The 55,779-nt window shown below is 55.6% G+C and carries 57 protein-coding genes (1 of these 57 only partly in view); 27 read left to right on the forward strand and 30 right to left on the reverse strand.

The features are described from left to right. Positions 1-147 precede the first annotated feature (147 nt). Positions 148-3,975, forward strand: a complete 3,828-nt coding sequence (locus tag GTP46_RS26645; RefSeq protein ID WP_161009662.1) for a two-component regulator propeller domain-containing protein — start codon at positions 148-150, stop codon at positions 3,973-3,975. Here the strand turns inward: GTP46_RS26645 and GTP46_RS26650 are convergent. The 7 genes from GTP46_RS26650 to GTP46_RS26680 all read right to left on the reverse strand — a co-directional run bounded on the left by GTP46_RS26650 (position 3,972) and on the right by GTP46_RS26680 (position 10,076). Next, entirely contained in the window at positions 3,972-4,313 is a 342-nt protein-coding gene (locus tag GTP46_RS26650; protein WP_161009663.1) for a DUF1840 domain-containing protein, read from the reverse strand. The two genes, GTP46_RS26645 and GTP46_RS26650, sit on opposite strands and share 4 nt — an antisense overlap. 126 nt (positions 4,314-4,439) lie before the next feature. Beyond that, on the reverse strand, positions 4,440-4,934 hold the full coding sequence (locus GTP46_RS26655; RefSeq protein ID WP_161009664.1) for a hypothetical protein: 495 nt from the start codon (positions 4,932-4,934) through the stop codon (positions 4,440-4,442). Further along, the gene (locus tag GTP46_RS26660) at positions 4,931-6,634 is read right to left on the reverse strand and encodes a M1 family metallopeptidase (protein ID WP_161009665.1); all 1,704 of its coding nucleotides are present in this window, start codon (positions 6,632-6,634) and stop codon (positions 4,931-4,933) included. Before GTP46_RS26660 ends, GTP46_RS26655 begins: the two co-directional genes overlap by 4 nt. A 62-nt stretch (positions 6,635-6,696) precedes the next feature. Further along, entirely contained in the window at positions 6,697-7,242 is a 546-nt protein-coding gene (locus GTP46_RS26665) for a magnesium chelatase subunit ChlI family protein (protein WP_161009666.1), read from the reverse strand. A 208-nt stretch (positions 7,243-7,450) separates the two neighbouring features. Then, entirely contained in the window at positions 7,451-8,206 is a 756-nt protein-coding gene (locus GTP46_RS26670; RefSeq protein ID WP_161009667.1) for a DUF2441 domain-containing protein, read from the reverse strand. 247 nt (positions 8,207-8,453) lie between these two features. Next, on the reverse strand, positions 8,454-9,101 hold the full coding sequence (locus GTP46_RS26675; RefSeq protein ID WP_161009668.1) for a hypothetical protein: 648 nt from the start codon (positions 9,099-9,101) through the stop codon (positions 8,454-8,456). Between the two features lie 282 nt (positions 9,102-9,383). Beyond that, the gene (locus GTP46_RS26680) at positions 9,384-10,076 is read right to left on the reverse strand and encodes a hypothetical protein (protein WP_161009669.1); all 693 of its coding nucleotides are present in this window, start codon (positions 10,074-10,076) and stop codon (positions 9,384-9,386) included. 294 nt (positions 10,077-10,370) lie between these two features. Here GTP46_RS26680 and GTP46_RS26685 point away from each other — a divergent pair, with 294 nt between their 5' ends. Continuing rightward, positions 10,371-10,979, forward strand: coding sequence for a hypothetical protein (locus GTP46_RS26685; protein ID WP_161009670.1), 609 nt, complete (start codon positions 10,371-10,373; stop codon positions 10,977-10,979). 242 nt (positions 10,980-11,221) lie between these two features. Then, positions 11,222-11,824: a DUF169 domain-containing protein gene (locus GTP46_RS26690; protein ID WP_161009671.1), complete on the forward strand. Its 603-nt coding sequence runs from the start codon at positions 11,222-11,224 to the stop codon at positions 11,822-11,824. Positions 11,825-11,897: 73 nt separating this feature from the next. Here GTP46_RS26690 and GTP46_RS26695 read toward each other — a convergent pair whose 3' ends face one another. Beyond that, complete coding sequence (locus tag GTP46_RS26695) at positions 11,898-12,761, reverse strand: DNA adenine methylase (RefSeq protein WP_161009672.1); 864 nt, start codon at positions 12,759-12,761, stop codon at positions 11,898-11,900. A gap of 153 nt (positions 12,762-12,914) precedes the next feature. Between GTP46_RS26695 and GTP46_RS26700 the strand changes: the two genes are divergently transcribed. Next, entirely contained in the window at positions 12,915-13,517 is a 603-nt protein-coding gene (locus tag GTP46_RS26700; protein ID WP_161009673.1) for a hypothetical protein, read from the forward strand. A 152-nt stretch (positions 13,518-13,669) separates the two neighbouring features. Here GTP46_RS26700 and GTP46_RS26705 read toward each other — a convergent pair whose 3' ends face one another. Both GTP46_RS26705 and GTP46_RS26710 read right to left on the reverse strand, forming a co-directional pair. After that, a complete protein-coding gene (locus GTP46_RS26705) occupies positions 13,670-14,134 on the reverse strand; it encodes a hypothetical protein (RefSeq protein WP_161009674.1) in 465 nt (154 codons plus the stop codon). Between the two features lie 59 nt (positions 14,135-14,193). Continuing rightward, on the reverse strand, positions 14,194-14,652 hold the full coding sequence (locus tag GTP46_RS26710) for a DUF7673 family protein (RefSeq protein ID WP_161009675.1): 459 nt from the start codon (positions 14,650-14,652) through the stop codon (positions 14,194-14,196). A gap of 622 nt (positions 14,653-15,274) precedes the next feature. On the opposite strand from GTP46_RS26710, the gene GTP46_RS26715 reads away from it, so the two are divergent. From GTP46_RS26715 to GTP46_RS26725, 3 genes are all read left to right on the forward strand, one after another. Beyond that, complete coding sequence (locus GTP46_RS26715) at positions 15,275-15,487, forward strand: hypothetical protein (RefSeq protein WP_161009676.1); 213 nt, start codon at positions 15,275-15,277, stop codon at positions 15,485-15,487. Positions 15,488-15,812: 325 nt separating this feature from the next. After that, entirely contained in the window at positions 15,813-16,169 is a 357-nt protein-coding gene (locus tag GTP46_RS26720; protein ID WP_161009677.1) for a hypothetical protein, read from the forward strand. A gap of 39 nt (positions 16,170-16,208) precedes the next feature. Beyond that, positions 16,209-17,879 (forward strand): HEPN domain-containing protein, encoded by a 1,671-nt coding sequence (locus GTP46_RS26725; protein WP_161009678.1) that lies wholly within the window; start codon positions 16,209-16,211, stop codon positions 17,877-17,879. An 89-nt stretch (positions 17,880-17,968) separates the two neighbouring features. Here GTP46_RS26725 and GTP46_RS26730 read toward each other — a convergent pair whose 3' ends face one another. The 3 genes from GTP46_RS26730 to GTP46_RS26740 form a co-directional block, all read right to left on the reverse strand. Then, complete coding sequence (locus GTP46_RS26730; RefSeq protein ID WP_161009679.1) at positions 17,969-18,397, reverse strand: hypothetical protein; 429 nt, start codon at positions 18,395-18,397, stop codon at positions 17,969-17,971. Between the two features lie 205 nt (positions 18,398-18,602). Beyond that, positions 18,603-20,288: a hypothetical protein gene (locus GTP46_RS26735; RefSeq protein WP_161009680.1), complete on the reverse strand. Its 1,686-nt coding sequence runs from the start codon at positions 20,286-20,288 to the stop codon at positions 18,603-18,605. A gap of 92 nt (positions 20,289-20,380) precedes the next feature. Further along, positions 20,381-21,007 (reverse strand): TetR/AcrR family transcriptional regulator, encoded by a 627-nt coding sequence (locus GTP46_RS26740; protein ID WP_202414451.1) that lies wholly within the window; start codon positions 21,005-21,007, stop codon positions 20,381-20,383. A gap of 234 nt (positions 21,008-21,241) precedes the next feature. On the opposite strand from GTP46_RS26740, the gene GTP46_RS26745 reads away from it, so the two are divergent. From GTP46_RS26745 to GTP46_RS26810, 14 genes are all read left to right on the forward strand, one after another. Next, entirely contained in the window at positions 21,242-22,075 is an 834-nt protein-coding gene (locus GTP46_RS26745) for an alpha/beta fold hydrolase (RefSeq protein ID WP_161009682.1), read from the forward strand. Next, complete coding sequence (locus tag GTP46_RS26750) at positions 22,072-22,368, forward strand: extradiol ring-cleavage dioxygenase (RefSeq protein ID WP_161009683.1); 297 nt, start codon at positions 22,072-22,074, stop codon at positions 22,366-22,368. Before GTP46_RS26745 ends, GTP46_RS26750 begins: the two co-directional genes overlap by 4 nt. A gap of 6 nt (positions 22,369-22,374) precedes the next feature. Beyond that, positions 22,375-23,214, forward strand: coding sequence for a DODA-type extradiol aromatic ring-opening family dioxygenase (locus GTP46_RS26755; protein ID WP_161009684.1), 840 nt, complete (start codon positions 22,375-22,377; stop codon positions 23,212-23,214). A 5-nt stretch (positions 23,215-23,219) separates the two neighbouring features. After that, complete coding sequence (locus GTP46_RS26760; protein ID WP_161009685.1) at positions 23,220-23,564, forward strand: non-heme iron oxygenase ferredoxin subunit; 345 nt, start codon at positions 23,220-23,222, stop codon at positions 23,562-23,564. A gap of 11 nt (positions 23,565-23,575) precedes the next feature. Then, positions 23,576-24,913: an aromatic ring-hydroxylating dioxygenase subunit alpha gene (locus GTP46_RS26765; RefSeq protein WP_161009686.1), complete on the forward strand. Its 1,338-nt coding sequence runs from the start codon at positions 23,576-23,578 to the stop codon at positions 24,911-24,913. An 11-nt stretch (positions 24,914-24,924) separates the two neighbouring features. Further along, positions 24,925-25,470 carry a 3-phenylpropionate/cinnamic acid dioxygenase subunit beta gene (locus tag GTP46_RS26770; protein ID WP_161009687.1) on the forward strand — a complete coding sequence of 182 codons (546 nt, stop codon included), beginning with the start codon at positions 24,925-24,927 and terminating at the stop codon, positions 25,468-25,470. A gap of 7 nt (positions 25,471-25,477) precedes the next feature. After that, positions 25,478-26,278: a 3-(cis-5,6-dihydroxycyclohexa-1,3-dien-1-yl)propanoate dehydrogenase gene (hcaB, locus tag GTP46_RS26775; protein ID WP_161009688.1), complete on the forward strand. Its 801-nt coding sequence runs from the start codon at positions 25,478-25,480 to the stop codon at positions 26,276-26,278. Positions 26,279-26,302: 24 nt separating this feature from the next. After that, positions 26,303-27,283 carry an NAD(P)H-dependent flavin oxidoreductase gene (locus GTP46_RS26780; protein WP_202414452.1) on the forward strand — a complete coding sequence of 327 codons (981 nt, stop codon included), beginning with the start codon at positions 26,303-26,305 and terminating at the stop codon, positions 27,281-27,283. Continuing rightward, a complete protein-coding gene (locus GTP46_RS26785) occupies positions 27,280-28,062 on the forward strand; it encodes a 2-keto-4-pentenoate hydratase (protein WP_161009689.1) in 783 nt (260 codons plus the stop codon). Before GTP46_RS26780 ends, GTP46_RS26785 begins: the two co-directional genes overlap by 4 nt. Positions 28,063-28,126: 64 nt before the next feature. Further along, positions 28,127-29,986 carry a feruloyl-CoA synthase gene (locus GTP46_RS26790; RefSeq protein WP_308495454.1) on the forward strand — a complete coding sequence of 620 codons (1,860 nt, stop codon included), beginning with the start codon at positions 28,127-28,129 and terminating at the stop codon, positions 29,984-29,986. Between the two features lie 24 nt (positions 29,987-30,010). Further along, positions 30,011-30,979, forward strand: a complete 969-nt coding sequence (locus tag GTP46_RS26795) for an acetaldehyde dehydrogenase (acetylating) (RefSeq protein ID WP_161009690.1) — start codon at positions 30,011-30,013, stop codon at positions 30,977-30,979. Next, positions 30,976-32,016: a 4-hydroxy-2-oxovalerate aldolase gene (gene dmpG, locus GTP46_RS26800; RefSeq protein ID WP_161009691.1), complete on the forward strand. Its 1,041-nt coding sequence runs from the start codon at positions 30,976-30,978 to the stop codon at positions 32,014-32,016. Before GTP46_RS26795 ends, dmpG begins: the two co-directional genes overlap by 4 nt. Positions 32,017-32,058: 42 nt before the next feature. After that, the gene (locus tag GTP46_RS30510; RefSeq protein ID WP_161009741.1) at positions 32,059-33,087 is read left to right on the forward strand and encodes an FAD-binding oxidoreductase; all 1,029 of its coding nucleotides are present in this window, start codon (positions 32,059-32,061) and stop codon (positions 33,085-33,087) included. A 222-nt stretch (positions 33,088-33,309) separates the two neighbouring features. Beyond that, on the forward strand, positions 33,310-33,945 hold the full coding sequence (locus tag GTP46_RS26810) for an HNH endonuclease (protein WP_161009692.1): 636 nt from the start codon (positions 33,310-33,312) through the stop codon (positions 33,943-33,945). Between the two features lie 49 nt (positions 33,946-33,994). Here GTP46_RS26810 and GTP46_RS26815 read toward each other — a convergent pair whose 3' ends face one another. From GTP46_RS26815 to GTP46_RS26825, 3 genes are read right to left on the reverse strand one after another with little or no spacing between them, the layout of a single operon-like run. Continuing rightward, the gene (locus tag GTP46_RS26815; protein WP_161009693.1) at positions 33,995-36,007 is read right to left on the reverse strand and encodes an ATP-binding protein; all 2,013 of its coding nucleotides are present in this window, start codon (positions 36,005-36,007) and stop codon (positions 33,995-33,997) included. Between the two features lie 17 nt (positions 36,008-36,024). After that, positions 36,025-36,432: a type 2 periplasmic-binding domain-containing protein gene (locus tag GTP46_RS26820; protein ID WP_161009694.1), complete on the reverse strand. Its 408-nt coding sequence runs from the start codon at positions 36,430-36,432 to the stop codon at positions 36,025-36,027. Positions 36,433-36,442: 10 nt separating this feature from the next. Further along, a complete protein-coding gene (locus tag GTP46_RS26825) occupies positions 36,443-37,642 on the reverse strand; it encodes a porin (RefSeq protein WP_161009695.1) in 1,200 nt (399 codons plus the stop codon). Positions 37,643-38,211: 569 nt separating this feature from the next. Between GTP46_RS26825 and GTP46_RS26830 the strand changes: the two genes are divergently transcribed. Next, positions 38,212-38,883, forward strand: coding sequence for a substrate-binding periplasmic protein (locus GTP46_RS26830; protein WP_229259112.1), 672 nt, complete (start codon positions 38,212-38,214; stop codon positions 38,881-38,883). Between the two features lie 86 nt (positions 38,884-38,969). On the opposite strand, the gene GTP46_RS26835 is transcribed toward GTP46_RS26830, so the two are convergent. The 8 genes from GTP46_RS26835 to GTP46_RS26870 form a co-directional block, all read right to left on the reverse strand. Next, the gene (locus tag GTP46_RS26835; protein WP_161009697.1) at positions 38,970-40,316 is read right to left on the reverse strand and encodes a M48 family metalloprotease; all 1,347 of its coding nucleotides are present in this window, start codon (positions 40,314-40,316) and stop codon (positions 38,970-38,972) included. A 183-nt stretch (positions 40,317-40,499) separates the two neighbouring features. Further along, the gene (locus GTP46_RS26840) at positions 40,500-42,152 is read right to left on the reverse strand and encodes a methyl-accepting chemotaxis protein (RefSeq protein ID WP_161009698.1); all 1,653 of its coding nucleotides are present in this window, start codon (positions 42,150-42,152) and stop codon (positions 40,500-40,502) included. Between the two features lie 134 nt (positions 42,153-42,286). Next, entirely contained in the window at positions 42,287-42,697 is a 411-nt protein-coding gene (locus GTP46_RS26845; protein WP_161009699.1) for a type 2 periplasmic-binding domain-containing protein, read from the reverse strand. An 11-nt stretch (positions 42,698-42,708) separates the two neighbouring features. Next, complete coding sequence (locus GTP46_RS26850) at positions 42,709-43,911, reverse strand: porin (RefSeq protein ID WP_161009700.1); 1,203 nt, start codon at positions 43,909-43,911, stop codon at positions 42,709-42,711. Between the two features lie 239 nt (positions 43,912-44,150). Next, positions 44,151-44,561, reverse strand: a complete 411-nt coding sequence (locus GTP46_RS26855; protein ID WP_161009701.1) for a type 2 periplasmic-binding domain-containing protein — start codon at positions 44,559-44,561, stop codon at positions 44,151-44,153. Between the two features lie 11 nt (positions 44,562-44,572). After that, a complete protein-coding gene (locus GTP46_RS26860; RefSeq protein ID WP_202414453.1) occupies positions 44,573-45,772 on the reverse strand; it encodes a hypothetical protein in 1,200 nt (399 codons plus the stop codon). A 162-nt stretch (positions 45,773-45,934) separates the two neighbouring features. After that, positions 45,935-46,258 carry an NIPSNAP family protein gene (locus GTP46_RS26865; protein WP_161009702.1) on the reverse strand — a complete coding sequence of 108 codons (324 nt, stop codon included), beginning with the start codon at positions 46,256-46,258 and terminating at the stop codon, positions 45,935-45,937. A gap of 202 nt (positions 46,259-46,460) precedes the next feature. Next, entirely contained in the window at positions 46,461-46,802 is a 342-nt protein-coding gene (locus GTP46_RS26870; RefSeq protein WP_161009703.1) for a DoxX family protein, read from the reverse strand. A 181-nt stretch (positions 46,803-46,983) separates the two neighbouring features. Between GTP46_RS26870 and GTP46_RS26875 the strand changes: the two genes are divergently transcribed. Then, positions 46,984-47,625 (forward strand): TetR/AcrR family transcriptional regulator, encoded by a 642-nt coding sequence (locus tag GTP46_RS26875; protein WP_161009704.1) that lies wholly within the window; start codon positions 46,984-46,986, stop codon positions 47,623-47,625. 429 nt (positions 47,626-48,054) lie between these two features. Then, positions 48,055-48,702, forward strand: coding sequence for a hypothetical protein (locus GTP46_RS26880; RefSeq protein ID WP_161009705.1), 648 nt, complete (start codon positions 48,055-48,057; stop codon positions 48,700-48,702). Between the two features lie 107 nt (positions 48,703-48,809). Here GTP46_RS26880 and GTP46_RS26885 read toward each other — a convergent pair whose 3' ends face one another. The 3 genes from GTP46_RS26885 to GTP46_RS26895 are packed head-to-tail and all read right to left on the reverse strand — an operon-like array spanning position 48,810 to position 50,793. Beyond that, positions 48,810-49,853 (reverse strand): hypothetical protein, encoded by a 1,044-nt coding sequence (locus GTP46_RS26885; protein ID WP_161009706.1) that lies wholly within the window; start codon positions 49,851-49,853, stop codon positions 48,810-48,812. A 12-nt stretch (positions 49,854-49,865) separates the two neighbouring features. Next, positions 49,866-50,468, reverse strand: a complete 603-nt coding sequence (locus GTP46_RS26890) for a hypothetical protein (RefSeq protein ID WP_161009707.1) — start codon at positions 50,466-50,468, stop codon at positions 49,866-49,868. After that, the gene (locus tag GTP46_RS26895; protein ID WP_161009708.1) at positions 50,449-50,793 is read right to left on the reverse strand and encodes a hypothetical protein; all 345 of its coding nucleotides are present in this window, start codon (positions 50,791-50,793) and stop codon (positions 50,449-50,451) included. The genes GTP46_RS26890 and GTP46_RS26895 overlap by 20 nt, the downstream gene beginning before the upstream one ends. A gap of 275 nt (positions 50,794-51,068) precedes the next feature. On the opposite strand from GTP46_RS26895, the gene GTP46_RS26900 reads away from it, so the two are divergent. The 3 genes from GTP46_RS26900 to GTP46_RS26910 all read left to right on the forward strand — a co-directional run bounded on the left by GTP46_RS26900 (position 51,069) and on the right by GTP46_RS26910 (position 53,718). After that, positions 51,069-51,827 carry a transporter substrate-binding domain-containing protein gene (locus GTP46_RS26900; RefSeq protein WP_161009709.1) on the forward strand — a complete coding sequence of 253 codons (759 nt, stop codon included), beginning with the start codon at positions 51,069-51,071 and terminating at the stop codon, positions 51,825-51,827. 98 nt (positions 51,828-51,925) lie between these two features. Then, on the forward strand, positions 51,926-52,813 hold the full coding sequence (locus GTP46_RS26905; protein ID WP_161009710.1) for a hypothetical protein: 888 nt from the start codon (positions 51,926-51,928) through the stop codon (positions 52,811-52,813). Positions 52,814-52,950: 137 nt separating this feature from the next. Then, the gene (locus GTP46_RS26910; protein WP_161009711.1) at positions 52,951-53,718 is read left to right on the forward strand and encodes a type 2 periplasmic-binding domain-containing protein; all 768 of its coding nucleotides are present in this window, start codon (positions 52,951-52,953) and stop codon (positions 53,716-53,718) included. A 297-nt stretch (positions 53,719-54,015) separates the two neighbouring features. Here GTP46_RS26910 and GTP46_RS26915 read toward each other — a convergent pair whose 3' ends face one another. From GTP46_RS26915 to GTP46_RS26925, 3 genes are all read right to left on the reverse strand, one after another. Continuing rightward, on the reverse strand, positions 54,016-54,747 hold the full coding sequence (locus GTP46_RS26915) for a cupin domain-containing protein (protein ID WP_161009712.1): 732 nt from the start codon (positions 54,745-54,747) through the stop codon (positions 54,016-54,018). Between the two features lie 42 nt (positions 54,748-54,789). Next, positions 54,790-55,233: a lactoylglutathione lyase gene (gloA, locus tag GTP46_RS26920; RefSeq protein ID WP_161009713.1), complete on the reverse strand. Its 444-nt coding sequence runs from the start codon at positions 55,231-55,233 to the stop codon at positions 54,790-54,792. Between the two features lie 130 nt (positions 55,234-55,363). Then, on the reverse strand, positions 55,364-55,779 hold the 3' portion of the coding sequence (locus GTP46_RS26925; protein ID WP_161009714.1) for a hypothetical protein. The gene runs 238 nt beyond the window's last position; 416 of the gene's 654 nt are visible here — the last part of the coding sequence; its start codon lies off the right edge, out of view; it ends in the stop codon at positions 55,364-55,366.

Here is a 55,779-nt window from a genome sequence, read left to right on the forward strand (position 1 = left end):
AACAGGACCGTGAAACGACTCTACGCCGATGATAGTGCTGCAACCAGTGTGAAAGTAGGTTATCGTCAAGCTAGTTATTCCCAAGAAGGCCCCGTCAGGATTAAATCCGGCGGGGCTTTTTTGCTTTTGTGCATTAGAATGGCTTGCATGCGAGCTGCTTTCCTTTTCTTTTTGCTGATTTCGGTAGCGCAGGCGGCGCCGCTGTCGCTGCGCTTTGAGCACTTGGGTGTCGAACAGGGACTGACGCAGGAGTCGGTCACCAGCATCCTGCAGGACCAGCTTGGCTATATGTGGCTCGGCACGCAGGCCGGCCTGAACCGTTATGACGGTTACCGAGTCACCAACTTCAAGAACGACCCCTCCAATCCCCGCAGCCTGCAAGATAATTACGCGCAGGCGCTGTATGAAGACGCCGCCGGCCAACTGTGGGTCGGTAATAAAGGCGGACTTGATCGCTATGATCCGGTGGCGCAGGCTTTTACGCATGTGCTGTCCAAATTATCTGTAACGGGCATACTCGGCGACGGCCGCCAAGGTTTGTGGCTGGCGACCAGTGAAGGCTTGCAGCACCTGGATATCCCCAGCGGCCAAGCGCAGGCGCTGGGCCACGCCGATGAGCAGATCAGTGCGATGGCGCGCGACCAGCACGGTAATTTGTGGATGGGGACGCTGCACGGATTGCAGCTGCTACCGTCCGGCAGCAAGGAGTTCCACCACGTCGGCACGGCCGAGAACCGGCTGGAGAACAATATTCTGTCGGTTTCCATTGGGCCCGACGGCGTATTGTGGGCGGGGGCGATGCGCGGCGTGCAGGCTTGGCGCTTGACGCAACAGTCGGCCGAACGCGTTGCGCTTACGCTGCCGAAGGAAGTGGCCGGAGCGCGTATCTCCAAGCTGTTGCACGACCGCGATGGCACGCTGTGGCTCGGCACTTTCACGGATGGCCTGAAGCGGCGCGATCCCGTCACCGGCCGCTACTACCATTACCCGCGTGATACCCAGAGCCGTCACGGCATCAGCGACAACCAGATCAGCGCGCTGTATCAGGACCGTACCGGCACACTGTGGGTCGGCAACTGGTATGCCGGCGTCGATCACGTCGACCTGAGTAGCGGCGGCTTTGAACGTTACACCGAGCAGCCCGGCGTGCTGCCCGGCATTGGCAGCAGCAAGGTGCGGGCGATCAGCGGCGCGCCGGATGGCAAGGTCTGGCTGGGGACCAGCACTGGGCTGGCGCTGCTGGATCCGGCGCAAGCTCAGGTGAATTTCTACTCCAACCTGCAGCAGCAACCAGGCGCCATGCCCGCCGAGCAGGTGATGGCGCTGGCAACTGACCAGCGCGGCCGGCTGTGGGTGGGCACCATCAGCGGCCTGTCATGGCGCGATCCGGCCAGCGGACGCTATACGCCGATGTGGCTGGGTGACGATCCGCAGGCGCGCTCGGTGCAGCGCGTGTTCGTCGACCATGAGGGCGTGATCTGGGTCGGTACCCGCATGGCCTTGCATCGCATTGATCCGCAGACGCTTGCCATGCAAACCTACCGTGTCGATACCAGCGATCCCGACCGGCTGGCGGGACGCGTCTACACGCTGATGGAGGACTTGCGCGGCAACCTGTGGGCCGGCACTGAAAACGGTTTAGATCGTTTCGACCGCGCCAGTGGAAAGTTTGAGCACTACCGCCACAATCCAGCGCAGCGCGATAGCCTGAGCCACAACCGCGTGCACTATCTCTATCAGGACCAGCAGGAGCGCATCTGGATCGGCACCGCAGCCGGCCTGTGCATGGCGCGCATGGGAGAGGATGGCAAGCTGCATTTCCGTTTTTATCCGCCAGGCAGCGGACGTTCTCCGGACCCGATCGGCGCGATCTTTGGCGACGAGCAAGGACGCTTGTGGATTAGCACAACGGCTGGCGTTTCCCTGTTCAATCCGGAGACCGGCGCGTTCAAGAACTATACCTCCAAGGATGGCTTGATCGACGGCTCGTATTTCATCGGCGCCGGCTACCGCGCGCCGGACGGTACGCTGTACTTCGGTGGCCTGGAAGGCGTGACCGCGTTCCAGCCTGCGCACGTGCATAACAATGCCTATGCGCCGCCAGTGTTGATTACGGATTTTTCGATCTTCAACCAATCCATCCTGGGCAGCGCGGCGCGTCCCGACGTGCTGGCGCAGGGCTCGCTCGATCACGCCAAAACGCTGTCGCTGACTTATCGCGACGCGGTGTTTTCGTTTGAATTCGCCGGGCTGCATTACGCCGATCCGCAGCGCAACCGCTACGCCTACCAGCTGGTCGGCTTCGATCCGGACTGGGTCACCACCGATGCCGGCAAGCGTTTCGCCACCTACACCAATCTCGATCCGGGCCGCTATGTGTTCCGCGTGAAGGCAGCCAACAAGGACGGCTTGTGGAGCAGCGAGCCGGTCTCGCTTGAGCTGACCATTGCGCCGCCGTTCTGGCGTACCTGGTGGTTCCGCGTGCTGATGGTGGGACTGGTGCTGGGCGGCGCCTGGCTGCTGTTCCGCATCCGCATCCGTTTGCTGGTGCGGCAGAAGCAGGAGCTGGAGCTGGAAGTCGGCAGCCGCACGCACGAGCTGGTGCTGCAAAAGGAATCCATCCAGCGCGAGAAGGAAAACGTGGAGGCGGCGCACCGCAATATCGCGCTGCTGTCCGACATCGGGCGGCGCATCACGGCCAATCTCGATAGCGAGGCCATCATGTCGCTGCTGTACCAGCAAGTGCATGCGCTGATGGATGCCAGTGTGTTTGGCATCGGCATCTATCGGCCGGAGCAGGAACTGATCGAGTATCCGTTTGCGATGGAGCGCGGCAAGCGCTACACGCCTTACACTCGCAGCATGCGCGAGCCCAATCAGTTGTCGGTGTGGTGCATCAACCATGCGCAGGAAGTATTTATCAACGACCTGGAGCATGAATACCAGCGCTACATTTCCAGCCTCGACCTGGTGTCCGGCGTGGACAACATGGGCACGCTGGAAGACGGCACACTGCCGACCGAGCCACGCTCGCTGATTTATGTGCCGATCTCGGTCAGTGGGCAGGTGCGCGGTGTGATTACGGTGCACAGCTATCGCGCGCATGCCTATCACCGCATCGATCTCGACATGCTGACTACGCTGGCCTCCTACGTGGCGGTGGCGTTTGCAAATGCGGATTCCTACCGCCAGCTACGCGACACGCAGCAGCAACTGGTGGAGCGCGAGAAGCTGGCCGCGCTGGGCTCGCTGGTAGCCGGCGTCGCGCATGAGCTGAACACGCCGATCGGCAACAGCCTGGTGATCGCCAGCACGCTGGAAGACAAGACGGCGGAGATTGAAACGCTCAACAACGGCAGCACCATGCGCCGTTCCGACCTGCATAATTTCATCGATGCGGCACGCGAAGCGTCCACGCTGCTTATGCGCAGCCTGCGCAATGCGGCCGAGCTGGTGAACAGCTTCAAGCAAGTGGCGGTGGACCAGGCCAGTGCCAAGCGGCGCCAGTTCAATCTGCAGCAGGCCAGTCACGAAATTGTGATGACCATGAAGAACCAGATACGCAAGGCCGGCCATCACATCGTGCTGGAAGTACCGGACGATATCGTGCTGGACAGCTTCCCCGGTCCTTACGGACAGGTGATCATCAATCTGATTAATAACGCCTTGCTGCATGCGTTTGAAGACCGCGCGGCGGGCGCGATCCGCATGTGGGCGGTGCAGTTGGGGCCGGAACGGGTGCGCATCGTGTTCCAGGATGACGGCAAAGGCATCCCGGTCGAGCACCAGGCGCGCATCTTCGATCCCTTCTTTACCACCAAGCTGGGGCAGGGCGGCAATGGGCTCGGCCTGAGCATCACCTACAACATTGTGACGTCGCTACTGGATGGCACGATACGGGTGGATAGTGCGGTGGGCGTCGGGACGCGCTTCACGATGGATTTACCATTGAAGGCGTCCCTGTCCGGCGATTAAATGCCCCAGATAATGTGCTCGTTTTCCGCCTTGGCGGTGCGCAGCATTTCCAGCAGCGGGAAGGCGCGGGCGGAGAAGCCGACGCGCTGTAATTGCGCATGCTCCTTGGTTTCGCCATCTTCCTGTTCGTGGGTGTGGGCATCGTGCTCGACGTCAGTTTCCGGGTGCAACTTGGTCTCGGCGACTTCGTGCTCGAGAATCGATAAGGCTTGCGCCGCTTCGGCCGCAGTGATCACGCCGCGTTTCGGATTTTTGTGCAGCAAGTCGAGGATGCGCTGCGCATGTTCCTGGTACATCAGGACTTCCGGGCTTGATTTGGATTTGAAGGCGATTAACATAAGCGATCTTTCTGAGTTCCGTTAGATAGACTCTATGCCCATGCCGGCGACTTTACAAGACACGGATGGCCGTGTGCGGGCGCTGGCGCACCTTAATTAAGCAGGTTTTAAGCCAGCACGATCGTTTTAATTCAATTTAAAGGATGTGAGGAAGGTCTCCACGGGCTCCGCTTCGATTTTCGCCGCAGGACCGATCACTACGGCCTGGTAAATCCTGTTGTCTTTGGCAACAAAGCGTCCAATAAGGCGCATGGCTTGCCCTTTTTCGGTGCCGCTTGCATCGACTTCGCGCGCGCCGTTGGCCAGTTGATTGCTGCTGGTGACGGTGGCGCTGATGTTGTTGAGCATCGCAGTTTGCATGGCGTCAACGGCAGCTGGCGCTTGCGCGGCATCCGCTAGCTGGGCACTACCGACGGCGAACACCACGCCGTCGACATTGGCGGCGCTCATGGTCATGCTTACCTCCAGCTGCTCGAGCTTGATGCTGCGGGTCTGGCTGGCGGGCTTGCCGGGGAACAGCACGGCGTAGGGCGCGTCGCTGCTGCGGTAGTCGCGCCAGTCGTACTTGGGGCTGCAGGCGCACAGGGCGAGCGTCAACAGCAGCGGTGCCAGTCGTTTCATTTCTTGGCTTTCTTTTTCTTGTCCTCGATGGCTTTCCACTCATCGATGTGGTCCTGCTGGCGCAGTACGCGCGATTGCGGGTCGATGGTGACCAGTGCATGCGGCGGCAGTGCCAGTTCGCCGTGGCCATCGCTCATGGCCAGCTTTTCGATGCGGTTGTTGATGCGTACTTCCAGCGGCATCGGGAAGGCGCCGCCGTCTTTCAGCTTCCACGTCAGCTTGAGTTTGTCGGCGCTGCGTTCTTCCACCAGTTCAGGCAGCGCTGCATGGTAGAGGTAAGCGTCGAAGAACCATTGCAGGTCACGGCCGCTGGCTTCGTTGACGAACTGGATGAATTCCTTGGTACTGCTCCAGCGCGGCTGGAAGTTGCCTGGCACCGGCGTGGCAGTGCCGTACACCATGCGGCGCGTGGCGATGAAGAAGGGCTCGTCGCCGATCAGGTTGTGCAGCGTGTGCAGCACCAGCGCGCCTTTGACGTAGATGTCGAGTCCGGGTCCGCCGCGCTCTTCCTCGTAGACGTCTTCAATGCGCCGGGACTTGCCGCTGACGATGGGTGCCTTGTTGCTGATTTGTTTGCGGAAGTCGAACAGCTCGGTCTGGAACTCCGCTTCACCGCGCAGCGACTCTAGGTACAGCGGCTGCATGTAGGAACCGAAGCCTTCGTGCAGCCACATATCATCCCAGTCGGCGTTGGTCATCTGGTTGCCGAACCATTCGTGCGACAGCTCGTGGTGCAGCAGCCAGTCATAGCCCAGCGGCGATTTTTTGTAGCCGTTGCCGTAGGCGTTGATGGTCTGGTGCTCCATGCCGAGGTGCGGGGTTTCGACCACGCCCATTTTCTCGTCGCCAAATGGATAAGGGCCGACACGGTATTCAAAGAAATCCAGCATCGGCTTGAATTCATTGAACAAACCTTGCGCTTCCTTGTCGTGGCCTTTCAGGTACCACATGCGCAGCGGGATGATGTTGCCGTATTTGCTGGCGTAATCGGCGGACAGCATTTCGTAGGGGCCGATGTTGAGGGCGACGCCGTAGGTGCTGGGATTTTTGGCGCGCCAGTTGTAGGTGCGCCAGCCGTCTTTTTCTTCCATGCCGACAGCGATGCCATTGCCTGCGACGACCAGCGGCGCAGGCACGCTGATGTGCAAGTCGATCAGCTTGGGCTTGCCTTGCGGATGATCGATGCAAGGCCAGAACAGGTCGCAGCCTTCACCTTCGACCGTGGTGGTGATCCACGGTTGGCCATCGGGAGTCTGGCTCCAGGTGAAGCCGCCGTCCCACGGCGCCCGCTTGGCGATCACCGGCACGCCGTGATACTGGATGCGCACGGTGGTGCGGGCGCCGGCTGGCAGTGGTGCCGGCAAGGTGAGGTAGAGGCGTCCTTCCGGGTTGCTGATCGCGCCGGCGGCAAGCGGCACGCCGTCCACACTGGCGCTGTCGATCGGCAGGTTGCGGTCGAGTTCGACGGCGATGCGGGTTAGCGGTTCTTTCAACAGGAAAGTCAGGGCGGCGTCGCCGCGGATGCTTTTGGTGGCTGGCTCGACGCGCAAGGCGAGATCGACTTTTTCAAACGTCACTGCCAGCTGCTCGGGCGCGCGCGGGCTGCCGGAGTTGAGGGTGAAGTCGGTCGGCGCTATCGGCTTGGTGGCGCAGCCCGCCAGCAGCGCGCCGGCAGCAAGGTAGAGAGGCAAGCGGGTCATGATCATCCTGGCATGAGTAAGCTGCGGACAATATAGCAGCAAGCCAGCAAGAGTTGATACGGTTATTCGCTCATCACGCGGCGGTATTGGATGGCTTCTTCGATGTGGACTAGCTGGATGTTGGCGGCGCCGGCCAGGTCGGCAATGGTGCGGGCGACGCGCAGGATGCGGTGGTAGGCGCGGCCGGACCATTTGAAGCTCTGCATGCTCTCTTTAAGTTTGCACTTGCTGGGGCGGTCGAGTCTGCAGTAGTGGTCGATCTCGCGCGGGCTGAGATATTGATTGCGCTTGCCTTGCCGCTGGAATTGGCGATCAGCTGCAACCTGCACGCGGGCGGCGATCACGGCGGATGATTCGCCAGCGGAAGGCGCGGCCAGCACTTCGGGATCGACTGATGCGACTTCCATCTGGATATCGATGCGGTCCAGCAGTGGGCCGGATACGCGGCTCTGGTAGCGCAGCCGCACATCGGGCGAGCAGCGGCAGGCGACGCTCGTGTGGCCGTAGTAGCCGCAGGGGCAGGGATTCATCGCGGCGATCAACTGGAAGTGCGCGGGAAAGTCCGCTTGCCGCGCGGCGCGCGAGATGGTGATGCGGCCGGACTCCATGGTTTTGCACTTTAGTCGTACTTCGAGCGTTTAGTTGTCCGTTTTGGTCTCAACCGTCTCAACCATTGACCAGTCAGCGTCCGAACGACCACTCAAGGCGAGGGCAATTCACCTTCCAGGACTTCATAGTTTGGCCGGAATTTGCCCAGCGACGCAGGCTCCTAATTCGAAAACTCGCTGGCCTCGGGCTGCTGCAATGGTATTCACGTTAATCGACGCCAAGCCGGATGCGCTCGCCCAGGCACACCTTGCCTTGGAATAGCACTTCCATCAGCGGTTCCTCTGACCGTTCCTGGCGCCAATATCTGCGGATTTGCTCGGCTGCAGATGCGAACGTTTCTTTTAGGGTCACGTCATCGAGAATTGCCATATCTGCCGAAAAAGATGTTCGGGATGCAGTTGCCTCGACATGGCAGAACAAATAATCGTGACTCGACCCAGTGTAGTGTTTTTGGGCATAGGCAGCTGTAGCAGCCACATCGGAAAACACGAAGAAACAGGTAGATCGCGAGGGCGCATACGGGAACCCATCGCCTCGTACACGCTCATAAAAGCACTCCCAGAAATAAGCCTTGGCCACGTGATCGCGGCCACCGCCCACTAGCAATTGGCGACTTCTGAAAGCCAATGTGCGTAATGCTCTCAGTGACTTGACGTCGATTATGGTAATGCCGTCCAGATCCAAAATATAGTCGGACAGATCGACAGGGGACATATCCTCGCTTAGGAGGCGCGCGGCCAAAGCAGAGGGTAGTGGCCGTTCCTGGAATGCAGCGACGAAGCGCCATAAGGTGTCAAGCACTGCGCCTGTCATTTCCGCAATATTCAAGAGGCCTTCGAACAACATACGCTCTGCCGGAATCATTTCGGAAAGGATTAGGCCGTAGTTGTAGACGTCCGTATCAATCTCCTTTCCGATGGTGTAATACTCTCTGCGAATCTTCTTTACGAATTTTCCACTCACCTAATTCACTTCCTTTACGGTTACATTAAAGCGCTCCGAGCATCGCGGATGGAAGTCGCTGTTCATTGGCTACACTGCTAAGTGGTCCATTAGAACTTTAACTCATCCAACAGTTCGTGTCAGGTCTAGTCTGAGCTACTACATTCAGGTACTGAAAGAATGCTGCCGGACAGTCAACTATCCGGCAGCAAATAAATAAAAAATCACACAAATTTTCGCGCGCTATCCCGCGAGGAAATCTCTATTATTAACAATCAGATTCGCCAGAGCGAACCACCCCATACGAGAATTCCTCGGCGTCGTCCAGCATGTACACCAACGGAAGGTACGTACTCATGCCGTTCGCTTTTTCAACCATTCGGGCAGCGCGCCAATCTGCGTCAATGTCGCGTTCGCCGTTAGCGAGATTGTCTAGATGCAGCTCGTGGCAAACCTGTAGAAACTTTCGGCTGTCAAAGTAGTGTTCAACAAAAAGAACGTCATCTCCACATACAACAATCAAAAGAAGTGATCCGATTGCAGTCGTGCGCATGACAGGAAGCAGTTCATCACAACGCAGCCGAATAGTGTTCTTGTGGCCGGTCATTTGGAGGCACGTCACACGTTGTGCCCACTTAACTTTGTCAATCGTCTGCAGATGCAATGCTGAGGTCGCCAACGATTGCATGTCTCCGGCCATCGCTGCTGGCAGCCCAAGCACTACGATTGGCGCTGCGCGCGACTCTTCGAGTTGCGGGTGCTTAATCATCGATGACCAACAAGTTACCGCCATCGGTTCATCTTCCAACGGTATTCCACAATTCGCACATGCTGCGTCAAGCAAATGCTTAATGCCCGCGCCTGCATTTTCCAATGCGCTTAATGAGTGCTTCGATAAAATTTTTCCAGCGTACATACATATCCTTTTCTCGTGTGCCGCAGGCGAACTGCCCGCGACATACTTGGTGTAGCAATTAACCTGGAATGCTTTTATCCTTCAGCGAAATATTTTTGAGTCCATAGTCATGGAGCCAGCTCAGTACTTCACGTTCTCTCCACCGCAGTGGAAAATTTTCACCTAGATGAGCAGGAGCAGGAAGTTCCCAAGGTGCGCGCCTCAGGCGACGACGAATGGAGCCCGCAGAGATCTCTAAAACCTCCGCGAGCTCGTGAATATCCAAATATCTGGCCTGGGTCATTATTTGCTGAAGACGGGGAGTTGCGTGAAAATGCTGCCATCGTCATCGGTCCAGGGAGTGCCAACCCAAGGGGTTGGCGAACCAGCTTTAATTGTCCTTGCGTCGGCCGCAGCTTGCTCCTCTTCGGAGTAATCTAAGTAGCTTTGGCTGCACATGCTCGCCGCTTGCGCTCCAAGTACATCATCGTCGTCAAACCAAAAGGCACCGAGAAAAGCGCCTTCTCCGCAACGAAAAACAAAGCGTGCGAACGACATCCCCTTGCCGTCACGATTCACAGTCGGCGTCAATAAATCTGGGAGAATGCCGGCGGGGACCGCGACAGAGTGAATGCGGCCATCAGAGTCGGTGACGTTCCACACTAAAAGTGATTCTCGGCTGCGTAGGTCAAGTGAGCCGATGTTGATAATTTCAGGCTCGGCGCTCACCAGTTCAGCGAAATACGGGTCTAGGTAAGAAGGAATGTTCGCAATCAGAACAGGCCCTTTGCCATGAAATTTGTTTGCTCCGACCTCCTCTTCGCTAAGGAGAATTGCTGCGTTCTTCGAATCGATTCCGTTTCTAGCGCATGCCTCGTTCAACCAGTGCTGATGCTCGGCGAACCCGGGGATAAAGAGGGAAATCGTCTTGTGGTGCCAGAATTCGAATTTGACGCGGGGCTTAACAAGACGTTCTCTGTAGGCCGGGATGTCCATTTGCGGTTGTGGTACGAATTCTCCCGAGCTATTCAAGCGGAGTGGGGCTGGTGGTCGCATATCTGTTTCCCTATTCTGTTAATGTCAACTGACAGTAAGAGTAGGCACCACTTTTAAACGCGCGCGGCCGATCGCGTTTTCCTAATGAAAATATAGGATTTCGCGTCGGCCCTTCTGCAATAAGGCTTCCCCCAAGAGGCGCTCGCAAAAAATATTTCAGTTTTCCCGCGAAAAATCTAAACCCTGGATGACGCGGTGACTACACATAGTTTGAGGATAATTTTTGAGGGAACTATGATTGACAGCATCACCACTTATAAATTGGCTGACGTGTTGGTAGACGAGCCGCATATGCAACCAATCCTGAACGCCATGGCCGAAAAGGTGAGTGCGTTTCATATTGCAGAGGGTGCGCTGCTGGGTTCTTTAGTGGAAGAGGAACATCGACAACTGCCGTTGATTATCCTGCGGTCGCAACGGATACCAGACGGCTGGCCCCTAACAGTAGAGGAATGCGACGCTTTCCTCGACGTTTTCCAATCGGACTACATGGATTCAATGTCCTACCTGGTATGGACCGGCGACGGATTCGCAGTAGGTGTGCCGGCAGAACCAATTTCGGAAATTCTGGCCCATTACCCCCGTTGTGACCAAATGGTCGTGGTTTGGATAACTGAGACCGAACTGGTACTTGATTACATCGACATGGATGAACAACTCTACGAACGGATGGACGTCGCGCAAAACAGCTGGCGCCTTGGTCGGTTTATTCCCGACAAAGAGTATGCGGAGACCAAAATGGCCCAGTTCCCGCCGCTGCTGTCCGACACGGAGATGCGCATCATCAGTGAGCGAGGCGAACCTCTGTACCTCCTGAACGGTCCTGGATTCGGACGAATTTGATTGATGAAATCGGCTCTCATGAAAGTGACGGGCCGATTTTTCTTTCACCGCCGCCAGCGCCGATTTTATCGCGTGGGTATCCTCGTTGGCGTCGCAGCTGATTAAATAACAGATACCTTTTGCAGTCAAACGCTAGACGCCGGCGGCAACGCGGTGGCCATGGGGTCAATTTTTTTTCATTCAGGCTAAGTCTGTGCACTGTCGTAGCTATACATACTCTGACAACCACTTTCGAAAGAGCTATGACCACTTCGATTACGACCTACTCCTTAGCTGACGTGCTAGATGACGAACCACGCCTCCAATCCATCATCTCCGCACTGAGAGTCCACCACAATGCTTATGCGCTAGCCAGCGGGTCTGATTTCCCCGTGCTCGTGAATCCTGATGACGAATCGAAGCCTGTCGTCGTGATTGCATCGGAACGGTTTAATGGCGAAAGTGCAGATGGGATTTCTGAGTTCGACATGCGTCTAGATGCCTGTGATACGGGCTCCAGTTCTCGCGTCTACGCCACCTGGGGCAATGACGAAATGGCGTTTGGTATACCAGCGGACGAGTTTGCTGACATCCTCGCTGGGCACCCATTGGCCTCACAGATATTGATTCTCTGGGCCACCAACACGAAGATCGTCCAGGACTTTATTGATGCCGATGATGAATTCAGAGAGCTTGCTGATGAGGCGGGCCGGCAATGGCACCGCGAACGTTTTGTTCGTGACACCAATTACGCCCCCAGGAAGCACGCGCCGTTCCCTCTACTGCTTTCTAGTGAAGAGCAGCGAGTTGTCAGCAGTGCAGGGTTGCCGGTGTATGTGCTGAGTAAGCTGCAGCTGGCTGGGTAGCACAAGTACCAGCCATCGCTGCTCCGTACCCATCAAGAAGCCCCAATTGGCCGCGCTGCATTGCGGTCGGGGCTTAGTTGGGCAGGCCGTCGTCTTCATTTAACTTGGGGGAAGGCGGTCGAAGCACCGCGATGAGTTCACCGGCTTGTGTGCGGCGAGTAGCATTAGCCGCAATACTTCTTCGCACATCAACGCTGTGCAGTTCCATGCCCGCATACAGGTCTCGAACCCAATTGGTATCGTGATTTGACAGGACAACCGTCGCCCCGCGCGCGCATGCATCTCTGGCCAGTGTCACCAGGTCTATCTGGTCATTTATAGTGAAGCCCGTCGACGTGTAGCCCACGAAGCTACGTGCTCCTGGTGTGGCGTCGGCGTAAGGGGGATCGCAGTATACGACATCCCCCGTCGCAGCCATGGCCATCGGCACTCGGAAGTCACCATGCAAAATAGTGGCTGATTTCAATCTCTCCGCCATCGCTTGAAGCTGCGCATCAGGGAATGCGGGCAACGTCTTAGGATGGCCGTAGGGTACGTTGTACTCGCCACTGCGATTCATCCGGAACAGACCGTTGAAATTGAACTTGTTCAGGTAGAGGAAGAGCACCGCGCGCTCGCGCAGGTCCGTAGAGCCATTGAATTTGCAGCGTGCGTCTAGGTAGGCGTGCTGTGAGTGCATCGAATCGGTGAAGAGCGTGCGTGCACCGTCAATGTAGTCGCTAGGCGCATCTCGCAGCATCTCGTACATTGCGACCAAATCTCGATTGAGGTCATTGATGACGATGTCGCGTTGGCTGGCATTAAGGAAAACGGAACCAGCGCCGACGAACGGCTCGATGAGACGCCCAGTACCAGTAAGCAGTGGAAGAAGAGCAGGGAGCAGGCGTTGTTTGCCGCCGACCCAGCGTAAAGGTGGAGTTATCTTTGGATTTTTCATCCAAAGTAAAGCACCTGTTTTTAGCCAGTGTGCTGACCACCTACCTCAAAACTAACCCTTACAAAATAAGGAGAAATGCGAAATAGTTTGAAATGGATAAGCCGGAAAGACGGTCGGTGACTATACTGTGTTCAATGACTTTTTGAGGACACTATGATTACTAGCACCACCAAGTTCGAGCTGCGCGCAGCGTTGCAGAGTGAGCTACGCCTCGGGCCTATACGTGACGGTCTGCGCGGCTACCCCAGTGCATTTCTAATGACGCATGGGGCCCTTCTGCCATCGCTGATTCCATCGGAGCACCATCGTCTTCCGATGATGGTCATTTCGTCTCTGCGGATTACTGACCAATGGCTCGGAACCATCAGCGGAGCCGAACTGACTCTTGATGGATGCCGCGCTGGCTTTGATTCAAGTCCGTACCTGGCCTGGCCAGGTCAGGGCGGCACGGTCGCAATCAGCGCATATGACGTTGATCAGGCGATCGGCGAGTCCAGTGGTGTCAGGCAGGTGCTGGTGCTTTGGCTCGCAGAAACGCAGGCACTGCTCGGCTGGCTGGACACCGATAAAGAGTTTCAGGACCTTCTCTACGTCGCGTCGCGTAGCCGGTACCTGTCGAGGTTCGTTCCGGACGTCGAATACGTGGCGGCAAAGAAGGCGCTTTTTCCTGTCTTGCTGTCTGCGGATGAAGAGGTGCTCATCGGCAGTGAGGGTGAGCCGATGTACGTCGCACGCAAAGTCGAGTTCGCTGTGTAAGCTGAAAGCCGAGAGCGCGCCGCAGTACCGTTTCTGAAGCCTGTGAAGATGAAGTTGGTAAAACGATGTAAATAATTTAGATAATTAAAAGTTTGATTCAATCCGACCGCCAGAAGCGGTCGGATTTATCGTGCATTTGTGTGAAGCAGGTCTCATAGATACACAGATGGACAATCGGTGCAGAAATCTTTAATGCTTTCTTCAGTGCTGTATCTCCGGAAAGTGTAGTTGCCAGTGCGCGCGGCAATGCTGATAATCTTGCCCATTGCGCGCGGAGTAGGTTGAGCCTGGTGAGATGTGAAGTAAAGCAAGCTTGCGAGCAGAGCGCGTTCGTCCTTGGAGGGTGCACGCAATTCTGCCTGGGTTAGTCTGACGGTTGACGAGGCCGGAAGTCTCCGTCCTTGCATCGCAGCTTGGAGTAGCAAAAGGAAGTCGCATAGTCGCTGCCGATCCGACATGCCAGGCCCGTTGCTACTACCGTGCTCTGCGAAAAACGCCTCCATCGTCTCAACGTCTTGAATGTCAGCTTCAAGTAGCGCTGAGAGCAGCTGATGACGACGAATGGGAAGGCCTTTCCCTTTTGATTTGCTGGCATTGATATTCGTGATTGGTTTCATCTCTCGTCCTAATGAGAATTGCGCGGATTTATGCATCGTTGACGGGACTGCTTTATTGGCTACGTGTTTTTACCCCCGGGAAGGTAGAAGCGCAACGAGTCCGGGGAGCTGTGGCCCATTGTTTGCGCCAAGCCCTTCAACCCTGGAGGCGTGTGTTCGGCTTGCCGAAGTGAGTCCGCGTCGGTATCCCCGTCCGGCTCTCCAGCGGCGGACTGAAAAACTTTACGTTCGAAGAGGTCGGGCCGGTAAAGGCGCACGAGTGCAACGAACCGGTCCTCGAACCCGATATCGATGGGGTATTTGAACCCGCTGGCGAACAGGTACTCTGTCAGAGTCCACATGTCGCGCGAGATTTCCGTATCGAGGTCCCGGATGTGCGCGAGATCGAATCCGCCGTGGACTGGCTCATTACCCCACGACATCAGGAATTTGGCTATTTTGCGGGCTTGACCTGTATCCCACATGGCCTTGGTGAACAGCCGATCGACTGCATCGATCACACTTTGAGACGGTTGCATTGCCACTCCCTGCAAATTAAAGGTGCCCCTTGCATGCCACGTTCCCCATCGTTCGACAGGTCAATACGCGCGATGCCTGCGCCTGCGTCGGAACTATTCTGGCAGCCGTTTGATATCATCCTACCTGCAGCTAGAAGGCTTGGGTTGTAGAAGCGACGACTAAATTAGCAATGAAACCGGTCACGCGCGTCATACGATGGCGCAAATTGGAGCATCTTGAAAAAATCCAATTCATGAAAATTTCGTCGCAACGAAGGATCAAAAAATCTTCTGCCTAGACGCTAAAATGAGAACCGGTGTGAGTGCGATTTTCGATAAGGAACACGGCTAGGCGCGCTGCTTTTTCGGAATAATTTTGCGTCTCGGCCGGCAGTCGTTGGCTGTGGGCTTTTTGATACACGCTCACTACTGGCAACCCTTTCTGGGGGGGCTGAGAGAATGCGGGAGCGAAAGAGCGGACCTAGTATCGGGGATCACTCATTGAACGAGGTGGGGGCGGAAGCGGGACTTGAAGCAGACCACCCTTGCTGCACCATCGCGTGTCGCGCGCTGCTTGTGTTGTCACTGGTGCCGCCGGCCGATTGGGCTATGCTCATGGGTGCTAACATTAGCGGAGGTGCTCATGTCTAAAGGACTATCCGACCACACCTTTGTTGTGGGCGCCGGCATCATGCCTGGCGATGGCGGCGGCAGCAATTATCCGGACAGTTTGAGGTTGCGTATGCCCAAGGAGCGAGCACTTCGGCTCGCTATCGACCTGCTCAAATCCGTAGAGCAGAGTGCGGGCCCCAAGGGGCGCGTAGTGGAGATCAGGCTACTCGGCAAGCTTGACTAAGTTTTCGGCATAGCGCGGGCCGGTAAATGCGTCTGCGTGCGATAGCGCAGATTTGGTGTTTCTCAGAGACTTGAATGTGCTATCTCGATTAATCCAACTTCCGCCGTCAAGAATCTGTGTTCGTTAAATGGGGGGACCAGTGGGAAAAAAGATTGGCTGTCTTGGATGGGGATCACTAGTTTGGGATCCACGGACCCTGCCGGTCGCCGGCGAGTGGCGGACAGATGGACCATTGCTCCCCCTTGAATTTGCGAGAGAGTCTGGGGACGGCCGCATCACGATCGTTTTATGCGACGGCGTTCGTGCTGTCCACTCGTGCTGGGCGATGCTCGCAGTTGAAGATGTTTCTGCCGGCATCGTGGTGCTCGCAGAGCGTGAGAGCATAGCGACACGCATTGCCAAAGATATCGGCTGGTGGAATTCGGTGGACGGAAAGTCGCATGGTATGTGCGCTTCTGAGATTGAATCCTGGGCGAAAAAATTGGCGTTAGACGGCGTCGTGTGGACCAACCTCCCTTGCGGGTTCAAAAGTAATCGAGGGCAGATGCCCACCCAAGCTGAGGTGATTGCGCACTTCGCTAAGCTGGAGGGCGAGACTCTAGAGAAAGCAAAGCGGTACGTCCTGATGGCACCGCCACAAATCGACACCGAATATCGGCGGACATTGGCCCAACGTCTCTAGAAAATTTAATACTAATTGAATTCCGCGTAATATGCCGATATGACAAAAGACCCAAATTCTTCAGATCAGCAGCATTTCAATGTGACTCTTTACTGCCATGAGCGTGGGCGGCTAGGGGACGGAAAACTGTCCTTTGGTGGAAATCGTCCGACGCAAGTGAATTTCAAAATGAGTGTCTCCGTTGTACTTGCCGATGGAGAGCAGATCGCCCTAATTCGGGCCGTGGCCGAGAATGGGAGAACTTATACGCTTTGTATTTGCAAATTTCACGGCTTTCGACTGTATGCTGAGTACTTGATTGAATCTGACATTGTAGCGCCTGAATTCGATCAAATTGTTGTGCGATATAGAGAGGTGTCGGAGTGGTTTCTTCACTGGCAAAAAATTCAGGGGCAGATTGGCGATAAATTAAACTGGGAGCAAAAATCGAAACCGCTCTCCGTGACCATATCGAGCAATGAAGAGCAGTTCACTCTATCCAGTGATTACTTCGGATCTGGCGACCGGGTTGGCGAAGACCTTATCGTTCATGAGCATGTTGAGTTCACGTTTGCAACGACTGGACGTAAATTCAATTTGCCAGATATCAGGGGCAAGACGCATGAGCTGTCCTGTTTGCTATCGATCCTGATTGCCTATCCAGCAACAGTGATGAGCGTATGGGTTGGCCTGAAAAATGGACATTTATCCCAAGTTCATTTTCCTGGCTACACGCACCCCGAGCGAGATGTGTCGGACTCCGGCTTTTGGATTAAATGGTTTATCCAGAAACCGAAAATCGAAGATAGGTGGCAGACAATTTTTGATCGCTATTACGGCTCGATTTATCGAAAGATATGCTGGGTCCGTTTAGCCGGCATGCAGAGGTATGAGGGATTTTGGGAGTACAAATCTCTGGGTTATGTTAGCCTCCTTGATCAATATGTAACGATCCGATCTGGCAATAGCAAGAAGACGATGGTTGCATCAGTTTCACGGAAGAAATTGACAGCATTCCGGCAAGAAGTTGCTTGCGCAATGCCGTCGCTCAGCGTAAGCGATGCCGACAGCATCTCAAAGGTAGCAGGCCGCGTATTCGTGGGTACGAAACAACTGACCTTTGGTGAAAAATATCGGGCAGCAATCGCGAAAACCGATAGGGATATTGTCAAGATCATCTCAATATCGGAGACAGACTTCCAGTTTATCAAGAAGATCCGCGATGCAATCGCGCACGGAGATGACCCAGGATTGGAGGGTGATGACTATTCAAAGGTCAGTGACGTCGTCGGGAAAATTGCGCTACTTCTAACCTACTGGGCTTTCTTGGATTTTGGTCTGACGACGGATGACTTCGTCGAATGCCTCAGCAGGACACACAGTTCCCTGAGATTCTCATGTATCTTGGATAGCGTACATCTGGCAAGAGTCTCTGGTACAGCGGATTTTTTCTCGGTGACTGCAGAAAAATTTGCAGTGTTATCGAAGTTGGGCGTTCGTAATTCTCTCTGCTTCGTGCGTGAAGCAAATGGCGAACTCAGTTTTTCAGAGTCCTATACAAAAATATACAAAGATTGGGAAAAAAATCCGTCGCCAAGTCCTGGTCTATTGCAACCAAAGGAAATTTTTGGAGTTGATAACAATGCTGCCAAATATTTCGGACACAGCTATATCGAATCCGGAGAAAATCGGCTGGAAGTTTTCTCTACGTGGATCATAAACCCATCATGATAAGTTCACGTTGTGAGCCGGCCCTGAGTGCATGGAAGTCTTTGCGCTAGTTTGCCTAAAGATGATTCCAACCAAGCCAGGCGTAGCGGTTACCCGATGTTGAAATTTCGCAGCACAGCAGCACTGTGCGCATTGTCGAGTGCGACTGCCAGCGTTGCGCCATTAGGTTCGATAAGGCTTCCAAGGTCCGCTGAGAAGAGCATGCAATCCAGCTCTTGAGCCATCTTACAGATAAGTGCCGGGAACTGTATTCCCTCATTACGGATGTCGAAGCGGACCACGATAGATGCCGACTTATCCGCCTCGAAAACCACGTCAACACGGCTTCCATTCTCTGGCCCAAATACAACCCAGTCTTCTACCATGGTCCACGGCGTGCCTAGATATTCGGTGAGCATTTGCTGTGCTTGGAGAAGAAGAGCTCCGGACAATAGTGGTGGTTGCCAGCCGTCGTTTACGGTGTTAGGGAGTTCATCAGTAGCATGGATCACATGCATGTCAACCTGCCAAATAGCCATCGCGTTCGCCAGCTTTCTACAAATTTTTCGGTGCTACCAGTCTAGCAATACTTGCAACCGATGCCAACCTATCACTCCGTCCCAAGAAGCTAACAGCACGCTCAACCGCCATGATCCGCTCAAGGCTCGCCGCAGCAAAGTACGTAAGTGAAATGCGCTTCAAGGATTAGCAGCTCTTTGGGGAACTCAACTAGTTTTTCAAGATTCACTCCGCCGCCGGTTTAAGCTGCACTGTTTTCCCGCTACGCGAATCAATACGTTCCACTGCTATAGACCGGAAAAATCCAATGCCCTGCATTCGAATCAAGAGCTCGGCGGCTTCGATGATGGGGCGTTGATGACCCGCTCGCGGGTCATCAACGGGAAACACGGGATTTGCGATGGCAAGCTCCATCAATGCCTTTCCCCACGATTCGCTTTTTCGCACATTGGTTATGCCGTGGTTCTTGGCCAACGCGATTAAGTCGTTGTTATTGTGAACAGTTGAAGCCAGCGCCAGCATCGCCGTTTTGGTTGAGGTCAGGTCGGCTCCAACAAGAGCGTTTTTTTGATACTCTTGGATTGCGATTTCAATTAGTTCAGGTGCTGAAAAATTGCCGCATTCGATGTCGGGATCACAAATAAAAAAGCGGCCATGAAACCGCTCATTTTCAGCAGCTTGGCGAAGTATGCGAATATACTCTTCGCGGTCCCCGTCAATGACCACTACGCTGAAGATTCCTGATTTCATGTCGGCCTCAAGAGACTCAACAAATGCGAGCCCCCTGCCGCGCCTCTCTGCGACGTTGCCACTTAAATTGACCAATTGGACGTGATCAAAACTGCCTGCAGCATGCGCAAGGGCACCGTATTCTGTATCGCCCTCAACATAGCACCGGACCTTGATGGCAAAATCAAGACCAAGCTGAGTCAAGTAGTCGCGCAATAGTCGGCGTGGCGCGTCAAACACACGTTCGTCACCGTACAACATCTTGCGAGCACCAGAGAACCACTGTCCAGGTCCAATTTCATCTTCTTCAGGCCATGCCTCTTCAAAGGCTCGCTCGGCCGATCGCCGGATACTTTCAGCCATCGCTAGGAAATGCATGGTGCCACCAAGTTTCCCTTTGAGCCTTTCACGCTCCCGCCAATTCATCAGGCGCAACAAGACATGAACAGATCGATTTTCGTCAAGCCTTTCAGCGGCAAACGCCAAGTCTGAACACATCTGATGGAGTACAGCCTTGCCAGTCGTGGCGAGCATTTCACTCAAAGTGGATTCAAAGCCATCTTCGAGTGGAGTTGAAATGGGCAGAGGTTCCGCGCCTCTGAAGATGACATCATAGGTAAGGGGTTCAGCGACTGACGCGGTCTCCGCAATTTGATTCCAATAGTGAAAGCGCTCACCGAATTCAATAGAGGACGTCCAGCGTTTGTGGTCCTCTAACGAATGTTGCGCGATGCGGAGTATGCCTGGCTCGTGCACCAGAAATTGTGTACTCGATGTGCCAATTTTTAGTGTCCGCTCGACGTGGTATAGCAAATAGACTCGGAAAGGATGGAACGCCAGCGAACTCTCCAGCGGGATACTGTCATGGTCCTCAAGTGCCGATCCATAGCCATTTGGACGATGTTCAATCCGGCGAAAATCGCAGTATGCATATTCGCTTTCCTCTCCGATGCCTTCCAGGCGCTCCAGTCCAGGGAATTCGATCGGTACGTCGCTTAGCACGAAATCGGCGCGAAGCAAACCAAGCTTCCAAAGCCCAGTGACCTCGGAGGCGGAAAACCAGCCTAGTCCAAGATCTTTGGCCAATTTCGCCAGCGCGTCGGGCGAAAGTAGGCGTCGTCTCCAGGTTTCGAATTTGAGGACGACTTCAACTCGAGCTCGCTCTAACGCAGATTCTTTCATAACGCCCGATCTTAGAAGAAGATACGAATACTTCGTTGTGCTGCACCATCTCTCGACGATGGTCGCTGCCGGAATAAAAGTAAAACTAGCTGCTAGTCCGAAGCGCCAGGGCTTTCGGCCGCCGGCATCTGCACCAGCATCCGCTCCAGCGAGCGCTGCCTTTCCTCATGCTGGGTCTGCGCGCCATGCTCGCTTAGCAGTGATTCGGCCAGCATGAAGCTGTAAAGCATGAAGGCGCGCGTGCGCGATTCCGGGATGTCGAAGCCTAGACCACTAAAGCACTGGGAAATGTAGGCAAGGCGCTTTCCATCGACCTCGTCGACGAAGTGGCGTGCCATCTCGTCGCGCCGTGCCCAGGCACGGATCGCCAGCTCGGTCGATGCACCTACTTTCGCCGACGAGCCATGAAAAGGCAGCATCAGTAGTTCGCGGATCAGCTCGCGTGGCTTGGTATTGCGGCGCTCGAAACGGTCGATGATCTGCTCCGTGGCCCGATCACGCCAGCTCACCAACAATTGGCGCAGCAAGTCCTCTCGGTCTTTGAAGTGCCAGTAGAAACTACCGCGCGTCACGCCCAGATCCTTCGACAGCGCGTCTACCCGAACGGCGTCGATGCTCTTATTGACCAGTACTTGGCCGGCGGCATGAATCCAGTCCTCAGGCGTTAGCTGGGTTTTGGCGGTGGACTTTGCGGCTGGTGCGGTGTCGGATTTAGGCATGGTCGAAGTGAAATTTTTCAATAAACACCATTTTACCGCTACATACATAACACCATGTCGTTTTGCTGAAAGTGGCGCGCGGCCGAGCCTTCACCTCCAGGACTCCGCACAAATTTGTTGACTTCGAGGGGACAGGTCAATACTATCTCCATACACATACGTATGTGTATGGTCTGAGGTGAGTCCAACGGCTGATACGCATTCACTCAACAACACAGCGATTCAGGCGGAAATATGGACAAACAATTCGAAGGCATGGGCAAGACACTTGTCGCGGCAGATCACCGCACTAACTACCACGAGGTCGGGCAAGGTAAGCCGCTGTTCCTGCTTCACGGCTCGGGACCTGGCGTATCGGGCTGGGGCAACTGGAAAGGCGTGATGAACGAGCTGGGCGAAGAGCTCCGCGTCATCGTGCCGGACATCGCCGGCTTCGGTTTCACCGAATTCAAGCAGGACAGCAAGTACGACATCAAGCTGTGGGTGCGCCACCTGATTGGCATCATGGACGCGCTGGGCATCAAAAAGGCCTCTTTTGTAGGCAATTCCTTCGGCGGCGCGCTGGCCATCGGCCTGGCGCTGTTCGACAAGGCCCGTGTCGATCGCATTGTGTTGCTCGGCACCCCTGCGGGCGAGTTTGAACAGACCCCAGGTCTGCGTTCTGCCGCTACCTACGAGCCGTCGATGGAAGCGATGGAAGCCGCCATGCGCTTGTTCCCTTACGACCAGTCCATCATCACGCCGGAAATGGTGCGTAGCCGCTACGAGGCCAGCGCACGTCCAGGTGCCCAGGATGCGCTCAAGCGCCTGATCCCTCAGCCCAATCCCGACGGCCCGACCATCGTCAAGGGCTTCCCAGTCGCTGCGGTGGCAGGTATCGAGGCGCCGACGCTGGTGCTGCACGGCCGCGAAGACCGTGTAGTGCCCGTGCAGTGTGGCCTGTTGCTGGCGCAGAGCATCCCTGGTGCCGACCTGCACCTGTTCGGTAAGTGTGGCCACTGGGTGCAAGTCGAACGCCGCGCGGACTTCCTGCGTCTGGTACGTGACTTTGTGGGGCAACCGGAATGAGCCGCAACCTGGTAGAGCGCGTGCTGTACCAGCTGTGCGTGGACCGGAGCGCCAAGCAGCGCTTTAAGGACGGTGCAGAGGACTTCCTGGCGCGCTTTGCGCTGACTGATGCTGAGCGTGAAATGGTGCTGGCGTTCGACGTTAAGGCGCTGCAGGCCTATGGCGTCAACTCCATGCTAACCATGGGATTTTGGCAAGAGCTGGCGCCACAGCGAGACATGCGCTCCTACATGAAACAGCTGCGCGACGTCGACAGCACCAGCGCGGTCTTCTCCGCCGGAATTAAAGGGTAAAGAATTATGGGAACTATCGTAGGCGCCTTCCTCGTACCGCATGACCCGGTAATGTACGTGGCACCAGATGCGCCCCCTGTGGAGAAGCGCGAGTCCGTGTACGCGGCTTTCCGTCTGTGCTCCGAGCGCTTGGCGGCGCTGAAGCCGACCACAGTCGTAATTATCGGCTGTGACCACTACATGCTGTTCGGACCGCAGTGCTTGCCCAGCTACTTGATCGCCGTCGGCGACATTGACGGCCCGATTGACCAACTGCCAGGCTTGCGTCGCACTGTGATGCAGAACAATGAGTCGTTGGCAGGGCACATCGCCGAGCACGGCAAGTCGCATGGCTTCGATTGGGCCGTAGGTCGTGCCTTCACTGTGGACCACGCAATCGCCATTCCGCAGCAGCTTCTTGTGGAACCGTTGCGGGCTGCTGGCATGGACGTCAAGACAATCCCCGTGTACCTGGCATGCTCGGTCGACCCCTACATAAAAATCAGGCGGGCTGCCGAGCTGGGCGCTCAAATTCGCCAGGCTGTGGTGGATTTCTCGGATGAGGAACGCGTGGTCGTTATCGGCAGCGGCGGCATCAGCCACTGGGTCGGGTCCGCTCTGATGGGGCGGGTCAACGAGACCTTCGACCGCGAAGTCATCGGATACGCGCTGGATGGCGATCTCGATGGGCTGTGCGGCCTGACCGACGAGTACATCCTCGAGAACGGCGGGGAGGGCGGTATGGAAATCCGCAATTTCGCTTGTGCTATGGGCGCCGTACCAAGTGCGCGCGGCGAATTGCTGGGCTACGAGGCCGTTCCTGAATGGGTGACTGGCCTGGGCTTTGTACAACTGCACGTGGAGTAATCAGCATGACCAAGAAGATTTTTTTAATCAAATCCGCCGACCTTCAGCCGGGCTGTACCCGCAAGGTTGAAACGGAAGGTGGCGACCTGGCTGTATTCAATCTGGGCGGCAAATTTTACGCTACCTCGAATATGTGCACCCATGCCACGGCGTCGTTAGCCGACGGCGAAATTGTGGGCGACGACTGCATTGCCTGCCCAGTGCATTTCGGTGAGTTCCACATACCGACCGGCCAGGCGTTGACCTTCCCATGCACGGTGGACCTGCGTACCTACAAGGTGATCGAGGAGGGCGAGGACATTTACGCCGACCTGGATGCCGAGTCGGAAGAAGCCGCATCCGCAATCTAGGAGAGAACACCATGTGCACCGACGAAAAAGTCATCAACTTCAAACGCCCGCGTCAGCAGGCGGCCCTTGAGGACCTGGACCAGTACATCAATATCGCCGAAGGTCGCATGTCGCGCAAGGTATTCTGGGAGCGAGACATCTACGAGCAGGAGCTGGAGAAAATCTTCTCGCGAGCTTGGCTGTTCCTGGGGCACACCTCGCAGATTCCTAAAGCCGGCGACTACGTAACGACCAGCATGGGCGAAGACGATGTCCTGGTCGTGCGCCAGAAAGATGGTGCCGTCAAGGCATTCCTCAATACTTGTCCGCATCGCGGTAACCGTCTGTGCTTCTCGGAAGTTGGCACCGCGCGCGGCTTCATCTGCAATTACCACGGCTGGAGCTTTGGCATTGACGGCGCGCTGCGCGGGATGCATGAGTCGGCGGCATACGAGGCCAGCGGCTTTGACAAGTCCAAGCACGGTCTGCACGAGGTCGCCCAGGTCGACAGCTACAAGGGCTTGATTTTCGGCACATTGGATCCGACCGCACCATCATTAAAAGAGTACTTGGGCGACTTCGCGTGGTATCTGGACACGCTGCTCGACATGGACGGTGAAGGAACAGAATTCATTGGCGGCTGCGTCAAGTCCGTCATGAAGTGCAACTGGAAATTCGGTGCTGAGAACTTCGTGGGCGACATCATGCATGCTGGTTGGACTCACGATTCTGCTGCCCAAGCAATGCTTGGCGGTTCGGTGGGTGAACTGGGCAAGGCCCCTGATTCCTACCACGTCAACGTCAACGGCCACGGCTGGGAATTCAATCTCGACAAGGTGGGCAACACCGCCACCTTCGGCGACAAGGAGGTGCGCAAGTACATCCACGAAATCCAGCCAAAGGTCGCCGAGCGCCTGGGCCACACTCGCTCCATGATGATTGGCTCCGTATCGTCGGCCACCATCTTCCCCAATATGTCCTTCTTGCCGGGTCAGAATACCTTCCGCGTGTGGCAACCGCGCGGTCCGGGTGAGATCGAGCTGCACACCTGGACGCTGGTCAACAAGAGCGCGCCAGACGACATCAAAGAGCGCTATCGCCGGGGCACTATGATCACCTTCTCGCCATCCGGTGTGTTTGAGATGGACGACGGTGAGAACTTCGAATATTCGACGCGCACCAATCGTGGCCGCGTCACGCGCGAGCAGGACCTGTTCCTGGGGCTGGGTATGGGCAGCAAAATCGACCACCCCGAATTCCCCGGCAACGTATTCCAGGGCCAGATTAATGAAGCCAATCAGCGCGCCTATTACCAGCGCTGGCTCGACTTCATGAAAGCCGAGTCCTGGGACGATTTGCCGCAACGCTGAGAGCAGAAATCATGACGACTACTACCACCGACATCGCGGGCCGCCGTGCCGTCGATGCCTACACGGCCTATGAGATTGAGACCTTCCTCAAGCGTGAAGCGCGTCTGCTCGATACCGAGCGCTACGACGACTGGCTGGCCATGCTGGCCGAAGACATCCACTACTGGATGCCTGCGATCGAAAGTCGGCGCCGCGCCAACAACGGCGGCGTGACCCACTTGCCTGGCCGGATGGCGTTCTTCGACGACTTCATGGAGCACCTCCAGAAGCGAGTGGCGCGCTTCAAGCAGCCTACTGCTTGGGCCGAGGATCCACCGACCCGTCATACGCACGTGGTTGGCAACGTGGAGGCGTATCCGGCTGAGTCCGAGGGCGAGTATGAGGTGTACTCAACCTTCGTCAACTATCGCAGCCGGGTGGAGACCGACAACGACATGTTGATTGGCCGGCGCACCGACATCATCCGCCGTACGCCGGACGGCTTGCGCCTTGCTCGCCGCAAGATCGTCATCACGCAAACCCTGTTGCAGGCCAAAAACCTCAACACTTTCCTTTGAGGCAGATATGGGCTGGTTAGACAACGATGTGGCACTGGTGACCGGCGGCGGCTCCGGCATCGGCCTGGCAGTGGTACGGCGCTTCTTGGCTGAGGGCGCGCGCGGCGTTGGCGTGTTGCTTCGCGACCAGCGCCAGGCGGGGGCGCTCCAAGAGGAGTTCGGCGAGCGGGTGTGTCCGGTGATTGGCGATGTGCGCGTCTACGCTGACCACGAGCGTGCGGTGAATGCAACCGTGGCTGCCTACGGCAAGCTCGATACGCTGGTCGGCAATGCAGGCGTCTGGGACTTCTTTTCCAGCCTGGTGAAGACCGAGCCGGATGCGTTAGCCGCATCGTTCGATGAAATATTCGACGTGAACGTCAAAGGCTACCTGCTGGCCGCGCGTGCCGCTGCGGCTGAACTGCGGAAAAGTAACGGCAGCATGATCTTCACGCTTTCCAATGCCAGTTTCTACGCGGGTGGTGGTGGGCCAGTATATGTGGCTTCCAAACATGCTGCCGTCGGCTTAATCAAGCAGCTTGCTTACGAGTTGGCACCCCATGTGAGGGTCAATGGCGTGGCGCCGGGCGGAACCGCCACGCCGCTGAAAGGTCCGGCTGCGCTAGGCAAACAGGATGCTCGGCTGTCGAATATCCCAGGCTTCGAACAGGCCGTAGCGGATGCCGTACCTCTGGCCTTCATGGCTCAGCCGGAAGACCATACCGGTCATTACGTGTTGCTGGCATCGCGCGCTAATTCTCGCGCAACCACGGCAGCCATTTTGCAAAGCGACGGCGGTTGGGAAGTGCGCGGGCGCCAGAAGAAATAACTATTCAATTCAAAGGAAATCCAAGTGAAACGAGACATCCTGAAAGAGCTCTTCCCAGCCGGCCGCTTGCCGCTCCTGGCGGCCCCCATGTTCCTGGTATCCGGTCCTGACCTGGCCGTCGCCTGCGCAAAGTCTGGCGTCATTGGCAGCTTCCCAGCGCCGAACGCGCGTAGCGTCGAGATTCTGGAGACCTGGCTGCAACAAGTCACGTCCGCACTCAGCGATTGCCGCGACGCGGCGCCTTGGGCGTTGAACATGATTGTGCACAGCACTTATGACCGCTTCGAGCGCGAGCTGGCGCTGGTCATGAAGTACCAGCCCAAAGTGGTTACCACCGCGTTGGGCAGCCCGAAGCGCGTGCTGGAGCATGTGCACAGCTATGGCGGCGTAGTGATGGCCGACGTGATTACCCCAGCTCTGGCTCGCAAGGCAGCTGACGCTGGCGTCGATGCGCTGATTCTGGTCACCCAGGGGGCGGGCGGTCATACCGGAAACTACAACCCATTCGCCTTTATCGCCGAAGTGCGCAAGTTCTGGCAGGGGCCGCTTGGCTTGGCCGGCTGCATCTCCAGTGGACGTGATGTGCGTGCCGCCCAGCTGATGGGCGTCGATTTCGCTGTCGCTGGCACTCGCTTCATTGCTACCGAAGAAAGCATGGCCGCGCCGGAGTACCGCCAGCTGCTGGTCGATAGCGATATCGAGGACCTGGTCGAGTCCAAGGCTGTGTCCGGTGTGCTGGGGAACTGGCTCAAGTCCACTATGGCTGCGGCCGGTGTCGATCCGGAAGGCGATGGCAAGGGGAAGCAGATCGACTTCTCGGGGGATATCAGCGCCGGCAAGAAGGCCTGGAAGGACATCTGGTCGGCAGGCCAAGGGCTGGGCACCATCGAGCGCGTCGCGCCAGTGCACGAAGTTGTTGCAGCTCTGCGCAATGAGTACCTCGAGGTGCTCCGCTCGGAGCAGGCATTTGTCAATGAAGCTTTGAACCAAGGAGCGCTGGCATGAGCCCGACCGTAATACAGCAAGCGGCCGATGCGCTGTGGCATGCCCGTGCCACCAAAACCACCATACCGCGTGTGTCGGAAACCTTCGGGATCTCCACCGCAGCCGACGCTTACGCCGTGTCGGCCCTGAACGTCGCACGTGCAGTGGCGCGTGGCGCCAAGATTTCCGGGAAAAAGATTGGTCTAACCTCCACAGCAGTCCAACAGCAACTCGGCGTAGACCAGCCCGACTACGGCGTGCTGCTGGCAAATATGGAATACCTGTCTGGCGCCACTTTGCCCACTGGTCGGCTTATCCAGCCTAAGGCCGAGGGCGAAATCGCGTTCGTCGTAGGGCGCGACCTGCCACAGGAACAGCTTACCTGGTCCCAGTTCCTGCATGGGCTGGAGTACGCACTGCCAGCAATCGAAATCGTCGACAGTGCGATCAACGACTGGAAGATTACGCTGGTCGACACCGTTGCTGACAACGCCTCCTGTGGCATGTATGTGCTGGGCTTGGAGCCGCGCCGTATAGGCGATGTGGATCTGGCCGGCGCCGCGCTGGACTTGCGTAAGAACGGCGTGACAGGGGCGGTCGGTGCCGGTGTGGCCTGCTTGGGCAACCCCTTGCTGGCCGCCTACTGGCTTGCTAAGACCATGGCCGCCGCCGGCCAGCCATTGTTAGCAGGCGACGTCGTCATGTCCGGAGCGCTGGGACCGATGGTGCCAATCGTCGCAGGAGACCGAATTGAAGTGGAAATCAGCGGCTTCGGCCGAGTCAACTGCACGCTAGCCTAAATATCGGTAGTTCTGAGCAAACGGAGACAAAAGTGAAAAACACAATGAGGCTGGCGAAATTATCATGGATATGAAAAGCATGAAGCCGGCGACCGCACTGGGACTAGCGCTGGCGCTGCCCGATATTGAGCGCGTTGATCTTGGCAGCGGCAGCTTCGTGCTGCGTTCGCGTACCCAACTACGGCCACATGTGCGCTGCGTTGGCGACTGGCTCGAACGCTGGGCACACGATACCCCAGATACCGTCTTCTTGGCCGAGCGCGACGCAAGTGGCGAAGCCTGGCGGCGTCTGACGTATTGGGAAGTGCTGCAGAGCGTGGGGGGCATCGCTCAAGCGCTACTGAATATGGGGCTGAGCAGTGCCGCGCCGGTGGTGATTTTGTCAGACAACAGCGTTGACGCTGCGTTGCTGAAATTGGCGGCCATGCATGTTGGCATTCCAGTAGCAATCCTGTCGTCAGCCTATACGCGCAGCACCAAGGATCATAGCAAGTTGTTTGGTCTGCTACGCCTGCTTGGGCCGGGGCTGATGTACGCGTCGGACGGCACCATCTATGGAAATGCGATGCGCGCCGCAGAAATCCGCTGCCCGCTGGTGTTCTCCGCAAATGCCGATGGCATGGGCATGGATTTCGGGCGGCTGCAATCCGTGCAGGAGACTGCCGAAGTGGCCAATGCATTCGCGCGCGTGACGCCCGATACGCACGCCAAATACTTGCTGACGTCTGGTTCCACGGGCGCACCGAAGGCTGTCATTAATACTCACCGCATGCTTTGCGCCAATCAGGAGGCGATTGCGCAGGTATGGCCATTCATTGAAGAGAAGCCTCCGGTGCTGCTGGACTGGCTACCGTGGAGTCACACCTTTGGCGCAAATCATAACTTCAATATGATCTTGCGCAACGGCGGCACGCTGTACATTGATGACGGCCGTCCGGTTCCTGGCATGATTGAGAAGTCGGTACGCAACCTGATGTCGGTGAAGCCGACACTCTATATGAACGTGCCCAAGGGCTTCGACGCCATGCTGCCCATGCTGGAGCAGGACGTCGAACTGGCCGCGCATCTGTTCTCGAATTTGGACGCTATCTTCTTCGCTGCCGCTGCCTTGCCAAAGCAAACATCGGAACGACTGAAGGCGCTGGCGAACAAACTCTGTGTGCGCCCTATGTTCTTCACCTCCGCGTGGGGTGCTACCGAAACTTCGCCACTGGTGACCAGCGTCCACTTCCAGACCGACCATTCGGCCAACATCGGCCTTCCTGTGCCTGGAATGGAGCTGAAATTCGTTCCCAACGGCGACAAGCTCGAAATGAGAGTACGTGGCACCGGGGTCTTTCCAGGCTACCGTGGCGCGCCCGACCTGACTACCAAGGCTTTCGACGCCGAAGGCTACTACCTGATCGGCGATGCTGGCCGGCTGGTCGATCCGGATGATCCCAACGCAGGCGTTCTGTTCGATGGCCGTGTGTCCGAGGACTTCAAACTCACCACAGGCACCTGGGTTTCGGTGGGTACATTGCGTGTCGCGGCAGTAGGCGCCTTGTCGCCCCTGGTGCAAGACGCGGTGGTAACCGGCCACGGACGCGACGAGCTGGGGCTGCTGCTGTTCCCGTCACCTGCTATGCGCAGGCTGGCCGGCGACCAGGACGGAAACATGCCTGGTGAGCTGCTGGCGGGCCACCCCGCTGTGCGTGAACACATTGCGCAAGGGTTGGCGACTATGAACCAGGGTAAGGGTTCGGCATCTTCCGCCATGCGTGCAGCGATTTTGTCCGAACAGCCCGACCTGGGGCGGGGCGAGACCACCGATAAAGGCTATATCAACCAGCGCGCGGTGCTGGAACTGCGCGCGCATGAAGTGGAACGGTTGTACGGCGACGGCCCATCCGTTATCCGCCCGGCACACGCAGGGCAATCCTGAACATCACACGAACGAGGAAGCGGTATGGTTAAGAAAATCAAAGTTGCCATCATCGGCTCTGGAAACATCGGAACCGACTTGATGATTAAGGTGCTGCGCCACGGCGAGCATCTGGAAATGGGCGCCATGGTCGGCATCGACCCGGCATCGGACGGTCTGGCCCGCGCGGCGCGTATGGGCGTGGCAATTACTCATGAAGGCGTGGAAGGGCTTACGCGCTTGCCGGTGTTCGAGGACATAGACATCGTGTTCGACGCCACCAGCGCATCAGCCCACGTGCGCAACGACAAGTTCCTTCGTGAGCTGCGCCCTGACATCCGCCTGGTCGACCTGACGCCGGCTGCGATTGGTCCCTACTGTGTTCCGGTGGTGAACCTGGATGACCATGTGAAAGCGCTGAACGTCAACATGGTCACCTGCGGCGGCCAAGCCACCATACCCATCGTCGCTGCGGTGTCGCGTGTGGCTAAAGTCCACTACGGCGAAATCATTGCCTCTATCTCGAGTAAGTCGGCCGGTCCTGGTACTCGCGCCAATATCGACGAATTCACCGAAACCACCTCGATGGCAATCGAAGCAGTAGGCGGCGCCACCAAGGGCAAGGCCATCATCGTACTGAACCCGGCCGAGCCGCCGCTGATTATGCGCGATACGGTCTACTGCCTCTCGGACCTGGCCGATGAAACTGCTATAGCTGCGTCCATCGAGCAGACCGTCGCAGCAGTGCGCAGCTACGTGCCAGGCTACCGCCTGAAGCAGCAAGTGCAGTTCGACCGCATCAGCCCAGACTCGCCGATTAACATCCCTGGCGTTGGAAGTCGCATGAGCGGTTTGAAAACCTCGGTGTTCCTGGAAGTGGAGGGCGCCGCCCACTATCTGCCAGCCTACGCAGGCAACCTGGACATCATGACCTCGGCCGCCAAGGCCTGTGCCGAGCGCATGGCACAAGACATCCTGGCAGCCCGCAGCATTCAATCCGGAGTAGCAGCATGAAAAAGATATATATTTCCGATGTGACCCTGCGCGACGGCTCCCATGCCATCCGTCACCAGTACAGCGTGGCTCAGGTCCAGCAGATCGCCAAGGCATTGGACGAGGCCAAGGTCGACTCCATCGAAGTCGCCCACGGCGACGGACTGCGCGGCTCCAGCTTCAACTACGGCTTCGGCGCGCACACCGATCTGGAATGGATCGAGGCCGTGGCCGGCGTGGTCAAGCACTCCAAGGTCACCACTTTGCTCTTACCAGGTATCGGCACCATCCATGACCTGCGCCAGGCGTACGATGCTGGTGCGCGTATCGTGCGGGTGGCTACGCACTGCACCGAGGCCGATATTTCTAAGCAGCACATCGAATACGCACGCAACCTCGGCATGGAAGCTGTCGGCTTCCTGATGATGAGCCACATGACTACCCCACAGCACCTGGCCGAACAAGCCAAGCTGATGGAAAGCTACGGCGCCACATGCTGCTACGTTGTCGATTCCGGCGGCGCACTGGGCATGAACGACGTGCGCGATCGCTTCCGCGCATTCAAGGATGTGCTCAAGTCTGAGACTCAGACTGGCATCCATGCACACCATAACTTGAGTCTGGGCGTGGCCAATTCCATCGTCGCAGTGGAAGAGGGCTGCGACCGTGTCGATGCTAGCTTGGCTGGTATGGGCGCTGGCGCCGGCAACGCGCCGCTGGAAGTGTTCATCGCAGCTGCTGACCGCCTCGGCTGGGACCACGGCTGCGACCTGTACAAGTTGATGGACGCTGCGGACGATCTGGTCCGCCCGCTGCAGGACCGGCCGGTGCGGGTTGACCGCGAAACGCTGGCGCTGGGCTACGCGGGCGTGTATTCGAGCTTCCTGCGCCATGCCGAAGTGGCTGCAGGAAAATATGGCTTGAAGGCTGTCGATATCTTGGTCGAGCTGGGCCGTCGCCGCATGGTGGGCGGCCAAGAGGACATGATTGTGGACGTGGCGCTGGATCTGCTGCGGCAGGGCGTCGCGAAATCGACTGCGACTGGTACGGCGGGCTGAATTATGAGCGAGTACACCCTGACATTCGCACCAAATGGCGCGATGGTTCAATGCTCCCCGGGGAGTAGCCTGCTTGATTCTGCGCTGGCAGCTGGCTACTTCCCTCGCCATAGTTGCCGACGCGGGGAATGTAATGCTTGCGAAGCTCGGGTGCTGAGCGGTGAAGTGGCTTACCCGGAAGGTTTTAAACCCGAGGGTGTGAGAGATGGCCATATCCTAACCTGTCAAGCTCGCGCATGCAGCGACCTGGTCGTCGAGGCGCAGGAAGTCTCTGCCACACCGGGACAACGCGTAGTACAAACAGGTGCCAGGGTGGTAGACGTCACGCGAGTCAGTGGAGACGTTACAGCTGTACGACTGCAAGTATCTCCTGGAACTGGCTTCGCCTTTGAGGCGGGCCAGTATGTCGATGTCGTTCTGCGTGATGGCGAACGCAGGAGCTACTCGATGGCAAACGCGCCAGACGCAGAAGGCATCATTGAGTGGCACGTGCGCGCACTTCCGCAGGGGCGCTTCTCGAATCATGTCTACCAGAAGCTCAAACCACGCGACATGCTTCGCATTGAAGGACCATTCGGCTCCTTCATGCTGCAGCCTACCGAAGCGCCCATCATCCTGGTAGCGTCTGGAACTGGCTTCGCGCCTATTTGCGCAATGCTGAAAGCCCACGGTGAGCGCATTGCGCAGCGAGGTGCGGTGCTGTATTGGGGCGGCTACCGACTGACCGACCTGTATGCGCTAGATGAGATTGAAGTGCTATTGCAACGCTACCCTGGCTTGCGTTTCGTGCCAGTGCTGTCGGGCCCAGAGGCGGGGTGGGAGGGGCGCACTGGCTTCGTGCACGAGGCTGTGGCGCAGGACCACTTGGATCTGTCAGCGCATGAAGTGTACGCCTGTGGCAATCCGTTGATGGTAGACGCGGCGCGGCAAGTATTCGTTCGCGACAACGGTCTGAACGAGCACAACTTCTTCAGCGACGCCTTCATCACGCGTCGCCTCTCCAGCCAGGAGATGGACCATAACTCTCCGGAGCCAAAGGCTTCCTCTCAGGGACAAGTCGAGCGGGTATAGTCGGCACCGCAAATTCCAGACCAAGCCCAACGGGCTGAGCTCTATGCATTTCGGAGCTCAGCCCTCGGCTGCCTTAAAATACAATAGCTCAGGTTTCGTCTGTCGGCGGCTACAATCTGAGTTGGCGCGTTCGCCCTATCCGTTAACAACGGCGATCATGCGGTTGTCACGCCTTCGAGCTGCAGGATTACTCGACGTCATCGAAAACAAGAAAGAAAGCCAATGAGAGACTGGAATCCCGAGAAAGTGTTGAGATCGCATGTCCGAAGCGCGGCTAAGCTTTGGCGAAAAGATGGCGGCTACTTAAATTTCAAGAATTCGACAAAATATGATGTCATTATTGATGGAAAGCCATACCCACCGAAGGCGATTTCGAGCATAGCCCATTTCCTGGCGACGAACAAAATTCTTCGGGCCGATGAATTTGTTGGTTCTAAAGAAGGGATATGGCATCGCCGTCTCAAGGACCTCGATTTTCAAATTCTATCGAAAGGAGAGCATGCGGATTTTTCTGAGCAAGTATCCTTGAGTTTGAAATTGCCACGTGCGACTCTTCAGCGAAAAGCTGCGATGGCCGCTAAACAGGCTCCTGCGAAAGTTCAAGTCCAAGTTACACGATACGTTCGTAGTCCGCATGTGGTTGCGGAACGCCTTCTAAGGGCGAATGGATATTGTGAGAGATGCCGGAAGCCTGCTCCGTTTAAGCGACTACGAGACAAAAAACCTTATCTTGAAGTCCACCATATTCAGTTGCTTTCGCAAGGAGGTCTTGATAGCGTAGAGAATACGCAGGCTCTCTGCCCCAACTGCCACAGCGAAGTACATGACCGACTGCGTATTGAAGGCTATGTCGAGTAAATTCAAGTTGCCTCCAGGGGCACGGTGCTTAAAGACCGTCTGACCAATTTTACGTTGTCAATTCAAGTGTTCGTGCTGCCTCTCGGACTGGTGCCTGGGGCGGCACTTCCATTTTCACAGTTGTGCCTTGACCCTCGCTCGCTTCAATGGCGATGGTCCCTCCGAGCACCCCGGTGACGATGTTGTAGACGATGTTCATACCCAGCCCTGTTCCCCCCTGACCCATCTTGGTAGTGAAAAACGGGTCGAATACACGGCGCAGCACGGCTTCCGACATGCCTGCTCCGTCGTCGCTGAATTTGATCTCAATCTGGCCATTAGTATCCATATGGGCGCTGATCGCAATGGCACCTTGGGTGCAGCCGGTGAATGCGTGGGCGAGCGCGTTGTTAATCAGGTTGCTAAAAACCTGATAAAGGCTACCCGGGTACGAATCCATCACTAGTCCTTCTGGAACGACCAGGCTGGCTTTGCAATTGGCCCGCCGCAGTCTTGGCGCAAATGTCGCCAGCGTATCCTCGATCACGGCGAGCAGGTCAAACCGGCGGCGCTGATCGTTTGTCTGGTCGACCGCCACCTGCTTGAATGCTGTAATCAGCCCGGCAGCACGTTCGAGCGATCGCGTGATGAGCGTGCTGGCCATGTGGATCTCCTTGACGTGTGCTTCTAGCAGCGAGCGCCGAAGGCTGCCATCGACAACTTGGCCTTCAAGCTCGACGAGGCGGTCAGCCAAAGTGGTGGCAGCCAATAGGCTGTTGCCAATCGGCGTATTGAGTTCATGCGCAACGCCTGCCACAAGCGAACCGAGCGACGCCATCTTCTCGGCCGAGATCAGGTCTTGCTGCGCACGCTTTAGGGTAACGAGCGCCTGCGACAATTCCACGTTGGCTGCTACCAGCTCGGCCGAGCGCTCCTGCACCCGCGACTCCAGTGTTACGTTTAGTTCGTGTAGCGCGCGCTTGGCATCAAGTTCCTCTGTCAGGTCGAGGAGGGCCCAGATCACTGCTGGTGAATCGTCAAGCGTGACTGAAGACGACCAGATTGCGACTTCACCCTGGCGCCCGGACAGCAGCTTCACCTTGGCGGTCTCGCCTTGGACTACGCCATCGCGCGCGAAGATGTCCCAAATTCGGGCACGTTCATCGGGATTCGCCCAGAATTCGATCTCCGAGCTGCGCTTGCCGATCAACTCAGTGGCCGACTTACCAAGCACGCGCGATAGCGTCAGATTGCTCGCAAGGGTTACTCCGTCGCCGTCGGTGACGATTAACGAAACTGGCGCGGTGTCGAACAGCACGCGAAATCGCACTTCCGACTCACCAAGCCTACGCTCGGCCTGATCCAGGTCGGCGATCCGCTGGCGTAGCGCAGAACTCATGGTGTTGAGTGAGCGCGAGAAAAAGTCGATTTCATCGTCGCCGCGCTCGGGTAGGCGTGCTTCGAAGTCGCCGTGAGCGAGCCGCACGGACTGCCTGGTCAGTGCCGTAAGCCGACGACCTAGGCTGGCCGAGAACGCATAACATATCAGTAGCCCCAGTCCCAGGCTGGCCAGAGCGATCAGCCCCCCTTGCTGCAACACTAGTGCTTGTGCGGCGGACAAATCTGCAGTGGAGACGCCAAAGTACATCGTCCCGACTTGATTGTCTTCCAACAGCAATGGCGCGCGAGCGTGCAGCACATCGTGGTCCAGCGTGCTTTGCACGCCGCCCATCTCGCTTACATCAGCTCCTGCAAACAAGGCATCCAAACTTGCCGGTTGCTGTCCCACGCTTAGTAACGCACGTCCGTTCGGGCCGAGGACGACGACATAACGAGCGAAGCTGTCGCGGGGATCCTTCAGCATCTCCTTCAGATAGGTGGTTAACTCTGGGAGCCGGCCCGTGCTCGCATAGGGTGTAAGTGATAGGTTCAGCGTTACCGCGTACTCATGGGCGACGCGGTATGCGTTCTTGCTCACTGCATCATCCATCAGGCGTAAGCTGTTCGCAAGCAGCAGTCCGACTACTACGGCCTGGCCGGCACCGGAAATAAGCAGGAATTTGACCCGTAACGACAACTTCATGCATGGACCTCCATAGCCTAAGGCAGAGTCAAGATAACCTTGACCGTGTCGTCGACGTCCGATTTTTCGATGTAGCCGATGGCCTTTGGATCAGCGGCGACCGCTCTCTTGACCTCAGCGCTGTTAGCGTATTGCTTGGGCGGTGTGGCCTTGCCCGTAAAGACCAACTTGGCCCAGATAGCCTTGACTTGGCCGGCATCCATATCAGCAATCTTCCGATAGAAATCGGCGCGGATGGCCGCGCTCTCCGGTTGGTCGACGGCCCTGAATATCGACGATTTTCCAAGGAAAAACTGGGCTGCCTGATCGGAAAACATACGCGTAGCCGGGTTTTTCTGGTTGACGATGACTACCGTTTCGGCGGCAGTTAGCGGCGCAGCTGTGGCCAACGCGGCTGTGATCGTTGCACAAATGAGCTGGTTCATCGCGGCCTCATCAGAAGACGAAATCGAGCGTGACGCCCACAACAGTGACAGAGTTTTTTAGGCCAGTAGCAGGTCCGTAGATCAGCGAGCCAGATTTGGCAGTTGGCTTGACTCGGTCGACCTGCACCTTGAGCGCGACCGATCGGGCGAAGTCCCAGCGCACACCTAGCGCATCCGAGTTCTGGGCCGACGAGGTGAGCACGCTGCGTACAGCGGTTGAAAGGCTGCCGCTGGTCGGGAAGCTCGCCGGCAATGTAACCGAGGACCCCGCACCCTTGTATTCAGCGTGGCTGTAGTACAGCAGGACTTCGCCCATGCGGTAGCCGAACATTGCGTACCATGCGTTAGTATCGGGGACGTAGGCAGGATCTTTGGCGCGGCGCCGCCCGTACTCGCCCTGCACAACGATGTTGTGCCATTTTCCTGTTAAACCCACGGCTGTGAATGTGAGCCTCTTACCGGAGAGGATAGACATGTCCTTTCCAAGTTGGCCGAAGCCTGCGGTCGTTAGTGAGCTTACGAGGTTGTTAATCGGGCCGATGTCGTTGCTCGTCATCCTTGCCTGAAGGTGCGAAAGGCGCAGTGTCACAGGGCCCATTTCGGCACCAAGAGCCAAGGCCATGGTGGGCGCGCGATAGGTCGCCGTGGCCGCCGTACCTGGTAGGAATAGCTTGCCACGACTGACTCCGGCGAGGCCTTGCGCGCTCAGGTTCCAGTTATCGAACGCATGCTGGTAGTTGAAGTCGACGCCGTCACCCGACTCGATCGGTGCTTGAACATACATCTCGATGGGCGGCCGCATTAGGGTGTTTGCGTAACCGACGTTTTGGTAGTCGGAGATGAGGAAAGTCGGCAAGCCCATGCGGCCCACGCGCACATTTAGTTCGTCGTTGATTTTTACTTGGACGAATGCCCAAGTGAGGTCCGTCGTAAAGCTTGGGCTAGTGGCTTTGCGAGTGAGCACCTGGGTCGTGGCCGACCATGTGTCGTTGAATTCGTAGTCTACTTGCAGGCCAAGATTGCTATCTAGGCCGAATTTGGCCGTGTCCGCCACGCCTTCGGCTTGATTGCTGCGGACGAACCGCGCTTCATTTGTGTCACTGCGAGCCGCGCCGATGGTGCCGAAGCCGCTTACAGTGAGCCCGTCAGTTTCAGCCTGCGCGAATGCCGAACAGGCACTTGCAAATGAGAGCGCGATGAGCTTCTTCATCTTTCGGTTACCGATCAAAGTTGCGCGTCAATCCTTGCTGGAAGATTCAGGCCCAAATCCCCGGTCATGACGCTAGGGAGAGGGAATCGCTCGCGATTGACATTTCACGGCTGCAAAGGGATGTCAGTCCCATTTAGAGTCGTTCTTCATGCAAAACATGGCCATCGCCAGCATCAGCGGGCATGCGGCGCAGCTTAGTCGTGAGTGGTCTGCGCGGATCATCCGTGCACCACTTTTTCTCGAATCGATGGCTTCCCGCGCTGCACTTTCGTCTTGCGTTGGCTGTGATGATGCGATACTGTTTCGTATCGTATTATAGCGAGGTCCGTTGCTTCCATCAACGCGTCACTTGTTTATCACTAGGGTTTGTGCTGAAACGGCCTCTTTTTAGGCGGCGTTTAGAAGAAATTGCGTGAAATTGAGGATTTCTATTGAGAGGCCGAATGGTACTAGGGCTGACATGGCACCTGTATCCTGACAGTGTGTGCATGAAAAGGGCGGCGACGCAGCGGGGGCTGTTTTTGTCGCTACTGCTGGCAACTAGCGGCGCCAGAGCAGTCGAGGTCACTATGGCCTTCGGCGACAATCTGCCGCCCTATATCTTGGCCACCAGTGACGCTGGCATTGAGGTAGAAATCGTGCGCGCTGCGCTGGCCTATCGGGGGCATGTGTTACATGCCAGGTATCAGCCAATGGGCCGAATTCCGGTCTCCTTCATTTCAGGCGAAGTCAACGCCATCATGATGGACGTCGGCGTCGACATGGCCCCCCACGGAGGTTTTTATGGCAAGCCGCCGGTTCTGTATGACAATGTGTTTTACACGCTAAAGTCGCGCAACCTGATCATCAGTAAGCCTGACGATTTGAAAGGCCATAGCATTATGGCTTTCATCGGTGCGGCGAAGCGCTATCCCGTTTGGCTTGCGGCGCTTAACCACGTGCCTGGCTATGTAGAGCGAAACAACCAAGCGGTCCAGCCGGCGCTGCTGACGCTGGGCCGCTACGAAGTGATTCTGAGCGACCGCTTAATCTTCCAGTACTACACTCAGTTGTACCAACGGGCCAACCCGGGCTTCGTGATGCCACCGCTCGACGAGCACACGTTCACCCACGCCAATCCGCGAGACTATCGGCCGGTATTTCGCGACGCCACTGTGCGCGACGACTTCAACGCCGGCTTGGTCCATCTACATAAGACTGGGCTTGATCGCGCCATCCAGGATCGCTACCTGAAGAACTAGGCACGCTAAATGGATTTGCTAAAAGCGCGAGAGAGCAATAGGGCGGAATTGCCTCTTTCTACCTGCGCCAAAGTCCTCATCCATTTCTAATAGTCGATTCGATCATGCAATACCGCGCCACGATAAGATGGAATGTAGACGGAACCATACATCTTGAGCGTTTTCAGATTTCTCGGAATAAAATCTCCCAACAATTGTTCCTTTAGCCCCTCAATCCATTCAATCGCGTGCTCAAGCTGCTCATCTGAATAAATAATTTCGAGATCCAAGGTGCGTACTTCAAGCACTGTCCGTCTCAACGCCCAAATTCGCTCGATCGGTGGAGGATGAGTTTTGGCTGGGCGTGACGAAGGGTCCACACACTCGGCTATTGCGTAAAAAATCTCCAGCCCAAGGAAAAACCACGTTGCTGCAAATAGCCTCTCCGCGACCTGCAGGTCGCTTAGCTGCGGATCTAGTAAAGCCCCCGCGTCCGCAGCTAGCTCCTGATTCTGCTTGGGCGTGTAGTACTGGAAGCGCTCTTGAACATCAAAAGGAACGACTCCCAACGGCGGAGCGCCAAGTAATTTTCTTTTAAGATGCCCCAGCAAAAGGTGAGCATATTCATGGCCAATCACAAACTGAATCTGATCATCGACGAGATTGGACACGTGCTGGTCGAGCTCCGATGGTAGATCACCTCGCGGATCGATATCAAAATCCAGTGTCTCCTTTAGCAACATCGTTCGCACGGAGATCATCAACGTGGCAAGGTAGTCGTCCACCTGCAGGGTCTGTTGCCCGAACAAGAATGCGTTCATGTAGTACAGGTAGTGACGAAGCGATTCCGATACAACGATGATATCTCCAGCTTCCGAACGCATACACGCGCCATTCGGTTCACGCAAGAACGCCATTCCGGCTGGCACCTTACGACACGTGGCACGCTTCTCGGGAGGGAGAACATTTAAGTAGCGATTGAAGTCGTCGCGCTCAAAGTGTGCGGTGAGCGACCAATTCTCCTTGCTCTTTTCCCGCCGGCTTAAGAACACCTTCTTCAAACGCGGGCTATCCGCAATTGCATCAGCTCGAAGCATAAGCAGATGATCTTCCGCAGTAGTCGGATTTTGAATTCTCCTGATTTCTTCCGCAGTACAAACTGGATAGTGGATTCTTAATTCTGGACGTATCCACTCAACCTCCGACTTTGAAAAAACAGAATGTAAGTGAATACCAAATGTCTCCCCGAAGTATGTACGCCTCAAGACTTCCTCCCTGTTCAGGGAAGTAGCGAGTGCCGCCTCAAACTCGGCTCGCATGCGATCAAAGCCCTCAGGGTCTTTTTCTCTTCTAAGGGTCTCAAAATTGATTATTTCATTTTCAGGGTCCAGGCCAAACCTATCCCGAAGAACGGCTCTAATCTCGTCAATTAATGGATCTTTTTGTCTAGCCATAATTCTCTAAAATGAAGAAATGCATACGAATGTTGGGTAATTTCAACAAAGCTCGGTTGCCAGATTCACGAGTAGGTCTGTACCACTTTTTGAACATGCCAATAGCTCTTAGGGCTGTAGAGCATTCTAGATTTCTTCATGCGTCTAAACAATACCTTTTCGGTGCTGCGACTAAACACCGCATTAATACTCTTCCCACGCGTCGTCAGGAGCTTGCGTAGCGAACCTCTTGGCTGCGGCCGGCTTGGCCACTACTACAGCACGCTGCTCTGAGCGACGTACGCCATCGTCCTGCGACAGCTTGAAGATGCTGACCGCCTGCGCCAGGTTCTCAGCCTGTTCTTGCATGCTTTCAGCTGCTGCCGCCGCTTCCTCCACCAGTGCAGCGTTTTGCTGGGTCATTTCATCCATCTGCGTGATGGCCTGGTTGACTTCTTCAATACCGTTGCTTTGCTCCTGGGTGGCGGCAGTAATCTCGCCAATGATGTCGGCGACCTGCTTGATCGATGTAACGATGAGGTTCATCGTCTTTCCTGCTTCGTCCACGAGCTTGCTGCCGGCATCGACCTTGGTGACAGAGTCTCCGATCAGTTGTTTGATTTCCTTCGCGGCGGCAGCCGAGCGATGCGCGAGGTTGCGTACTTCCGACGCAACGACGGCAAAGCCGCGTCCCTGTTCGCCGGCGCGCGCTGCTTCGACGGCAGCGTTCAGCGCAAGAATGTTTGTCTGGAATGCGATGCCATCGATGACTCCGATGATGTCGACGATCTTGCTCGAGGACTCTTTTATCGAACCCATGGTTTCAACAACTTGCGATACCACCGTGCCGCCTTTGGACGCCACCGATGATGCCGACACGGCGAGTTGGTTGGCTTGGCGCGCGTTGTCTGCGTTTTGCTTGACCGTGGACGTTAGCTCTTCCATCGACGACGCGGTTTCTTCTAACGAGCTGGCCTGCGCTTCTGTGCGTGAAGACAGGTCTGCATTTCCGGAGGCGATTTCCTGCGATGCAGTGGTAATCATCTCCGTTCCCATGCGGACGTCGCCGACCGTCTTAGCTAGGCTTGCGGTCATGTCCTGAAGCGCCTGCAGCAGCTCGCTGGTCTCGTCCTTGCCCTCCACAACAACGTGGGAGGTGAGCTCGCCAGCCGCCACTTTTTGTGCCACCTTCACCGCGCCTGACAGAGGCACCGTGATCGATCGTGTGATCACCATTGCGAACACCACGCCAATCGCCACAGCCACCGCGCCCAAGCCAAACAGTATCAGCATCAGATGGCGGTCAGAGTCGACCGAATCAGCCATGACTTCCCTTGCGGAAACGGCCTGCATGTCGACCAGCTTGTTGATTTGAGCCAGGGTCTGAGTGTTCAGTGGATCAATGCGGCTGGCTATCAACTTGGCTGCGCCTTCGCTGTTAAAAGCCTGAACCATAAAGATCGCCTCCTTAAAGGCTGCGTCCACCTGGATGTCCAGAGCAGCTATGTCGGACAGCACCTTTTTCTCGACGTCGTCCTGGTCCATTTTTTTCAAGCCACTAACCGCCGCTTCATACTTCTTGCGCTGGTCTTTGACTTTTTCTTCTTCCTTCTGCATCAGGCTGACGTCCGACTGCAGACCGATGTTGCGCATGGCAATTCCAGTCTCCAGCATAGCGCTCTTCATGGCCGCTGCTTGCAAGCTCTTGGCGGTCGAGAGCTCCAATCCATTGGTCAGCTTGGCCTTGTTGCTGTAATTGAGGTAGTAGGCGGTGAATACCATCGCGACCAGAATCAGCAAAATGCTGCCAAAGCCGATACCAAGGCGTACGCCAATTTTAAAGTCGCGCAAATTCATTTCGTCTCCCAATATCTATTTTTTATGGGTTGCCATCGATTCCAGACAACCATCGAGCGCAGCACCAGCGAGCACCAGGGCTGAACTCTGTACGACTGAGAACCCAGCCCTGCTCCGTGATGGCGTCGCTCGCCCTACTGCACCGTGAGGATTACCTTGACGGTGTCATCGACTGCCGATTTCTCGATGTAGCCGATCGCAGTGACGTCGGCCGCTACAGCCTTCTTCACTTCAGCACTGGAGGTTAGCTCCTTAGGCGCCGTACCTTTTCCGGTAAATACTAGCTTGGACCAGATCGCTTTTACCTGCGTGCTGTCCTTGTCCAACACTTTTTTATAGAACTCGTTGCGTAGTGGACCGTCCGCGTGTTCCACGGGTGTGAACAGCGCTGACTTCCCGAGAAAGAACTGCCCGGCTTGTTCGCTGAACATGCGCGTCGCCGGGTTCTTTGGATTAACGATCACTACGATTTCCGCCGCAAAGACAGGGGAGGCCGCTACCCAAACTCCTGCTGCCAAAATCAATTTCCCGATAGTCGTGTTCATGTAGGTTCTCCTTAGAAGACGAAATCGATGGCGACGGCATACACGTTGACGGTGCTGCCAGCAAATCCTGGTTTGGCATTGACGAAGTAGCCCACGCCGTCGCGAGTCTTGATGTGATCAACCTGTACTTTGAACGCGAGAGACTTATAGAAGTCCCAGCGCATCCCAACGGCGGTGGTTGATTGCAGTCCAATCTTGATGGCTCGGTTGGCGCTGGCGCTCAGCGCGGCCAGTGGGCCAGTGGTTGGTAGCCCAGGGAAGTCACGGATGCTGTCCTGCTTGACATCGCCATGCATGATGTATGGAGTGAACTTTTCGTAACGGTAGCCCGCCATTGCGTACCAGGAGGTGGTGTCCTGTACCAACCGGGACTCTGTCTTGCGCTTGGCATATTCCGCCTGTCCGATGATGTTGTGATAGTCCATGGTGATACCGAGGGAATCGAATGTTCCTTTGATATCCGTTAAGCGAACCTGGCTTGCGACTGATGTCAGGCCTGCTTGGTTCAACGATGCCACCAAGGCAGTCCTGCCGGGGTTGTCGTAAATACCGAAGGTGGTTTGCACGTGACCTAAGCGGTACGTGAACGGCCCATTTTCCACCACTAAATTGGATGATATGATGGGTTTGAAATCGATGTAAAAATTTCCGGGAGGGCGTACTCTCGAATTACCTACCTGGAGCTGCGCGGTGACGGTCGTGTCGCCGAAGCTATGTTCGTAGAGGATGTCGCCACCCTGAGTCTCGTTCACGCCGACCTGCGCATACACCTCATTGGGAGGGCGAAGCATTGTGCTGGCATAACCGACGTTGCGCACGTCGGAGATCATGTAAATCGGTACGCCGATTCGGCCAAGACGGACGGCGAAGTCGTCGTTAATTTTGAACTTGACGAAGGCCCACGCCAATTCTGCACCATAAAGGTCATTGGTACCGTTCTTGCGCACCAAACCCTGCGCGGTAAATGAAATAGTGTCGCTCCACTTCGCCGTGGCTTGAATGCCGAAATTCGAATCGACTCCGGTGCGAGCGTCCTTGCCGACGCCGGCAGCTTGGTCGTGTCGGTTGAATTCGGCTTGATCGGAATTAGTCTTGGTCAGAGCACCTGTGCCGAAGCCGCTGATTGTGATCGGACTGTCATCCTGCGCACGGGCAGGTGAAGCAAGGGCGATGAGGACTGCAAGGACTGATATCGCAAGTTCGTGTCGTTTCATTGTGTACCCCTCTAGTGGTTTACGACGGCGTCTTGTCAAGTTCTCTGCGCCTTAGTCAGCGCGGACCGGCAAGGTGGTTATGGAATTCCTTTACATCGAAATGGCACAGTCCGGCCGGTTGTAGCAACGACAAAACTGTGGACGAGCTACGGGGTTTTGCCGGCCAGCTAAATTACAGAGCTGGCCGGTGCTCAACAATTTTTGTGGGATTGACCCAGCGCGTTGTGGCTGCGCTCCTGTTAAGGCACAGTGAGAATCACTTTGACGGTGTCATCGACTTGCGACTTCTCGATGTAGCCGATGGCACTGACATCGGCCGCCACAGCCTTTTTCACTTCCGCGCTGGAGCCCAGCTCCTTGGGTGCCGCCCCCTTGCCAGTAAAGACGAGCTTCGACCAGATCGCCTTTACTTGTGTGCTGTCCTTGTCCAGCACCTTTTTGTAGAACTCATTGCGCAGCGGTCCATCGACGTGTTCCACGGGGGTAAATAGCGCGGATTTTCCGAGAAAGAACTGGCCTGCCTGTTCGCTGAACATGCGCGTTGCCGGATTCTTCGGATTGACGATCACTACGATTTCTGTCGCGAATGCAGGGGCTGCGGCGATGTAGAAGCCTGCTGCCAGCAGCAATTTACCGATAGTCATTTTCATGCTGGCTCTCCTTAGAAGACGAAGTCAATGGCTGCGGAATAGACGTTCACCGTGCTGCCCGCGAAACCAGGTTTCGGATTCAGGAAGTAGCCGGCGCCGTCACGCGTCTTAATGCGGTCCATCTGCATTTTGAACGCCAGCGACTTGTAGAAATCCCAGCGGACGCCGATGGCGTTGGTCGATTGCAGTCCTGTTTTGATTGCTCCGTTTGCACCGGCGCTTAGGCCGGCCAGTGGGCCAGAGGTCGGTAGTTCTGCGAAGTCGCGGAGGCTGTCCTGTTTTGCGTCACCATGCCAAACGTATGGCACGAATTTTCCAATGCGATAGCCCATCATGACGTACCACGAGCTCGTGTCCGGGACCACTCGCGACTCAGTCTTTCGCTTGGCATATTCGGCCTGGCCGACGATGTTGTTGTAGTCCATCGCAATACCAGCAGAGTTAAACGTGCCCTTGATTTTGGTCAGAGGCATTTGGCTGGCAGCAGAACCGAAGCCAATCTGGTTCAATGCCGCTACAAGACCGTTAAGCCCACTGTCGTAAATACCGAAGGTGGTATCTACATGTCCGAGTCGGTAGGTGAAAGGACCATTCTCGACCACCAATTGGGTCGAAATTATTGGCCTGAAATCGACGTAGTAGTTCCCCGGTGCGCGTATCTTGACGCGGCCAATCTGCGCCTGTGCTGAAACGGTGGTGTCGCCGAAGCTATGCTGATACAAGACATCGCCGCCGTCAGCGCTGCTCACCCCAACCTGCGCGTACAACTCATTCGGCGGGCGAAGCATGATGCTGGCGTAGCCGACGTTGCGCACGTCGGAGATCATGTAGATAGGCAGGCCGACGCGGCCGAGGCGAACGGAGAAGTCGTCATTTAGCTTGACCTTAGCGAAAGCCCATGCCAACTCCGCGCCGTAGACGTCGTTGGGACCATTCTTGCGCACGACCCCTTGCGCGGTAAGGGAAATCGTGTCGCTCCATTTTGCCGTGACCTGGATACCGAAGTTCGAATCGACCCCGGTACGAATGTCTTTGCCAACGCCTGCGGCCTGATCGACGCGGCTAAATTCTGCTTGGTCAGAATTGGTCGTGGTCAGAGCCCCTGTGCCGAAGCCGCTGATCGTGATCGGAATGCCATCCTGCGCTTGAGCGGTTAAGGCAAAGGCGTTGAGGACTGCGAAAGCCGATATCGCGAGCTTGGGTCGTTTCATTGTGTGTGTCTCCAGTGGTTGGTGGCGTCTGTTTTTTCGGGACGTTGCGCCATTACTTTGTGCGGCCCGGTAATGTGAATCTGAGGTGTTCTATTTATTGCCGATCTCGTGATAGCTTCTGGCGTCGCTGCAAGTCTTTTTGCTAGCGCATGCTTACACTCGTTACCTAAGCGGAGAGCTTGCCGAAGGTGCTAAGATCGTCGACTCAACACCCAAGATTTCCGTAGCATCGAAGTCCCTTACGTCCTCTGCGAACTCCGGGCTGTGCATGTACCTACTTCCGACTTCCTCGACGTCTGCCCAGGCTGGATAGGAGACCAGCATGTGGAGTCGTGGCTTCTTATCGCTGATAGCAGTCCAGAATCCGTGCGCCTCAATTTCAAACAGCGGGAAGCTGTTCAGATGGCGGGGGCAAATCACTTCCCTATAGAATGCGAGTGCCTGCGGGGAGCGCAGCGTGTACACGCGAAGTTCGAAGATTCGCATTGTCGTTTCCTTTGGGGTGAGAGCCGGTCATCAGCCTGTAGGCCGGTCAGCATGGCGAATTGATGCTGACTAGCGTTGCAAGAGATAGACTTCCACCGATATTCCTCAGTCCGCAGCGTGTGCGGCCGAGCAGATTGAAAACGGATCGCAGGGATTTCGCCAGGCCCTACGAAGTAACGATGCACGCAGTGATCGAGCGCCCCTAAGCTATAGCCTGGTGGATAACGACATCCACTAGAATCAGTGCGAGAATGCCCACCGCCGGCATGACCTGCGTGATTCGCTCGCGCCATTTCAAAAGCGTCCCCAGCGCCACGAGCATCAGAAGTGACAGTCCAACAAGCGCGATAGAACGGGTGGCGGGGAACAGTAAGAGCGTCGCCCCCGCGATTTCCAGGCCTGCAGTCAGAATGCGCGACCCTCTTGGGTACCCCCAGCGCTGAAAGCTGGTCTCGGCGCCGCCGACATTGAAGAGGTTGGCCAGGCCGGCGCCGGCAAATGCTAACGCCGTGATGCCGTTTATTGCGAATGCGGCAATATCCATCACAGCACCCCGCCTTGCGCGGGAGCGGCGCGCATCTGCCAAAAAACCTCGTGCCCCTGCATAATGTAGGCAAACTGACAGCCTAAATCGACGGTAGTGCGCATATCGGACCTCAGTTGCGTTCAGACGATACGAAAGCATACCGCATGAGTTCTAACTATACAATACGAAAGTGTATCGCATGAGCAACACAGGTTCTAGGAAGTGGCGCGAGGATGATCCGCGCAGAATACGTATGGGAGAGAAGCGCGCTGAGATTCTGAATGCTGCACGGCCCATCCTGCTAAGGGATGGCTTGGGTGGGACTTCGCTTGACCGTGTGGCGGCCGAAGGGAAAATATCCAAAATGACCCTTTATCGGCACTTTTCCAGCAAGGAAGCGCTGTTCGAAGGGCTCGTCATGTCCATGTGCGAGTACATTCGCATTGGCCTTGAAAACGCTCCGCTGGCAGACATAAATTTGCCTGCCGAAAAACGGCTCAGAGAGGAGCTGCATGCTTTTGCATTTGCGCTTATTCAGCCTGACGCGTTGGCGCTTTACCGAGTGATCGTTTCGGACGGATGGCGAATTCCCAATCTCTCCAGCGTCTTCGAGCAGACTGGCATGCGCTTAATTAGAAAGCGGATATCGGACTTGCTTGAATTCGGTGGAGTGGCGGCGGATAGAAGAGGCCAAATTGCGGGCGAGGTTGTCGCATTGACGCTAGGCGATGCGTACCAACGTGCTATTTTGGGTATCGCCCAGGAAAATGACCGTGAGGTGTTTGAACAGCAGATTGAGGTCGCCATTGCTCACGCGTTTCAAGGGCTTGGTTCGGTTTGATCTGACAGTTGCCAGATCAGTTAGAATTTTCCAGGAGCCGCCATTCACTAATGTTAGACCTTCGGGATGACCATTTGGAAGTCAGGGCGCGTGAGATAGTGAAACTTGCATCGAGCGTTTAAGAGATGCGTCATTGCAGGACTCAAAATAAAGCAGGTGGGAATGACAAACTACATTCCGAGGCCAGGTAGGCAAACAGGGCAAACAATCAGCTGGTTTACTCCGACAACGGAATTTTCCAATGTGTGCTGCGTCTACTGTGGCGTTACCTTGCATGGACCTTGTGCTCCGGAGTCGGACAAGGAGCACCTCGTTGCTAGGAACTTTGTACCGACTGGAACGATGAAAAGCCCAGCGTTCAATTTCATCTTTCGAGCATGTCGCGTATGCAATTCCCGTAAAGCTGACGCAGAACGGCACGTTTCGAGCGTGACGTTATTCAATTCACCTAGCCGCTTCGAGAGTGCTCACGTTAACGAGATCGCACTTCGAAAAGGGAAGAGCGATTTTCACCCAAATAAAAAGGGCGTCCTAGTGCAGGATGCGCACGAAAATCTGACTATTCGCGGCGCATTCGGCCCCATGTCCGTTAGCTTCGGAATGGTGGGGCCGCCTCGTTTGGATATTCACAAGACAGGCGAGCTTGCATTTAGCCATATACAAGGCTTGTTCGCGCTTATTTGTACGGAGGACTATCAAGACCCGCTAAAAATGCGCTTGCTCCCCCAGGAGCAGTTCATCTGGTACGACTGGTACACATACAGCGACTGGGGCAATCCCCAGGCGGTGGAAATCGCGAAGAGAGTCAATAGTTGGGAATGCCTGGCAAATATTGACTCAGCCGAAGGCTACTTTAAGGCTACGTTACGTCAAAGTGACGAAGGCTTGTTCTGGGCACTGGAATGGAATCAGTACTTAAGGCTTGTAGGCGGTATTAGTTTATCGCGTATGTCGGTTTTTGAAGGGCTACCGGATGAAGGATGGATGGCAACACCGGAGGGACGAATGCGGCAAAACATACCGCACGATACCGATTCCGATCAACTATTTTCGGGAGTTGTCTCTCAGTCTGAATGATCCGAGAGCTTTCTCACACTGGGGATAAGCCAGCGCGGCTTGCGCTTGTGTCGTCCCACATCCAGTGGAGAGCGAGCTCACGCCACCATGCAAATTGCACCTTCGAATCAGATGTATTTATTGTTTTCCGCCGATGGCGGCATGATCCGAAGATGACTCCGCTGAATAGGGAAAATTTGGCCGTGATCGAAGGCGTTCGCTAGAACCTTGACCAGTCCCTCGGCTACTTCTGTTTGCTGCAAATAGGATTCCAGCTTGGGCAGCAGAACCTGGCTGCTCGGTATGGACTTTTTATCGTAGACAGCGAAAGCCGCGCGTGCGGATGCGCCGGTGAGAAGCAGAGCGAGCAGCTGAATGGACTCTTGCTCCATCTCATTAAAAAACATCGTCTGCCTCACAGCAGAATCGGGCGGGTACATATCATCCAATGGTGTAGGGCGAAACCGGAGATTGTCGTTGTATTCGACTAGCGGTATGTCGTGCTTAAGCTGATTGGCCCAGTCGTCGTGGCTTAACCGGACAAAGTCTTTCGGATACGACACCTTGAGATTGTCATACAGAAGAGTGGCGAGATAACGAGTGTTGAGTACGGCTCCCTGGTGGATGGCGCGCACCTGCAGTTCTAATCCGAAGGATAATAAGGAGCTTAGGACATGGCTACGATCTTCGTTGGATGGCGCGGCACCCCTTGGCTTGTTGGCGGCACGCATACGGTATTGGAACCATTTGCTTTCCTGCCCAGCCAGTTGCATCGTCGATAGGTACTGAAGATTGGTTGCGGCCCGATGAAACGTCTCCGGGCTTTTGATGTCCTTCGTCGCGAACCGCCACCATGGTAGCTCGTCTTCCAGGTTGCGCACTGTTGCACTGTCGTCGACGACATCGAGACTGGCGCTGCAAGAAAGTAGCGAGAGTATCTGCATCTGATTAGGGCTGTAGCCCAAGTCGTTAGCATCTTTCGTAGCGTCAATTGCCACGCTCATCGCCAATCGAAATGCACTTTTCTTGGCGCCCTCCAACCTCGCTGTCAATCCGGCTTCATCTCCGAACGCCCTCAAATGATACAGTTCTGCAGAGATGGCGTGGCACTCGGCGATATCCATGACGTTGAATGCCTTATCTGGCGAGAACACTTTGGTATTGGCCGGCAAACGGGTAGTCCATCATGTCCGCACGAGTGAGCAGTCGCACCGGTCCATCAGGTATGCGTAAGACGAATTCATCAAGTTGACCAGTTCTCCCATCGTCAACTCGGAATATTTCGTCGCTGCGCCGTTTCCGAAGAAAATTGCACGTAACTGTATGAGTTTTTCCAAGGCCTCAATGGTGTGAATGACGTAAGCTTTCGTCTGCGCCGACTGCGGATCGACATCAGCGCGGAAGGCGCCTTTCCACGTCACGCGATTGAAGAAAGAGCGAGGGGACTGAAACTCCGGAAAGTGCCCGCTAGCTTCCTTGTATTTTTTCAATACAAAGAGGATGTCCCTGAAAATTGTCTGGTTTAACCTCCAATTAAAGACACCAGCTGGGGTCGAGTACATCAGGGCGTGATGGGCCAGCTCGTGCTGTTCTAGCAGGTAAGCTTTTTTCTCCGTTGGGTCACACTGTGCCCATGCCGACGAAAAGGTGGAGAGCAGACCGCCGGTCAGTTTCTTATCTAGGTGCTTCGACAGTGAAAAATCATGTCGCACCGAGGCGGCAAGAAAGGAAATGTCATAGGTCCCATGTGCATCTGACCAAAGTAGGTCAGAGTCCGGAGAGGTCATGGGTGAGTTCCTTCACTTGGGCGCTAGTGAGTTTACCGGTCACGGTGATCGTCCGATCGCCATTCATTACTGTGACTGATTGCTCCGGTGCCCGCTGACTGATAATTTCCTTTACCAGTCCCAAAAAGGCTGCAATTGCCTCGAGGCCGCCATTTTGCATAAAACTTAGCAAAAGCGTCAACGTTTCGCTGTCCTGGTTGAGCGCCCGGTTTGGCAGGGCGACATCAAATGTGCGAGCCCCAATTTCGGTGCCTTCCAACGCCGTAGCGAACTGGGCACACGAGAGAGTGTCGAGGAAAACTAGTTTGACTGAGATCTGTTCCATAGCGGATATCCATTATTTAAAATGAAATACAAACTAGCATTACTTTCTCAGTTCCACAAGTGGTGAAGCGGATTATTTGGTCTCTAGGGCAGCGGTTGAAAATAGTTGATTCAGACACTCGCTCCTCGGCAATACACTCCTGTTTGGTGTCCAGCTGGCGCTTGCTCGTTCTTTGTACAGTATGGGCCTGTGGGGCGTTGGCATGCGGAACCCTAAGATAGAGCTTGTTTCAAGTGCGTTGCGATGTAGAATAGTTCAACACACTGGAGATCATCATGCACCGCGTTGTCTTTGCCTTCACTTTGGCGCTTTTGCTGAGCGGTCAGGCCGGCGCAGTTACCATGCACATCTGTACGGGGGAGACGCCGCCATATAGCACCGGCGCTGCTAGCGGCACTGCCGATCGCTTGATATTGCAAGCAGCAAAGGAAGTGGGGCTCACTATCGAGTACCACAGCGCACCTCTTGCACGCTGTCGGGAGGAGATCCGCCTCAATTTGTCCGATGGCTTCCCCGCCGCACCATATTCGAAGTTGAGCTCCGGGTACTGCGTTTTCCCTATGAAGGGTAGCGACCCCGATATTGAACGCGCTGTTTTGATTCGGAGGACGTTAGTGTTTCGCCGTATCGGTAGCAAGGCGGAATGGAGCGGCACCGAATTCTCCGAACTGACCACGCCTGTGCTGGTGCAGTTCGGCGCCTACCTGCAACGAGACAATTTGAAGGCGATTGGTGCTCAGGTAGACGATAGCGGTAGGTCCGTGGAAGTCAATTTCGCCAAGATGTTGGCTGGACGTGCCGACCTCGCGGTGGCGCCGGAGCAGAGCGGACTCGCCATGCTTGAGGCACCGTCGTATGCTGGCAAGATTGAAGCACTTCCAATTCCATTCAGTAACCAGGCCTACTACCTGATCGTATCTAAGCGCTTCTACGAGGCTAACTCAGAACTGATGCAGAAGCTCTGGGACGCCATGGGGCGTATTCGACGCTCCCAAGAGCAGATAGCTCAGCGGAAAACCACGCGCAGGCGGTGAGCTTTGATTTAGGAACTCCATTGGCAAGCCTTGTACTTTGGAGTGATATTCGTTGATCGCATGTGTTTTTAATGAACCTCGCGAATTTTGGAAAATTTATGCTATTACTGACGTCTTCCCTTTTTGATGTTTTAAAGCCAATTCCTGGGAAAAAAATCAAGTATTATGATTTGTTCATATCACAATATACTTTGGTTACAACATCAACAGTTGTTGCTCAATGCAACCTAATGCCTGAAATGTTTGGTGAGACTACGGAAGTTCTCGATTCTCATGTTGACCGTTTTATTGCAGGAATACCTGACCAGTCGAAAGAAATTAGGGAAACATATGGAATTTACAGTCGAGCAGCAGGTGTAAATCCTGGTATTGTTGCGCAGGAGAGCGAAGCGCGAGTCTTCATCTCTAGTGAGTTTGAGGCGGAATCAAAAAAATATGGAATGTCCAACAGAGAGTTGGTTATAAGTTCATTGAACGCATCGGCATTTTTGCAATACTTTTTCCTTTTTGAAAATTCACTGGTGAAGATGTATCAAAGTAAATATCAACCTCGCGAAGAATCACAGGCTAAACTGAGTGCCAAGGATGTTATTGCTAAGTGCTTGAAGGGAAAGGTTATGCATGATGATGTTGAAGAACTATTTTTTAAAAATTTAAAGAAGAGAAGTAAATTCTTTGAAAATTTTTCGCAATTAGAGTCTGTGTGGAAATTATTGAATTTTATAAGAAATCGCCAGGTTCATTATGGCGGAAAATATGAAGGCCGTGCACCTGCGGCATTTGAGGGACATGTCGAAAGGATTTGCGAATCCTATAGGGATGCCGCCGATATGACGTTGTCTGTGGTTTTGCTTCTTAATGTTCTGGAGCCTCTGCAAGAGCAGGTGAGGAAACATGGATATATGGTTTTCAACGATTCTCTAGAGAATTTAATGAGGAACTATTCTTTATTTGTCATGGAATCCTTGTATCTGACGGAAAAATGAACCACCAATGGCTGGTATCTGATTGACACACATATAACGGGTGAGTGCGGTTAGATCACCAGCATTGTGGAAGCAGCAACAAAGGTTTGTCGTGATGAGTCGCGAGGTAGAATAGTTCCACGTTTTTGGGGATATTCATGCGTAGCATTGATGTCTGTGCGCTCATCATTTGGCTTTCGCTGTTTTCTCCGGCGGGCGCCGTCACGATGCATATCTGTACGGGCGAATCGCCCATACTGCCGTTCACGACCCCCGACGCTCACGGTATTGCCGATCAGCTGATACAACAAGCTGCGAAGGAAGTAGGCCTTACTATCGAGTACCACCGTGCGCCGTTGGTCCGGTGCCAAGCCGAGATGCGTGCCAACGTTTCTGATGCTTATCCCGCTGCTCCATACACCCAGGCGACGGCCAGCTTTTGCGTCTTTCCCATGAAGGGTACGGATCCCGATGTGGAGCGCGCAATCCTGACCAGGAGGACCCTGGTATTTCGCCGCTTGGGTAGTCGTACAGAGTGGAGTGGAACCCGCTTCACCGACTTGTCCACACCGGTCTTAACGCCGTCTGGAATGAATTCGTTGCCGGTGCTCTTGGGCGGGCTCGGCGTTCGAGTGGACTCAAGCGGAAAGTCAGTGGAGGCCAACTTTGCAAAGATGCTTGCCGGCCGCGCGGATGTCGCCATAGCACCTGAACATAGCGGCCTTGCCATAATCTCGCAGCCACCGTATGCCGGGAAGATTGAGGCGCTGCCAATACCGTTTACCAGCCAACCGTATTATCTGATTGTTTCGAAGCGCTTCTACCAGGCCAATTCTGAGCTGATGGACAAATTGTGGAACGTGATTGGACGCCTCAGAAATGCAGCGGACCGGGAACCGCAACGAAAACTAGCCCGTAAGCCATGAAAGCTGAGCGGCGCAGTTCCAGGGTAGGAATGCGATGTAGACTGCGCTGCAAAGACGTATACCGATATCGAAAAAAATCCAGTACTACTAAATCGATTTCGAAGAAATGCTTGTATCTCTTCCGGATGAAAAACGGTCCGATCGAAAATATGATCGGACCTTGGCAGCGCTACCTCAGCGCTATAATGTTCTTGTCTTTAGGGAATCATTTTAACTGAACGCGATTACCTGAAATGGCGCTTTTTCTTCAGGATCGGGATGCGCGACAGCGCGTCTAGCGGCCTTGGCGCATCGCAATTAGTGTTTGGAAAGTACAAAGCGAATAACCTTGGTGTCATTCGATGTCGATGCGCTACTGACTTGGGTTCCAACGGAGCTAGTAGGTTGGTAGAAGGTCTGGCCAGCCGTATAAACAATAGGCGCCTCGCCTCGCACGCGCACGGACACTGAACCCTGCGCGACGTAGCCGTAGCCGGTGGTGCCGGCCGCCAGTAACGGCAGCGCGCCACCAGCGGGCAGTGTTTGCTCATAGACATTCATCGTATTGGCCGCTGCTACCTGCGGCTGTTGCGACGGAAAGCTACGACGGTCAATTTTTTCGGTCAGTGGCACGGGGAATACAATGAAAGGCTCGCCGTCCCGTTCAAAGTTAATATCGGTGAAGACGGCTTCTTCGGTTTGCGAGGCGTTGTCGAAATGAACAATATTGGGGCCGACTGGTTCATAGAACACGTCCCCCGCGTTCAGAAGCACTGGCTCCTGGCCTTCCACCTGATAGTAGATCTTGCCCTTGGACACATATCCGAATACAGGCGCCAAATGGGTGTGTTTGGGTGCCAGCTGGCCGGGCGCAAAGTGGAAGTCGCCGATTTCAACTTTGGTCACGGGGCGTGTTGCAAATTGCTGAGTCAACAGGATTTTCGACGTTGGCTCGGCAGCCTGTAAGGAACCGTGTGCGCCCGCTGCAAAAGCGGTGACGACGAGAGTAGTGGCAAAGGCTAGCGGCGATATGATCAATTTGGCGTTCATGTTGATTTCCTGAATTGGATTTAGAAGATTTTGGGCGGCGATTTAACGCACTCGCGCTTCGATGAGTTCGATACGGTAGCCGTCTGGATCGGCAATAAAAGCAATGACGTCGCGTTCGCTTCCATCTGCGGGCCCATGGCTCATCGGCCCGGGTTCGCGCAGGACTGTAACGCCGGCTGCGCGTAGTTGCGTGACGGTCTCGTACAGATCAGTGACCGCCACGGCCACATGTCCCCATGCAGTGCCATGTTCGTAGTGATCGGTGTCCCAGTTATGCGTCAACTCCAGGACGGCCTGCTCGTTTTCCTGGCCGTAACCAATGAATGCGAGCGAGAATCGACCTTGAGGGTATTGCTCAAGCCGTATCAGCTTCATACGCAAAACGTGGGTGTAAAACTCGACGGAGCGGTTCAGATCGGTAACGCGGAACATGGTATGGAGCAGTCTTGCGTTGTCCAGCGGCCGGACGTCATTGGTAGGCGGCATTGTGTGCATAGTGTCGGGAAGTCGTTAAGGAGATGGAGTGGCACAAAGCTAAGTCGAAAAAAAGGACTGCTTTGGCGCCTGATTTTGCGGGGCGTCCCCGACTATCGCACGCGGTCACGCAATTTCACGGTCAATCATTCGCGGAGGCAGAGTGCATGAAGAAGGGCGATCCCATGTCCAACGATGCTGCCTTGACTACCGCCGCGTCGAACAACCGTGTTGTGTAGGCAACGTTCAATTTCGCCGCCTCACTAGGGAAATATTCAAGTACGAAGCGAGTCGCGTTGTCGATTGTATCGAACGCATAAAAGCCGCCCACGGAGTGGGTATGCACTCCGCTTAACCAAGTTTTATGGAGGAGGCCAGGCTGGCCCTTTAAGATGGGATTCATGTCGCGCCAAGGCGCCTCTGCAAACGGCGCAGAAATCTGGGCTTCGGTGTACACGAAAGCTCCGGGCTCTTGAGTCAGCGAACCGCCAAAATGCATCGAGTTTAAGAACTTACTGGCTTCTTCAACCTCGGATGCGTCGAATACCCGAGTGGTTT

This window comes from Duganella flavida (assembly GCF_009857445.1).
GTDB lineage: Bacteria > Pseudomonadota > Gammaproteobacteria > Burkholderiales > Burkholderiaceae_D > Rugamonas > Rugamonas flavida.

What these genes read in the sequence shown, in the direction of transcription:
- GTP46_RS26665 (WP_161009666.1), bottom strand. Translation starts at nt 7,242, where the DNA reads ATGGAGTCCGGCCGCATCACCATCTCGCGCGCCGCGCGGCAAGCGGAC.
- GTP46_RS26860 (WP_202414453.1), bottom strand. Translation starts at nt 45,772, where the DNA reads ATGAAACGACCCAAGCTCGCGATATCGGCTTTCGCAGTCCTCAACGCC.
- GTP46_RS26705 (WP_161009674.1), bottom strand. Translation starts at nt 14,134, where the DNA reads ATGAAACCAATCACGAATATCAATGCCAGCAAATCAAAAGGGAAAGGC.
- GTP46_RS26830 (WP_229259112.1), top strand. Translation starts at nt 38,212, where the DNA reads ATGGCCTTCGGCGACAATCTGCCGCCCTATATCTTGGCCACCAGTGAC.
- GTP46_RS26730 (WP_161009679.1), bottom strand. Translation starts at nt 18,397, where the DNA reads ATGGCTATTTGGCAGGTTGACATGCATGTGATCCATGCTACTGATGAA.
- GTP46_RS26845 (WP_161009699.1), bottom strand. Translation starts at nt 42,697, where the DNA reads ATGAACACGACTATCGGGAAATTGATTTTGGCAGCAGGAGTTTGGGTA.
- GTP46_RS26790 (WP_308495454.1), top strand. Translation starts at nt 28,127, where the DNA reads ATGGATATGAAAAGCATGAAGCCGGCGACCGCACTGGGACTAGCGCTG.
- GTP46_RS26795 (WP_161009690.1), top strand. Translation starts at nt 30,011, where the DNA reads ATGGTTAAGAAAATCAAAGTTGCCATCATCGGCTCTGGAAACATCGGA.
- gloA (WP_161009713.1), bottom strand. Translation starts at nt 55,233, where the DNA reads ATGCCGCCTACCAATGACGTCCGGCCGCTGGACAACGCAAGACTGCTC.
- GTP46_RS26715 (WP_161009676.1), top strand. Translation starts at nt 15,275, where the DNA reads ATGTCTAAAGGACTATCCGACCACACCTTTGTTGTGGGCGCCGGCATC.
- GTP46_RS26855 (WP_161009701.1), bottom strand. Translation starts at nt 44,561, where the DNA reads ATGAAAATGACTATCGGTAAATTGCTGCTGGCAGCAGGCTTCTACATC.
- GTP46_RS26915 (WP_161009712.1), bottom strand. Translation starts at nt 54,747, where the DNA reads ATGAACGCCAAATTGATCATATCGCCGCTAGCCTTTGCCACTACTCTC.
- GTP46_RS26810 (WP_161009692.1), top strand. Translation starts at nt 33,310, where the DNA reads ATGAGAGACTGGAATCCCGAGAAAGTGTTGAGATCGCATGTCCGAAGC.
- GTP46_RS26695 (WP_161009672.1), bottom strand. Translation starts at nt 12,761, where the DNA reads ATGAAAAATCCAAAGATAACTCCACCTTTACGCTGGGTCGGCGGCAAA.
- GTP46_RS26680 (WP_161009669.1), bottom strand. Translation starts at nt 10,076, where the DNA reads ATGGACATCCCGGCCTACAGAGAACGTCTTGTTAAGCCCCGCGTCAAA.
- GTP46_RS26765 (WP_161009686.1), top strand. Translation starts at nt 23,576, where the DNA reads ATGTGCACCGACGAAAAAGTCATCAACTTCAAACGCCCGCGTCAGCAG.
- GTP46_RS26750 (WP_161009683.1), top strand. Translation starts at nt 22,072, where the DNA reads ATGAGCCGCAACCTGGTAGAGCGCGTGCTGTACCAGCTGTGCGTGGAC.
- GTP46_RS26770 (WP_161009687.1), top strand. Translation starts at nt 24,925, where the DNA reads ATGACGACTACTACCACCGACATCGCGGGCCGCCGTGCCGTCGATGCC.
- GTP46_RS26875 (WP_161009704.1), top strand. Translation starts at nt 46,984, where the DNA reads ATGAGCAACACAGGTTCTAGGAAGTGGCGCGAGGATGATCCGCGCAGA.
- GTP46_RS26720 (WP_161009677.1), top strand. Translation starts at nt 15,813, where the DNA reads ATGCTCGCAGTTGAAGATGTTTCTGCCGGCATCGTGGTGCTCGCAGAG.
- GTP46_RS26710 (WP_161009675.1), bottom strand. Translation starts at nt 14,652, where the DNA reads ATGCAACCGTCTCAAAGTGTGATCGATGCAGTCGATCGGCTGTTCACC.
- GTP46_RS26740 (WP_202414451.1), bottom strand. Translation starts at nt 21,007, where the DNA reads ATGCCTAAATCCGACACCGCACCAGCCGCAAAGTCCACCGCCAAAACC.
- GTP46_RS26735 (WP_161009680.1), bottom strand. Translation starts at nt 20,288, where the DNA reads ATGAAAGAATCTGCGTTAGAGCGAGCTCGAGTTGAAGTCGTCCTCAAA.
- GTP46_RS26760 (WP_161009685.1), top strand. Translation starts at nt 23,220, where the DNA reads ATGACCAAGAAGATTTTTTTAATCAAATCCGCCGACCTTCAGCCGGGC.
- GTP46_RS26660 (WP_161009665.1), bottom strand. Translation starts at nt 6,634, where the DNA reads ATGACCCGCTTGCCTCTCTACCTTGCTGCCGGCGCGCTGCTGGCGGGC.
- GTP46_RS26815 (WP_161009693.1), bottom strand. Translation starts at nt 36,007, where the DNA reads ATGAAGTTGTCGTTACGGGTCAAATTCCTGCTTATTTCCGGTGCCGGC.
- GTP46_RS26840 (WP_161009698.1), bottom strand. Translation starts at nt 42,152, where the DNA reads ATGAATTTGCGCGACTTTAAAATTGGCGTACGCCTTGGTATCGGCTTT.
- GTP46_RS26870 (WP_161009703.1), bottom strand. Translation starts at nt 46,802, where the DNA reads ATGGATATTGCCGCATTCGCAATAAACGGCATCACGGCGTTAGCATTT.
- GTP46_RS26825 (WP_161009695.1), bottom strand. Translation starts at nt 37,642, where the DNA reads ATGAAGAAGCTCATCGCGCTCTCATTTGCAAGTGCCTGTTCGGCATTC.
- GTP46_RS26690 (WP_161009671.1), top strand. Translation starts at nt 11,222, where the DNA reads ATGACCACTTCGATTACGACCTACTCCTTAGCTGACGTGCTAGATGAC.
- GTP46_RS26700 (WP_161009673.1), top strand. Translation starts at nt 12,915, where the DNA reads ATGATTACTAGCACCACCAAGTTCGAGCTGCGCGCAGCGTTGCAGAGT.
- GTP46_RS26865 (WP_161009702.1), bottom strand. Translation starts at nt 46,258, where the DNA reads ATGCGAATCTTCGAACTTCGCGTGTACACGCTGCGCTCCCCGCAGGCA.
- GTP46_RS26890 (WP_161009707.1), bottom strand. Translation starts at nt 50,468, where the DNA reads ATGACCTCTCCGGACTCTGACCTACTTTGGTCAGATGCACATGGGACC.
- GTP46_RS26745 (WP_161009682.1), top strand. Translation starts at nt 21,242, where the DNA reads ATGGACAAACAATTCGAAGGCATGGGCAAGACACTTGTCGCGGCAGAT.
- GTP46_RS26645 (WP_161009662.1), top strand. Translation starts at nt 148, where the DNA reads ATGCGAGCTGCTTTCCTTTTCTTTTTGCTGATTTCGGTAGCGCAGGCG.
- GTP46_RS26725 (WP_161009678.1), top strand. Translation starts at nt 16,209, where the DNA reads ATGACAAAAGACCCAAATTCTTCAGATCAGCAGCATTTCAATGTGACT.
- GTP46_RS26675 (WP_161009668.1), bottom strand. Translation starts at nt 9,101, where the DNA reads ATGTACGCTGGAAAAATTTTATCGAAGCACTCATTAAGCGCATTGGAA.
- GTP46_RS26850 (WP_161009700.1), bottom strand. Translation starts at nt 43,911, where the DNA reads ATGAAACGACACGAACTTGCGATATCAGTCCTTGCAGTCCTCATCGCC.
- dmpG (WP_161009691.1), top strand. Translation starts at nt 30,976, where the DNA reads ATGAAAAAGATATATATTTCCGATGTGACCCTGCGCGACGGCTCCCAT.
- GTP46_RS26785 (WP_161009689.1), top strand. Translation starts at nt 27,280, where the DNA reads ATGAGCCCGACCGTAATACAGCAAGCGGCCGATGCGCTGTGGCATGCC.
- GTP46_RS26835 (WP_161009697.1), bottom strand. Translation starts at nt 40,316, where the DNA reads ATGGCTAGACAAAAAGATCCATTAATTGACGAGATTAGAGCCGTTCTT.
- GTP46_RS26650 (WP_161009663.1), bottom strand. Translation starts at nt 4,313, where the DNA reads ATGTTAATCGCCTTCAAATCCAAATCAAGCCCGGAAGTCCTGATGTAC.
- GTP46_RS26905 (WP_161009710.1), top strand. Translation starts at nt 51,926, where the DNA reads ATGCTATTACTGACGTCTTCCCTTTTTGATGTTTTAAAGCCAATTCCT.
- GTP46_RS26755 (WP_161009684.1), top strand. Translation starts at nt 22,375, where the DNA reads ATGGGAACTATCGTAGGCGCCTTCCTCGTACCGCATGACCCGGTAATG.
- GTP46_RS26820 (WP_161009694.1), bottom strand. Translation starts at nt 36,432, where the DNA reads ATGAACCAGCTCATTTGTGCAACGATCACAGCCGCGTTGGCCACAGCT.
- GTP46_RS26895 (WP_161009708.1), bottom strand. Translation starts at nt 50,793, where the DNA reads ATGGAACAGATCTCAGTCAAACTAGTTTTCCTCGACACTCTCTCGTGT.
- GTP46_RS26685 (WP_161009670.1), top strand. Translation starts at nt 10,371, where the DNA reads ATGATTGACAGCATCACCACTTATAAATTGGCTGACGTGTTGGTAGAC.
- GTP46_RS26910 (WP_161009711.1), top strand. Translation starts at nt 52,951, where the DNA reads ATGCGTAGCATTGATGTCTGTGCGCTCATCATTTGGCTTTCGCTGTTT.
- hcaB (WP_161009688.1), top strand. Translation starts at nt 25,478, where the DNA reads ATGGGCTGGTTAGACAACGATGTGGCACTGGTGACCGGCGGCGGCTCC.
- GTP46_RS26655 (WP_161009664.1), bottom strand. Translation starts at nt 4,934, where the DNA reads ATGAAACGACTGGCACCGCTGCTGTTGACGCTCGCCCTGTGCGCCTGC.
- GTP46_RS26900 (WP_161009709.1), top strand. Translation starts at nt 51,069, where the DNA reads ATGCACCGCGTTGTCTTTGCCTTCACTTTGGCGCTTTTGCTGAGCGGT.
- GTP46_RS30510 (WP_161009741.1), top strand. Translation starts at nt 32,059, where the DNA reads ATGGTTCAATGCTCCCCGGGGAGTAGCCTGCTTGATTCTGCGCTGGCA.